Here is a 57,258-nt window from a genome sequence, read left to right on the forward strand (position 1 = left end):
CTTCTGTGCCTGAAACAGACGGATCACCGGCAGGACGAGGCGAAGGAAATCGCCCGCGAAATTCTGCGCCGAAATGAGGGACGCTGGCAAAGAAACAGGGGATTTGCCTTCGCCGAGGGACATCCGGCCGGGCTACAGGGCACGGAAATGTGGATGTCGGTTCTCTGGCTTTCAGCGAAGCTTCTCGGTGCGGAACATCTCCTGCCGTTCCGACCTCGCGGCATCCATCGCTTCGAGCCTGCGGAAATCGTCCGTGGCCTGATTGCCCGCTCTAAATCTCCGGTATAGGTTTCCGACACTCTTTTGAAAGCTTTCAAACCGGACCGGTCGAGTAAAAGATGCAACTCAAAGACTGCTATAATTTCCACGATTTTCGCCGCATGGCCAAACAGCGTCTGCCCGGACCGATCTTCAACTACATAGACGGCGCTGCCGATGACGAGGTGACGTATCGGCGAAACACGGCCGCCTTCGAAAAATGCGATCTCGTTCCCGATGTGCTGCGGGGCGTGGCCGATGTGGATATGTCGGTCACCGTCATGGGGCAGAAGCTGTCCATGCCGGTCTATTGTTCGCCGACGGCGCTGCAACGCCTCTTCCACCATCAGGGGGAACGGGCGGTTGCGGCAGCGGCGGGGAAATACGGTACGATGTTCGGCGTCTCCTCGCTCGGCACCACGAGCCTTGAAGAAGCGCGCCGGATCAGCGGCGGGCCGCAGGTCTATCAGTTCTATTTCCACAAGGACCGTGGCCTCAACCGCGATATGATGGCGCGCGCCAAGAGCGCCGGCGTCGAGACGATGATGCTGACGGTGGACAGTATTACCGGCGGCAACCGCGAGCGCGACAAGCGCACCGGCTTTGCCATTCCGTTCAAGCTCAATCTTTCCGGCATCGCGCAATTCGCCATCAAGCCGGCCTGGGGCATCAATTACCTGACGCATGAGCGCTTTAGCCTGCCGCAGCTCGACGACCACATTAAAATGGACGGCGGCGCTCTTTCCATCAGCCGCTATTTCACCGACATGCTCGACCCTTCGATGAACTGGGACGATGTGGCGCAGATGGTGCGCGAATGGGGCGGGCCGTTCTGCCTTAAAGGCATCATGTCGGTGGACGACGCCAGACGCGCCGTGGAGATCGGCTGCAGCGGCATCGTGCTTTCCAATCACGGCGGGCGCCAGCTGGATGGCTCCCGCAGCGCCTTCGATCAGCTGGCCGAGATCGTCGATGCGGTTGGCGACCGGATCGATGTGATGATGGATGGCGGCGTGCAGCGGGGCACCCATGTTCTGAAAGCACTGTCCCTCGGTGCAAAAGCCGTGGGGCTCGGCCGCTATTACCTTTTCCCCCTGGCTGCTGCCGGGCAACCGGGCGTCGAACGGGCACTCGAGCTGATGCGCATCGAAATCGAGCGTGGCATGAAGCTGATGGGCTGCACCTCCGTCGATCAGCTCACACGCCGGAACCTTCGGTTCCGTTGAACAAGCGGGACGATTGCGGAAGAACTTGGGTGAAGCGCGGTCACAACCGACTACTGAAACCACATGCCATTTCAGCCGCGTTTCGTCGCTGTTCCTGAAGCGCCATGCCGATGTTCCAGACGAGCGCCAGGCAAACAAGTCCGCAAAAACAGGCTGAAATCAGCGAGCGATGGCGCTTGGCTCCGGAGAGAAACATCCAGCCGATAATTGCATAGGCCGCAAGCGCCGGCACCGCGGCAATCAGAACGGATATGGGGCCATCGCAATCGACGGCCTCGACGCCGATGGCGCGATATTCGTTCGGGGTTGCCACCAGACCGAGGACGGCCACGGGAAACATGGCCGCTAAAACCGCGTAGCGGAAAAATCGGGGCGTGTCGGGCATGCCTGCTCCATAGCCGGATAATCACCTACCGCAAACGGCGCAGGTAAAGTCGCGCCGCGCGATCTCAGCGAATATCCATCTTGCCGATAATATCGGTTTAGCCGCCATTGTCGGCGACCGGAAGAGCAGATTGCCCGCTTTTGCTGAGAAAGCCAGCCTTTTACGTCGGGGGCAATCTTGGCAAGTCAGGCGGAATATGGTTATGGTTGCATGATGCAACCATAATGGATTGAACGTGCCCCAACAACTCTTCCCCATAAACGATATCCGTTCCACCTCCCGCCGGCTCGTCCGCGAACTCGGCTTCATGGGGGGAGACTTTGCCGGCACCGATCTGCCACCCTCCGCCGTGCATGCCCTGATCGAGATCGAGGCGCGCCCCGACATCACGGCGCGGGATCTGGGAAAACTTCTGCGGCTTGAAAAATCGAGCGTCAGCCGCATGCTGCGCAAGCTCGTCCTTTCGGGCGATGTTCGCGAAGAAACGGATGAAGGGGACAGTCGTATCAAGCGGCTGCGTCTTACGGGCCAGGGACAAGAACAAGTGGCCGACATTCATGGCTTTGCGAACCGGCAGGTCTCCGGCGCCCTGACGCAGCTTACGTCGGCGGATGCTCACACGATCCTCCAGGGGCTTCGTCTTTACGCCGATGCGCTGGGAGACAGGACCGATGCCGTTGCACCCTCCATAGAGATCCTGGAGGGATACAGGCCCGGCATCATTGCCCGGATCACGCAGATGCATGCGCTCTATTACGCCCGGACATCCGGCTTCGGCCAGCGTTTCGAATCCGTCGTGGCCGAAGGCCTCGCGGCTTTTTGCAACCGGCTCGAAAGCCCGAAGAATGCGATCTGGGTCGCAATGCGGGGGCAGGAGATCATCGGCTCCGTTGCCATCGACGGCGAAGATCTCGGAGCGGATATTGCGCATCTGCGCTGGTTCATCGTTGATGACGGGGTGCGCGGTGGCGGTGTCGGACGCAGGCTGCTGGAAACCGCACTGGCCTTCGTCGATGAAAAAGGCTTTGCCGAAACCCATCTCTGGACATTCAACGGCCTCTTGGCCGCACGGCACCTTTACGAAGCCCATGGCTTCAAATGCGTCGAGGAACATCCGGGCAGCCAGTGGGGAAGCCAGGTTCTGGAACAGCGCTTTGTCCGGCCAAGGCCCGAATGATCTTTCAACCACATATAAACGGCCGCAATCGGAATCTTCCTGCGGCCGTTTCGAAATCAGGTGCCGGCACCCGTTAAAAGGCGAGTTGAACCTTCATCGACCTGCTTCGGTCGCCGGCGGCTTCGAATGCCGCAACCGCCTCTTCCAGCGGAAAGGTTCCGGTCAAAAGGGGCTTCAGGTCGACACGGCGCTGGTTGATGAAATCGACGGCAAGTCCGAATTCCTCATGGAACCGGAAGGTGCCCTTCATCTCAATTTCCTTGGCAACCACCATATTCTGCGGAATCGACACATCGCCGCCAAGACCGAGCTGGACCACGGTAGAGCGCGGTTTCAGTGCTTCGAGACCCGAACGGACGGCTCTTTCATTTCCGGATGCCTCGAATTGCACATCGAAATAACCCTTGTTTGCCGAGTAGGCGGAGAGCGCATCCGGGTCATCGGCGACGTTGATGACACGGTCGGCTCCGATGGCGAGCGCCTTTTGCAGAACCGCATCCATGACATCGGTTGCGACGATTTCCCGGGCGCCATGGGCGCGGGCGGCGATGATCGCCAACGCACCGATCGGCCCACAGCCGGTGACCAGAACGCGTTTGTCGGTCAATGCGCCGGCGCGGTTGACGCCATGCAGCGTTACCGCGAAGGGTTCGGCCATGGCCGCTTCATGAATGGAGATGCCATCCCGCACCTTGTGGCACTGATACGCCTCGGCGACGAGACGCTGACGAAACGCGCCCTGAATATGCGGCATGGGCATGGCGGAGCCATAAAAGCGCATGTTCAGGCACTGGTTCTGCTGGCCCTTCAGGCAGAATTCGCAATGGTTGCAGGGCCGGCTGGGCGATACGGCAACGCGGTCGCCAACGGCGAGACCGGAGACACCCTCTCCCAAAGCCTTGATGGTGCCGGCCACCTCATGGCCGAGAATCATCGGCTCCCGCACCCGCACGGTGCCGAAGCCGCCATGATTGTAATAATGCAGGTCGGAGCCGCAGATGCCACCCGCTTCGATGGCGACCTCGACCTGCCCCGGACCGGGCTGCTCGGTCTCCCGTTCCTCGATCCGCAGATCCTTCGCCGCGTGGATGACAACCGCTTTCATAGTCTCTCCTCCCATAAGGCTCACACGGCGGCAGTCGCCGCCGTTGCCCATTGTCCCCGGACTTGTCTCAGATATCGACCACGAGGCCCTTGGCTTTCAGAACCGGCTCCAGCTTGCTGACCTCGATCACCGACTTGCCCTGCTTGTAGGCTTCGATGTAGCCGGCCTCGGCATCTTCGCGGGCCTGCGAAAGCTTGGCCGCTTCCTGCGCTTCCTCGCGCCTGACGACGACGAGACCGTCGGCGTCGCCGACGATGATATCGCCCGGATTGATGATCTCGCCGCCGACGATCACCTGATCGTTGACCGCGGCAATGGTCTCCTTGACCGTGCCCTTGATGCAGACGCTGAGCGAGAAGACCGGGAAGCCGAGGTCCCGCAGTTGCAGCGTGTCGCGCACGCCGGTATCCGTCACCAGGCCGCCGATGCCTTTTGCGAGGCAGGCATTGGCGAGCACGTCGCCGAAGGAACCGGCTTCTTCATATTCGCCGGCGGAAACGACGATGATGTCACCCGGCTTGGCATAGTTGATGGCAAGCTGCAGCATGATGTTGTCGCGCGGCGCGCATTTGACCGTGAAGGCCGGGCCGCAGAGCTTCATGCGATAATCGACCGGCTTCAGCCGCGAGGACAATGCGCCGCGGCGTCCCTGCGCCTCATGGATCGTGGCGGGAGAGAATTTGGCAAGGGCGTCGACATCCGCCTTGGCCGGACGCTGCGCGATATCTTTAATGTGGATCATGAAAACCTCCCACGTTGAAGCTGTCGGCGAGAGCGTCTCGCCGACCGATAGTGTTGAAGAGTTGGAAATTGGCCGATGCTGAGCCGAAGCTCAGGGGATCGGGTCGAACTTCAGTTCTGACAGAGGCACGACCTTGTCGGTGCGCGTCATCTTGTATTCGGTGTTCGGGCCAAGCCACTTGTCCCAGATGCGGTTGATTTCACCATCCGCATCGAGCTTGCGCAGGATTTCGTTGATCTTCGCGGTCAGCGCCGGGTTGTCCTTGGCCATGCCGATGCCGATGGGCTGGAAGAGCATCGGCTCTTCGATCATGCGCATCTGCTTGCCCTTGGTCTTGGATTCGTTGACGAACTTGGTCATCGTCATGGTGTTGCCGACGATGCCGCGCGCCTTGCCCTGCTGGACGGCGAGATAGGCGGACGCCGTATCCTGGAACGTCAGCGGCTCGGACTTGTTGAGCTTGACGGAGAGTTCCGATGTCGAACCCTTGCTGGACGCGATGCGCTGGCCGACGAAGTCGGACTTCTTGGTGCCGGGGTCATCGACCGGAACGATCAGCATTTCCTTAGCCAGATAATATGGATCGCTGAACTGGATCTGTTCGGCGCGGCTCTGGGTGTAAGCGAGGTTGGCGACCGAGAGGTCGACGCGGCCGAGCTTGACTTCGGGAACGCGCGCTTCGACCGACACCGGCTTGATCTCGGCCTTGACGCCGAGTTCCTTGGCGATGGCGCCGCACAGATCGACATCGAAGCCGGCCATTTCGCGCGTCTTCGGATCCGGCGAGGCGAAAGGCGGCACATCGGCGAATGTCGCGCAACGCAGCGTCTTGTTCGCAATGATCGTATCGAGCTGGTCGGCCTTGGCCGGAATGACCGCAGCCGAGGTTGCCAATATGGCGGTAAGAGTAATGCACTTCCAGTTCATTTCAGTTCTCCCGTTATTATAGAGGTTGGGGTTGTTAGTTAGGTTTTGAGCGGGATTTCAGGCGAAAACCGCTCACACTTTTCGCCATCCCGCTCTAGTGTCTCAGATCGGCAAGAAACCGCTGGGCACGCGGATGTTGCGGATTTTTGAAAAACTCGTCCGGTTTTGCGGTTTCGAGAATGCGCCCGGCATCAATGAACCAGATGCGGTCGGCCACTTCACGGGCAAAGCCCATTTCATGGGTGACGCAGAGCATGGTCATGCCTTCGGCGGCGAGGCTCTTCATGACGGCGAGCACTTCGCCGACCATTTCGGGGTCGAGAGCGGAAGTCGGCTCGTCGAACAGCATGACCGGCGGTTCCATGGCGAGCGCCCGCGCGATGGCGACGCGCTGCTGCTGACCGCCGGAAAGCTGGGCAGGATAAGAATTGGCCTTGTCGGCAAGGCCGACGCGGTCGAGAAGTTTCAGCGCCTTGTCATGGGCGACGGCCGGAGAAACGCCCTTCACCCGGATCGGCGACATGGAGACATTCTCCACCACCGAAAGATGCGGGAAGAGGTTGAAGCTCTGGAAGACGAAGCCCACACGGCTGCGCAGCGCGTTCAGCTCCTTTGCGCGCATCTGGGCATGAATGTTCCTGCCATCCAGCATGATCGAACCGCTGCTGATCTCTTCCAGACGGTTGATCGTGCGGATGAGGGTGGACTTGCCGGATCCCGACGGCCCGCAGATGACCACGACCTCGCCACGGGTGACGTTTTCGTTGACATCCTTGAGCACCTGATAATCGCCATAGCTTTTGCAGACCTGCGAAAGCGTGATGGTGTAGGCGTCCTGAGTGGCGGAAACTGGCGCGGTCATAGCTGCTCCGTAACGATATTGGCGGGGGCCGGTGCCGTGTCTGCGGCAAGCTTGCCGCGCGGGCCGGCCCGGCGGCGGGCGATACGCCGCTCGAGAAGATTGGCGACATGGGTGAGCGACCAGCAGATGATGTAATAAACCAGCGCCAGAATGAGGAAGACCTGGAAGGGCTGGGTCAGAAGCTGGTTGTTCACCTGGTTTGCCGCAAAGGTCAGGTCCGGCACATTGATGACATAACCGAGCGTCGTATCCTTGATGGTGGATACGAAAGTCGAGATCAGGCTCGGGATCATGTTGTAGAGCGCCTGCGGCAGGATGACATAACGCATTGCACCGAAATAACCGTGGCCGAGCGCGCGCGCCGCATCCATCTGCCCCGTGCCCAGCGAAACGATACCGGCGCGGACGACTTCACTCATGAAAGCGCCCTGATAGATGACGAGCGTGGTCAGCATCGTCACGAAGCTCGGCACGTCGGCGCCGGTCCAGAGCGGAACGAGAAAATAGCTCCAGAGAATGAGCATCAGCAGCGGCACGCCACGGGTGAAATACACCACCGCGGTCACCGGCCAGCGCAGGGCCCGCCATTTCGACAGCCGCGCCAGCGCCATCAGGATGCTGACGGGAAAGGCGAGCGCGATGCTGAGCGCCGACAGGATGAGCGTGTTGGCAAGGCCGCCGAGCGGACCGTTGGGATATTGGCCGATCAGGAGCAGCAGCCAGTAATCCTGGATGATTGCGATCATGTCGTGGATCATGCCCGCGCCCTCCGCAAAGGATCGGCACGCATGGAGATATAGGCTCCGAGACCCATGATCAGCAGCGAGAAGAACAGATAAAGCACGGTGGCGACCAGATAGACCTCAAACGTCCGGAAACTCAGATTTTCGACTTCCTTGACCGCATGGGTCAGTTCCGGTGCGCCGATCAGAACCCCGAGACTGCTGTTCTTGAAAAGCGAGGTGCTGTGGTTGATAAGCGGCGGCAGCGCATTGCGAACGCCCTGCGGCATAATGACGAACCGCATGGCCGAGACATAGCTATGCCCGAGCGCACGCGCCGCCTCCATCTGGCCGGGATTGATGGAACGAACGCCCGAACGCAGATCCTCGCTGAAATAGGCGGCCTGACAGAGACCGAGGCCGATAATGGCGAAGATCGCTTCCGCATTATGGCTGGAAAGCCAGCTGGCCAGCCCGCTCGGCAGCAGCGTGAAGACGCCGAAATACCAGAGCATCAGCTGCACCAGCGTCGGCACGTTGCGGTGATAGGACACATAGGCCGCCACCAGCGGATCGCCGAAGCGGAAGGGCGAGAGGCGGATGGAGAGAAGCACGATGGCAAGCGACATGGCGAGCAGCCACGAGCCGGCATAGATGATGAACGTCATCTGGATGCCATGCAAAAGCATCGAGACATAGTCCGCATTGTTCAAGATTGCGCCGAGGTCAAAACCGCTCACGCGACTTTTCCTCCGGCTCCGCCCGCCGCAACCTTTTCAGCCGGCCGATTTTCAACCGTTTGGGGCTTGGCCGTCTGCAGCCCGCCCATGACCTGAAGCGTCGGGGTGATTTCCATGTGGCCGATATTCATGGCCACGGGTGCGGCGATGGCAAACGCAATCGCATCGGCGATATCGGAAGCCTGCGGCAATTCGAAACCATCGATGAAACGTTCGCGAATGCTCGGATCATCGCCGTGCACATGGTTGAAAATATCAGTCGCGACACGACCGGGGCAGATTTCCGTCACCCGCACACGTTTACCGAAAGCATCGATACGCAGCTGGTTGGACAGCATCGCCACGCCGGCCTTGCTGGCATGATAGGTGGAATTGCCGCCGAAATTATAATTGCCGGCAATGGAGGAGATGTTGATGACATGGCCGCGATCGCGCGCCACCATGCCCGGCACCACCATGCGGCACAGATGCAGCACGGCGCGAAGGTTCACGTCGATCAGGAGATCGATATCGCTCTCATCCGCTTCCAGAAACTTCTTCGGGCGGTCGACGCCGGCATTGTTCACGAGGACATCGAACGCAACTTCGCTCGTCAGCTTTGCAAGCGCCGGCCGGTCCGTCACATCGATGGCATGTGCGAAGCAGCCCGTGCGCTTCGCCAGCTTGTTGAGAGCGTCCGCGCTTCTGGCAACCGCATGCACTTCCAGCCCTTCGCGGCAAAGGCGCTCCACGACGGCGGCGCCAATTCCGGAAGATGCGCCGGTTACGAGTGCGGTCTTGTAGTCTGAGAATGGCATGTTTGTCCCCTATCGTTGAGCAAACATTAGTGAAGCTTTCATCGCTTGCCTAAGACCGATTTTTTTTGGAGTAATAAGCAACTTGTATGGATGGCGATTGCACCACTTTCAGCGATGCGGCAATCCGGCCGGCGGGGCATGCATCCCCCTTGCCGGCCACCGGTACATTCTAGACCACAGCCGTCGGCAGGTCCTGTCCTGCGAAATGCGCATCCAGATTGGCGAGAACCAGAGCGCCCATCTGAAGCCGCGTCTCATGGGTCGCAGCGCCGATATGCGGAGCGAGAACGACATTGCGCATGCCGATCAGCGCCTCGGGAACATGCGGCTCGTTCTCGAAGACATCGAGCGCCGCCCCCTTCAGCCCGCCTGCCATCAGAATATCGACCAGCGCCTTTTCATCCACCAGCGATCCTCTGGCGACGTTGACGAGCACGCCGCCCGGCCCCAGCGCCGCCAACACCTCGCGGTTGATCGCGTGTCTGGTCTCCGGCGTCGTCGCCGCCGCGACGATCAGGACATCGCAGTCGCTTGCGAGCGACACAGCCGTTGAATGATACCCATAGGCCACGTCCTGTTTCCGCCGGCTGAAATAGGAAATCTCCGCGTCGAAGGCTTCCAGCCGCGCTGCGATGGCGCGGCCTATGCGGCCAAGCCCGTAAATCCCGTAACGCCGTCGCGACGCCTTGTTGCCAAGCGGCATCTCGGCTTTTTTCCATTCCCCCGAGCGGACATGGTGATCTGCGCTGACGAGCTGGCGCAGCAACATGATGGAGAGGCCGATGGCGAGATCGGCGACGTCCTCGGTCAGCACGTCCGGCGTGTTCGTCACCCTGAAGCCGCGCGCGCGGGCCTGATCGAGATCGACCTTGTCGAAACCGACGCCGTTGATGGCGACGATTTCGAGAGCGGGCAGGCAGGCGGCGAGATCAGGGGCAAGGCCGATATGGCCGCCGGTGACGACAGCCTTTATCGAAGCCGCCTCCGCCTGCAGAAACGCCTGTTTGTCGGATATTTCGTGCCAGCGATGGACCCGGAAGCGCTTTTGCAGTTCGGCTTCTATCTGTGGCTGAAGCGGGTAGGTTTGCAGAAGATCGGGCTTCATGCGCGCTCCTTAGCCGCGACCGACGAAAGGCATGCCGCTCGCCATCACCGTCATGGTCAGCACATTCGCCTCGAGCGGCAGCGAGGCCATATGCACCACGGCCCGGGCGACGATGCTGGCGTCGATGGTCGGTTCGATGGCGGTGCTGCCATCCGCCTGCAGCACACCGGTCGCCATGGCGCGCGTCATTTCGGTGCTGGCATTGCCGATATCGATCTGCCCGCAGGCGATGTTGAATGCCCGACCATCCAGCCCGGCCGACTTGGTAAGGCCGGTGATCGCGTGTTTGGTCGCGGTATAGGGCGCCGAACGCGGCCGCGGCGTGGTGGCCGAAATCGAGCCGTTATTGATGATGCGCCCGCCCTGCGGCGACTGCGCCTTCATCTGCCGAAACGCCGCCTGGGTGCAGAGAAAGGCGCCCGTGAGATTGGCCCCGACCACCGCGTTCCAGGTTTCGAACGGCACATCTTCAATATAAACGGCCGGCGCCGACATGCCGGCATTGTTGACCAGAAGATCGAGACGGCCGAAACGTCCGGTGACCTCCGCAAACAACCGCTCGACATCGGCCGGAACGGAAATATCGGCCGTGACGGCCAGAACGCGGTCTCGATGTTCGCGCCATTCGCCGACGGCGGCATCCAGAACCTCCCGCCGCCGGCCGGTGATCGCGACGCTGTAACCATCTTCAAGGAGCACCTTGGCAATCGCCTTGCCGACACCTGTTCCTCCGCCCGTGACGAGCGCGATCTTTACATCACTCATGCTGCTTTCCCCTCCAGCTCATCTTCCACATGCGCCTGAATGATTTCGGCAAAGGACGTTTCCGCCATGAAGCCGAGCGACAGAGCCAGTTGCGGATCGTAGTCCTCGGCCCAGCCATCGACGATACGGATGATCCGCTCGTCGGGAACGCGCTTGATAAGCGCCACAGCCTTTTCCCCGGCAAAGGCGCGCAGGGCCTCGATCTCATCGGCGACCGTGGCCGAGAGCCCCGGCATGATGAGATTGCGGCGAACGCCAAGCCCGGAGAGATCAACACTCGCGGCGCGCAGCAGGAAGGCGACGGCCGAACGCGGGCTGGCGAACCAGTGGCGCACGGTATCGGCAACGGGCAGCACCGCCTCCTGACCCACCAGCGGTTCCCGAAGAATATTGGAGAAGAAGCCGGAGGCGGCCGCATTCGGCTTGCCGGGGCGGATGCAGATGGTGGGCAGGCGGATGCTGACGCCATCGAAGAAACCGCGACGGCTATAATCCGCAAGCAACAGCTCCACGATCGCCTTCTGCGTGCCATAGCTGGTCAGCGGCGCGGGCAGGAACTCGTCGCCGATCACCTTGGGGAATGGCGACCCGAAAACGGCGAGCGACGAGCAGAAGACCACCCGCGGTCGGTATCCATCCTTCTGATGCTCCAGCCGGATGGCCTCGAACAGTGAACGTCCGCCATCGAGATTGATGCGATAACCTTTCTCGAAATCGGCCTCCGCCTCGCCCGAAACCACGGCGGCAAGGTTGAAGATCACATCCGGTCGCTTGGCGATCAGCTTTTCGGCAACGCCGACATTCGACAGATCGCTACGCTCGACCGTCACTGCGCCACCGAAGCCTTTCGGCGCGGCCGGCTCGAAAACATCCGTCAGCGTCATTTCGGTGATCTTCGCACCGCCAAGCGTTCCGTCAGAGGCGAGACGTTGCGTCAATTTGCGGCCGATCATTCCGGCTGCGCCGATTATCAGAATATGCATGTTTCACCTTTGTTTGGCCGGCAACGCCGGCTCGATTGATCGTCAGTCGTCGTCACCCTGAAACACCACCTCGCGACGGCGCATGATCGCCGGCATCGCCATCATGATGACGACCATGCCGGACAAGGCGAGCAGGGTGGCGCTGATCGGATGGGTGACGAATGTCGAGAAACTTCCCTGCGAAATCAGCAACCCAAGGCGCATGTTCTGCTCCAGAAGCGGACCGAGAACGAAGCCCAGCACCAGCGGTGCCGGTTCGCAGCCGATCTTGCGCAAGAAGAAGCCGACAATGCCGAAGACCGCGCAGAACAGAACATCCACGACACTGTAGGACAGGCCATAAGCCCCGATGGCGCAGAACATCAGAATGGCGGGGCACAAAAAGCGGTAGGGAATGCCGAGAAGGCGAACCCAGATGCCGATGAGCGGCAGGTTCAGCACCAGGAGCAGAAGATTGCCCACCCACATGCTGGCGATCAGCCCCCAGAAAAGGTCGGGCCGCGATTGCATGACCTCCGGTCCCGGCGTAATGCCCTGGATCATCATCGCGCCGACCATCAGCGCCATCAGGCCGTTGGCGGGAATGCCGAGCGTCAGAAGCGGGATGAAGGAGGTCTGCGCGCCGGCATTGTTGGCGCTTTCCGGCCCTGCGAGCCCTTCGATTGCGCCCTTGCCGAAACGGGATGGATCCTTGGCGATCTTGCGTTCCAGCGCGTAGCTCGCGAAAGAACTCATGATCGCACCACCGCCGGGCAGCACGCCGAGGAAAGAGCCGAGCGCCGTGCCACGCAGGACGGCCGGGAAAGCCTGTTTGAAATCCTCCCGCGTCGGCATCAGCGATCCGGTCTTTACCGCTCCCGCATCCCGCTCCACGCCCTGCTGCAGGTTGAAGAGGATTTCGCTGACGCCTAGCAGCCCGATGGCAAGAACGACGAAATCGATGCCGTCGAACAGTTCCGCCATGCCGAAAGTGAAACGCTGCTCGCCCGATGTCGGATCGATGCCGACGAGGCTGAGCGCGATACCGAAGGCAACCATGCCGACCGCCTTGACCGGCGATCCGCTGGACAGGAACACGGCAAATAGCAGCCCGAAGATCACCAGACTGAAATAATCGGCCGGGCCGAAGGCAAGAGCAATGGCCGAAAGCGGTTTTGCGACAACGACGATCAGAACGGTTGCCACCGTGCCGGCAAAAAACGACCCGAGCGCCGCCGTGGCCAGCGCCACACCCGCCCTGCCCTGCCGGGCCATGGCATAACCATCGATGCATGTGACGACGGACGAGGATTCGCCCGGCAGGTTAACGAGGATCGCCGTTGTCGAGCCGCCATATTGCGCGCCATAAAAAATGCCTGCGAGCATGATCAGCGCCGCCGTATCCGGCATCGTATAAGTGATGGGCAGAAGCAGCGCGACGGTGGCGGAAGGGCCGATGCCCGGCAGGATACCGATCATCGTGCCGAGCGTGACACCAAGCAGGCAGTAGAAAAGGTTTACCGGCGTGACGGCCACACCGAACCCGAGGATGATATTGGAAAGAAGATCAGTCATGGCAGCAGCGGTATCCTCTGTCCGAGGCCGACAACGAAAATGAGGATGCAGGCGAGGATGAGCACCGCCGAAAGCAGCAGAACTTCAACCGGCCGGATCCTGCCATAGGCGATGCAGGCGAGCACGATCAGTACGAAGGCGGCGGCGATGAAGCCTAGTGGCTCGATCAGCAGCGCAAAGCCGGCAATGCCGGCCACCGCCAGAAACGGACGCATTTTCGGCGCCACCCAGGCTTCGGACGGTGTCTTTCCCAGCAGATCCTGCAAAAGCAGCGCGATACCCAGTGCAAACATCAATGCCGCGATGACCGTCGGCATATAGCCGGGCCCGGGCTGGAAATTAGTGCCCATGCTCAGCGGCCGCGCGCCGTAATAAAGCCCGGCGGCGGCCACCAGAAAGAAAGCCCCGGATAAAATATTCGCCGTCAGTTTCGAGCCGTGTTCGGCCATGATTATCTCCCCTCCTCATCGAGAAATACGCCGCGCCTCCCGACACGGCGTATCCAACGTTTAATCACTGGCTCAATCGGCCCAGACACATCCTTTCGAGCGCATCATTTCATAGCGATCCTCGATATCCATCTTGCCCTGACGGTGCAGCTCCATCATGTGGTTCTCGTGATCGTCACGCTCCTGGCAGGCCTTGACGAGTTTCGGGATATCCTTCTCGCGAACGACGACGACGCCGTCATCATCGCCGCAGACGATATCGCCGGGGCTGATCAGTTCCCCGCCGACCACGACCGGATGGTTGATGGTGCCTAGCGTGTCCTTGGAGGTGCCCTTCATGCAAAGGCCGAGCGAGAACACCGGGAAACCGATCTCGCGCAGACCCTTGCCATCGCGCACGGCGGCGCTGACCACGAAGCCGACAATGCCCTTTCCGATGCAGGCGGCAGCCAGCACATCGCCGAAGCCGCCCTGATTGGGATTGTCGCCGCCATCGATGACCAGCACATCACCGGGCTTTGCCAGATTGATGGCCTCGAAAATCATCAGATTGTCTCCGATATGGCATTTCGCGGTGATTGCCGGGCCGCAGATTTTCAGGCCGGGCTTGATCGGCTTGATGCGATAATCGAGAGCACCGAGCTTGCCCTGCGCCTCGTGAATGGTGGCAGGGCTGAATTTGCTGATTGCCTCGATATCGGCTCTGGAAGGGCGCTGGAAATTACGGATGACATGGGCCATTGGCCGGATTCCTTTCAACAGTGGGTCATAGCCGGACCGCAGACCGGCCCAGGCATCATTTGGTGGGGGTGAGAGAAGCGGTCGTACCGGCCGCTTATTTTGTCCAGGGCTTGCTTTTCCAAAGCTCGGCCAGATTGGCGTTGCCCTTCTTGAGCGCCTCGGCAAATTCGGCCTGTGTCAGCGGCAGCATTGTCAGCTCGCGCTTTTTGGCATCGGCAAGATAATCCGGATCCTTCAGCGCCTTCTGGAAGGCATCGACCAACTTTGCCTCCACATCCGCGGGCAAGCCCTTCGGCGCACCGAAGCCCGCCAGCAGGCTGAACTGAACATTGTAGCCGGCTTCCTTGAAGGTCGGCACATCAGGCGAAAGCGGCGAACGCTCGGCACCGGAGGTCGCGAGCACACGCAGCGCGCCGGAACGATTGTCGGCGAAGACCTCGTTGAGATTCATAAAACCAAGCGTCACGTGGTTGCCGAGCATGGCAAGCCGTGCCGGCCCGCCACCATTGAAGGGCACGAAATTGAGCTTCACGCCCGCCGCTTCTTCAAACAGCAGCGCGGTGATCTGGCTTGGATGACCGATGCCCGTCACGCCAACGACGACCGGGTTCGCCTTGGCCGCCTCCACGAACTCCCTGGCGGTCTTGATCGGCGATACCTTGTTGACCGTCAGCGCCAGATCTCCGCCGATCTGGTTTGCAAGCGGCGTGAAGGCATCCTCCTTGTAGCTGGCATTGCCCTGCACGATCGGCGAATACATCGACGGGAAATTCAGCGCCCCGATGGTGTAACCATCAGGCTTGGCATTGGCGATATAGGTCGCGCCGATCAGACCGCCCGCCCCTTCGCGGTTTTCCACCACGACCGACGTGCCGAGATATTTTTCAAGATAGGGCACCAGCGCCCGCGACTGGATATCGGTGCCGCCGCCGGCCGGATAACCGATGACGAGCGTCACCGGCCGCTCCGGATATTCCGCCGCCGCCCCTCCCGCAGCCAGCATTCCCGCCGCCGCCAGCATGCCAAACAGAGATGTCTTCAAACGCATATCTTTTCCTCCCCGATACGCTTTCACCGGGGAGGCTAGGAAGAAGCCATCAACAATACAAATACCGAGTTTTCAATTTACCCATACAGATCGTTTATGGGTTGGATGCCGGCTCGCGTCTCGCGACGGCCCGCAAAAGGTCGCGGAACAGCCTGAACGTTCGCTCATCCACCTCCCTGCCCTTCAGCAGATGTATGGAGCGATAAATGACGGGCTCGGTAATATGCGCGGCTTGAAGCTGGCCGGCTTCCTGCTCCTGCTGCACCGAATTCCATGACAGGATCGTCGCACCGATGCCGGCGCTGACGGCGCGTTTGATCGTATCCTGCCCGTCAATCTCCATGGTCACGTTCAGTGTTATTCCGGCACGGGCAGCGGCCTCGTCGATCGATATGCGCAGCGGATTGTCCTTCGGCGGCAGGATCAGGTTGAGCCCTGCCGCAGCCTCAAGCGGCATCGACCGGCCGATAGGCCTTGAAGAAACGGCAAACAGGCTCTCCTTGATGATAAGATCGTCGGCCTTGTCCTCCGCACCGACCAGCGCAACGGCCATATCCACCTTGCCGAGACGAATGAGCCGCAGGGATTCGTCATTGCGTGCCTCTATCAGCCGCAGCGACACTTTGGGCATCGAAGCGGCAACCTCGCTGATAATGCTCGGCGCAAAGGCGGTCGCCCAGGAGGGAATGAGGCTCAGCCGGATCACCCGCTCATCCAGATAGGCCATGGCCCGGATTTCCGCCTCCGCCTGCCGCACCTTCTCGGTAATCTCCCGCGCATGGGAAAGCAGGACTTCACCCTTTTCCGTCGCCTTCACGCCCCGCGCCAGCCGGTGCAGCACGGGAAAACCCACCAGCCGTTCCAGTTCCGTAATGTGATGGCTGAGCGCCGGCTGGGCTATCCCCAATTGTCGCGCCGCCGCCGACATGGAGCCGCAATCGGCAATCGCGACCAGATATCGCAGCCTGCGCAAATCCAACATGCCCGCTTAAACCTCCCGCCGGTTCGAGATGCGATCATGACACCAAATCACCGCGCGGGCCTAGGGGAAAAGCGCCGCCCGGCGGTCCTGCCGGCCTTCAGGGAAGTGATGGGGTAAGACAAGATTCTTATGACAGCCGGCTAAGGCTTTTCTCCGCTTCTTCCCCATGACACGGTTTGGGCTGCGATGGGGAGCGGGATGAATCCTAAGACCGGAATTTTGCTCAAGCTGACGGCCATGCTGGCATTCACAGTCATGTCCGCCTGCGTGAAGGGCCTGGACGGGGCGATCCCCGTCGGCGAAGTCGTCTTCTGCCGGGGATTTTTTGCCCTCATTCCCCTCTGTCTCTGGTTCATCGCCTCCTCGGAGCGGATAACCGTGCCGGCCAAAAAGAACATCGGCAGCCTGCTCGCGGGCAGCTCGGCCGGGCTTGGCGGCATGTTCTTCGGCTTTCTGGCGCTCGCCTATCTGCCGTTGGTGAATGTGACGGTGCTGAGCTACACGACACCGCTTTTCACCATCATGCTGGCGGCGCTGCTGCTTGGCGAAAAAGTGCGGATATATCGCTGGTCCGCCGTGCTGACCGGTTTCATCGGCGTCTTCATCACGCTCTCGCCGAAACTGATCTTCGATGCCGCCTCAGGCCCCGCTCAAATCGACAGCGTCGCGATGATCGGAACCGCACTGGCGCTGACCGGTGCGCTTTGCGCGGCCTTTTCCTCCATCGCCGTCCGCCATCTGAACAGCATCGAAAAGCCGTCGCGCATCGTGCTCATCTATACGCTGACGGGTGTGGTGGCCGGTCTCGCTACGCTCGGATTTGGATGGAAGATGCCGGATTTTCACCAGTTCCTGCTGCTCGCCGGCGGCGGCCTTGCCGGCGGCATCGGCCAGATCGCCATGACGCTCAGCCTGCGCCACGCCCAGGCCTCGCTGCTGGCGCCGTTCGACTATACGACAATGATATGGGCAATCGCCCTCGGTTATCTCTTCATGGCCGAAGTGCCGACGGGTGCGACCATCATTGGCGCCTTGACGGTCATCGCCGCCGGGCTTTTCGCCATGTGGCGCGAAAACCGGCTGGCGAAACAGGCCGTCAGGGAGCCGACAGCGTCAGCTGTTCCGTAACACGCTTTTTGTGCAGCCGCCTTTCCCGCCACAGCGTGAACAAACCGGCGGCAACGACGATAGAAGCCCCCAGAATGGTCGTCAGAGCCGGAACCTGATCCATGAAGGCATAACCGATCAACAGCGCCCAGATCATTGTTGTGTAATCGAACGGCGCCAGCAGCGAGGCCTCGGCATAACGCAGGCTGAGCGTCACCAGTATCTGCGCGGTTCCGCCAATGAGACCGGTGCCGATCAGCAGGGTCCATTGCCACGCGGTCGGCATTTTCCAGCCCATGCCGATGCTCGCGAAACCAATGACGGTTGTGAGCAGGGTGAAATAGAAGATGATTGCGCCGGTATTTTCCGTCTGTGTCAGATGCCGAATCTGGATCATCGATATGGCGGAGAAAAAAGCCGCCGCCAGACCGAACATGCCGCCGAGCATGGCGACGCCGGAACCGGAAGCGACATCCGAAACATCGAAGGAAAAATGCGGCGACAGGATCAGCACGATGCCGCAGAGCCCGACGACCACCGCCGTCCAGCGGTAAATCCTGACGACTTCCTTGAGAAGCAGCACCGCCAGAATGACGGTGAAGAGCGGTGTCGCATAACTGATAGCCGTCGCGTCGGCCAGCGGAATATAGGCCAGCGCCAGATAGCTGAAGACCATGCCGCCGGTGCCGGAAAAACTCCGCACCAGATGGCCACCAATATGGCTGGTTGCCACCTGCCTTCGAAAACCGCCCTGCGCCGCCATCCACAGACAGAGCGGCAGCATGGCCACCGCCGATCTGAAGAAGACCACCTGCCCGATGGGTATCTCGCCCCTGAGGCTGCTGATGCAGGCGCCCATCAGCACCAGAGCGAGCGCTGCGGAGATTTTGAGGAGAATGCCTTTGCGGGAATCCATGGTTCGTTCCTTCGGACGTCTTTGAACCGTTTCACCACGCGGCGGCGGGATATCAAACCGCAAAGCAATGTCCATAGGAACTTCGTCTGACCCCATCAATCCCGCCCCCATGGTAGCTATTGCTGATGGACAGGGTGCGGATTCCGCTCCGCTCGCCTGCCGCCGTGGGGACAAAAAAGACGTTGGAAACCAATATGGATCTGGAAAAGATCAAGAAACTGATCGAGTTCGTCGGCTCTTCGCGAGTATCCGAATTGACCGTGAGCCAGGAGGGAACCACGGTCCGGATCATCCGCGAAAACAATACCGTTTCACCGTACGCGCCACCATCGCAGCCACGGCCCGTTCCGGTGGCGGAAACGGCATCCGAGACACCCCGCGCCGAAGAGAAGGCTCCTGCATCCGCCGCAGCCGTACCGGCGTCATCCGGCATCGTCGCAGCACCCTCATTCGGCCTTTTTCATCGCGCCCCGAGCCCGGGTGCGGCGCCTTTCGCTGAAGCCGGCGATGAGGTGAAGGAAGGACAGGAACTCTTCATCATCGAGGCGATGAAAGTATTCAACACCGTGAGGGCCGAACGAAGCGGCCGGATCGCCAGATTTATCGCCAATGACGGCGAAGACGTCGAACTTGGACAGCCGGTGCTGGAGTTCGAATGATGGATGCGACACTCCCAAAGGTGGCTGAGCCAAGAGCATTCGACAGTGTCCTGATCGCCAATCGCGGCGAGATCGCCTTGCGGGTGCAGCGCGCCTGCCGTGAACTCGGTCTGAAGACCGTCATGATCTATTCGGAAGCCGACAAGGATGCCGACTATCTGAAGGCGGCCGATACCGCCATCTGTATCGGCCCGGCCTCTCCCGCTCAGAGCTATCTCAACGTGCCGGCCATACTGCTCGCGATGGAGCTGACCGGCGCTGGCGCGGTTCACCCCGGTTATGGTTTTCTGTCCGAAAGAGCGTCTTTTTCAGAAGCCGTGGAGGCGGCGGGGGCGGTCTTCATCGGCCCGCGCGCCGACGCCATCCGCACCATGGGCGACAAGATCGCGGCGAAGCGGGCAATGATGGAGGCCGGCGTGCCCTGCGTGCCCGGCCCTGATTCCGCCCTGCCGGATGATATGGCGGAGGTTTCGAAAATCGCCGCCGAAATCGGCTATCCCGTCATCGTCAAGGCGGCCGGCGGCGGCGGCGGGCGCGGCATGCGTGTCGTGTACGATGCCTCCGCCCTTCAAGATGCCGTTCTCGTCACGCGGGAGGAGGCGAGCCGGGCCTTCGGGACGCCGGAACTCTATATCGAAAAATTCCTCGAACATCCGCGCCATGTCGAAATTCAGGTTCTCTGCGATGGTCAGGGCGGCGGGGTCTGGGTGGGCCTGCGCGATTGTTCCATGCAGCGCCGACACCAGAAGGTCGTCGAAGAAGGCCCAGCCATCGGCATCCCGCCCGATGTTGCGGCTTTCGTCGGCAATCGCTGCGTCGAAGCCTGCCGCCAGATCGGTTATCGCGGGGTCGGCACCTTCGAGTTTCTTTACGAGAATGGCGAATTCTATTTTATCGAGATGAATACCCGCCTGCAGGTCGAACATCCGGTCACGGAGATGACCTCGGGCGTGGATCTGGTGCGCCAGCAGCTTCTCGTCGCTCTCGGCTATCCGCTCGAGATTTCGCAGGACGATATCGTCTGCGAGGGCCATTCGATCGAATGCCGCATCAATGCCGAAGACCCTTACAACTTCATCCCCTGCCCCGGCCTGATCACGGCGCTTCACCTGCCGGGCGGCCCCGGCGTTCGCGTCGATACCCATGTGACGGCGGGTTATCGGGTTTCGGCCCATTACGATTCCCTGATCGCCAAGCTCATCGTCCATGCGCCGACCCGCGAACAGGCGATCCTGCGCATGCGGCGCGCGCTTGGCGAAATGCGCATCGAAGGCGTTTCCACCAACCTGCCGCTGCATCGGGAAATATTGCAGGACCCGGCCTTTTCCGAAGGCGGCACGGATATTCATTACCTCGAGCATTGGCTTGCAGCGCGGAGTGCAAAGTGAAGCGACAGCCTGTTTCCATATCCCGCTACAGCGAGCCCGGCACGATTGCCGATCTTGCCGCTCACCTCGAGCGCAACAACGTCTCCGCCATTGAAATAGAGACGCCGGATGGGTCATTGAAGATCGTCGCCATGGCAGGCGGTCAGACCCCTGCCGCACAGCGGCCCATTGAAGCGGCCAAAGTGCCGGTAAAAGCGAGCGATATTCTTGCCCGTGCACCGATGGCCGGCATCTTCACGCCCGCCCATCCGCAGCGCCCCGACCGGGCGGTTCGGAAAGGACAATCCGTCGCGAAAGGTGAGATCGTCGCATTCGTGGCGGCAGGCCCCGTGATCGTTCCGGTCATCGCCGAAAAAGACGGCACCGTCAGCGAAATCGCGGCGGAAACCAGCACGCTTGTCGGCTATGGCTCCACCCTTCTCAAGACCGAAACATGATGGTGACGTCGATGAGCAACCTTCCGCTGAAAACGCCCCACCTCACCCCCGCCCATCTGGGTCTGCCGAAAATCTCGATGATCGGCAACAAGACGTTTCTGATCGAAGCGCCCGGCGAGCTGGACCTACCCGCCCAGAGGCGCATCTGGGCGCTGACGCGCGCGCTGAAGGATCGCCCCGAGGTGCTGGAACTCATACCCGGCATGACCAACCTGCTGATCGTGCTGCGCGGCACGCCTGAAGATGCCGGGCGTTTGCAGGACGAGCTTCTCGACATCTGGCAAAGGACGGCGGAACTCGATCTTCTGGGCAAGACCATCGAAGTGCCGACCACCTATGGCGGCGAACACGCCATCGACCTTGCGGCGATCTGCGATTATTCCGGCCTGCCGGACAAGGAAGTCGTGCGCCTGCATTTCGAGCGGACCTATACGGTTTTCGCCGTCGGCAGCGCGCCGGGCTTCGGTTATCTCGGCGGCCTCGACCCACGCATTTTCATGCCACGAAAGAAAGTCCCGTCGCTTCGCATGTTGAAGGGCATGGTGACGATCGGCGGCATGCAATCCGGCATCTCGGTTCTGACCGGGCCGAATGGCTGGAACTCGCTGGGCTTCACCGAAATCACCATGTTCGACGCCACCGCCGAACAGCCGGCGGTGCTGGCGCCCGGTGACCGCGTTCGTTTCCTTCCCGAAAGGATCGAACTATGATCCATATTCTTGCCTGCGGACCGCTGAATACCGTGCAGGATCTCGGCCGCGCGGGTTACCGCAATATCGGCATCACCGCCACGGGCGCGATGGACCCCATCGCGCTCAGGGTCGGCAATATTCTTGTCGGCAACGGCGAGGATGCTGCTGCCATTGAAATCCAGACCTTTCCGTTCCGCATCGAATTCGAAGAGGCACTGACCTTCGCCGTAACCGGTGCGGATTGCGCCGCCCGGCTCAATGGTGCCGATCTGCCGCCCTACTGGTGCGTTAGAGCCGAGAAGGGGCAAACCCTTGAGCTTTCGACGCCCATGAAAAATGCGCGCGCCTATCTCTGCCTTCAGGGCGGCATAGACGTTCCCGTGGTCATGGGATCACGAAGCACCTCGCTTCGCGGCTCCTTCGGCGGCCATGAGGGACGCCATCTCACCACCGGCGACAGGCTGTCCGTTCTGCCATCCGAACCACTGGTGCTGCCGGCAAGCGGCCTCGGTGTCATGCCGCTTGCGGAGGCGATGCCGGACATGTTTCCGGTATCTGACAAGGGCGAATTGCTGCTGAGAGCCATTCCCGCCGCCGAACATGATCTTTTCGGCGAAGGTGCGGAACGTTTCTGGTCCGAAGCCTGGAAAATCACCTCGCAGAGCGACCGCACCGGCTACCGGCTTGCCGGCACGCCACTTATGCTTTCGGCTCCCGTCGAGTTGCGCTCCTATGGCGTCATTCCGGGTGTGGTTCAGGTGCCGCCGGGCGGCGAGCCGATCATCCAGATGAGCGACGCCAACACGGCCGGCGGTTATCCCAAGATGGCGGGCATTATCGACAGCGATCTGTGGCGGCTCGGACAGGCGCGCATCGGCAGCCGCATCCGCTTCGTGCAGGCAACGGTGCGCGAGGCGCTGGAGGTCGAACAGGCGATCGACGCCTATTTCGCCGATATCCGTAAGACCCTGCCGCTGGTCACCGCCGCACTCGGCACGCTCGCGAAACGATAATCCTGAAAAACATGGAGAGGGAACCATGAAGATCGATGTTAATTCCGATATGGGCGAAGGTTTCGGCGTCTATAAGGTCTGCGACGACGAGAAGCTTATGGAAGTCGTCTCTTCGGCGAATATCGCCTGCGGCTTCCATGCCGGCGATCCGGAAATGATGGCGCGCATGGTGCGTCTCGCCAAACGAAACGGCGTCGGTGTCGGCGCCCATCCGGGCCTTGCCGACCGCCTCGGCTTCGGCCGCCGCGAAATTCCCGTCGATGCGGAAGAAATGGAACAGCAGGTTCTTTACCAGCTCGGCGCGCTTTCGGCGATTGCCAGGGCGCAGGAGGTTGCGCTCTCCCATATCAGCTTCCATGCGGCCATGGGTAACATGATCAACCGCGATGCGGCGCTTGCGGAGCGGATCATGAAAAAGATCAGGGCGGTCGATCCCGATCTCATCGTCTTTTCGATGCCGGACATGCTGATCGAAAAGGCGGCTCTGGATTGCGGGCTGAAAGTGCTCAACCTCTTTCTCGCCGACCGCGCTTATGATGTGAAGGGCCAACTCGTGCCACGCAAGCTGCCCAATTCCGTCATCAAGGAAGAAGAAAAAGTACGCGCACGCGTGCGCCAGTTTCTGGAAAAAGGCACGGTCACGACCATCGAGGGCGAGACCATCCCCGTTCGCGCCAGATCGATCCTCGTCCACAGCGATACGCCCGGCTCGCTGGAGCTTGCGCGCACGGTGCGCAGCGAAGTGGAAGCCTGCGGCGGCAGCGTCGTGCCGGCTCGCGAAGTAGTAGACTGAAGCGGCATACGCCTCATATCCTGAAGCACAAAAGCAGGGCACCGCATTCCATGTCAGGAGCGCGGTGCCGTAATTTTGTCGGCTATGGAATACGGCCCGGATTTCGATCCGTCGCCAGCCGGGCCGCCTGAGCGACCCGGCCGCGAAATCATCAATTCAGCTGGATCACGTGATTGCTGTCGCTCGTCCAGCTCAATCTCACCCGGTCGCCAGCGGCGCTGACGGCATTGGTGAAACCTTCCGTCTGGGTCTGCCGGTACGCGATCATCGGCTCGCCATTGTCTAGCCGCAGGTAGTAGTGCAGCATGAAGCCGCGATAAACGACCTGCTCCACCCTTGCCATCGTGGAATTGCTGGCGTTTTCACCCGCATCGGCCGCAAGCGGTGACACGGAAATCGCCTCGGGACGAACCGTGACGACGACCTTGTCGCCCTGAACCGCGCCGATGTCATCCACATCGAGCCGCACGCCGGCACCGGTCACAAGCCGTGCGGCGCGGCCGTTGCGTTCCACCACACTCGCCTCGAAGAAGTTCGAGGCGCCGATGAAACCGGCGACAAAGCGCGTCAGCGGCTTCTGGTAGATTTCACCTGCCGGTGCGATCTGTTCGAGATTGCCATCCCGCATCACGGCAATCTGGTCAGCCATGGTCAGGGCCTCGTCCTGATCGTGGGTCACCATGATGGTGGTGAGGCCAAGCCGCTGCTGCAGGCTGCGAATCTCGACCTGCATGCTTTCCCTCAGGCCCTTGTCGAGTGCGCCGAGTGGCTCGTCGAGAAGAAGCATCGAAGGCTCGATCACCAGCGCGCGCGCCAGCGCCACACGCTGCTGCTGACCGCCGGAAAGCTGCACCGGCAGTCGGTCGCCGAAGGCGTGCAACTGAACGAGATCGAGCGCCTGTTTAACGCGCCCTTCCCGGTCGGCCTTCGAGATGCCCCGCATCTCCAGACCGAAGGCGACATTTTCGGCAACGGTCATGTGGGGAAACAGGGCGTAGTTCTGGAAAAGCATGCCAACATTGCGGCGGTGAACCGGGGTGCGCGTGGTCGGCTTGCCGCCGACCACGATTTCACCCGAGGTAGGATCGACAAGCCCCGCAATCATGCGCAGGCAAGTCGTTTTCCCGCAGCCGCTCGGGCCGAGAAGCGCCAGGATTTCCCCTGCCTTGACGGTAAGCGAAACATCATCGACGGCAACGACCTGACCGCTGTAATGCTTGGTCAGTCTTTCCAGGCGGACTTCTACGGATTTCATCAGCGTTCCTCAGCCGTTAAAGGTCTGGTTGTATTTTTCGAGCCATTGGGCGCGGCGCGGAATGATGTATTTCCAGTCCGGCGTGAAGAGGTTGAGCGATTCCATCTTCGCTTCCGGATAAGCGAGGAACTTCGCCGTATCTGCGCCGAACTCGATGCCCTTGACGGAAGGGGCGCTCAGCGTCGCTTCCGAAAGCATCTTCTGCACGCCCGGATCGAGAATGCGGTTGATATAGGCAAGCGCGAGATCGCGGTGCGGTCCGCCCTTTACCAGCGCAATGGAATTGATGCCGGTGAATGCGCCTTCCTTCGGGAAGGTCATGTCCAGCGGCACGCCCTTCCTGGTGTGCGGATAAACCGCCTTGGAATATTCGATGCCGCCGAAATCCGCCTGGCCCTGTGCCACCATCATCGTCTGCGCTTCCGCGTCATAGATCGAGAGCACGTTCGGCTTCAGCTCGGCGAGTTTCGCCCAGCCGGCATCCGTATCATATTGCGCCTCTTTCAGCGGCTTGCCGGTCGCAAGGGCGGCCGCCACCATCAGCATCAGAACGCTCTGGGTGTTCTTCGGCGTGTTGAGAAGCATGCGGCGGGCATATTTCTTGTCGAACATCTGTTCGTAGCTTTCGAACGGCTTGCCCGTCGTCGGATTATAGAACAGGCCGGCAATCGAGATTGCAAAACCGACGCCGAAATTGTCTTCGAAAAGATAGCGCGAATAGACGTTCTTGAGGTTGGGGATTTCGTCCGCCGGCAATTGCTCGATCAGGCCTTCCTCCTTGGCCTGCGGAACGCCGACATCGTCCATCGACATCACGCTATATTGCGGATTTTCGCGGGTGGCGCGCAGCGTGGCGATATTGGCGAGCGTCGCGCCTTCGGTCGTCAGCACCCGGCACTTATATTCCTTTTCGAAAGCCGGGATCACTTCCTTCTTGATCAACCCGCCCTGCGCCGAATTATAGACGCCGACATACATGGTGCGGTCCTGTGCGGAAGCCGCGGTGTAGAAATAGGGTGTGGCGAGCGCGCCTGCGGTGACTGTCAGGAAACTGCGCCGTTTCATGATGATGGTCTTGTCTGTCATTTCCGGTACCCCTCTTGTTGTTGATTTACATAGCCATTGCCCGGCGCAGACCCACCAGCCTGTCGAGGACGAGCACGACGGTCACCGCCAGAAGGATGATGATGGTGGACATGGTCGCGACCGAAGGATCGAAGACCGTGCCGATCTGGCGATAGAGAACGATGGGCACGGGCAGGTTCGCGGAATCCGCCAGCCACATCGAAACGGGATAATTGTCGAAAGAAACCATGAAGCAGAAGATCGAACCGGAGGCGACGCCGGGCGCGATCTGCGGAAAGATCACCCGCGTGAAGGTTTTCCAGCGGGTGGCGCCAAGCGTGCGCGCCGCCTCCTCGAGGCTGACATTGACGAGCTGAAGGCTGGTCAGCACCGTGCGGATCACATAGGGCGACGTTACGACGGTGTGGGCGATGAGAAGCTTCAGCTTGGTATCCATCCAGCCATAGCCGGAGAAAAGCTGCAGCAATGCCAGGCCGGTCACCAGCACGGGAAAGATCAACGGCGAAAGCAGCAGCCCTTTCATCAGCGAACGGCCGATGAATTTTCCACGGGAGAGTGCGAAGGCTGCCGGAACGCCGAGCGCCAGTGAAAGGATGGTGGTCGCCACCGCCAGCGCCGCACTGAAGGTGAGGCCAGCGGTAAATTCCTCATTCTGCATCACCGCCGCATACCAGCGGAAGGTGAAACCCTGCGGCGGGAAGGTGACGAAATAGCTGTCGGAAAACGAGATGGCGACGACGAGAACGATGGGGGCCAGGATGAAGACCATCATGGCGGCGGTGATCGCGTAAAGGACGATGGCGGAAGTGCCGGTCAGCTTGTTGTTCATGACGCGCTTGCCTTGATACGACGCCCGCCGAGCAGCCGCATCGAGACGGCGTTGATCAGAATGACGATGAAAACGAGGATGGTGGCGATGGTGGCGCCGAACGGCCAGTCATAGACCGCGAGAACCTGCTGTTCGACCATGTTGCCGAGCATCTGCGAGCCGGGACCGCCGATCAAAGCGGGAATGACGTAGGATGCCGAGGCCAGAGAGAAGACCAGCGTGAAACCCGCGACCAGACCGGGAAGGCTGAGCGGGAAGGTGATCCGCAGGAACACTTTCCATGTCGGTGCGCCCAAAGTTCTGGCGGCCTGCTGCAGATTCGGATCGATCTTTCCGAGAGCCGAGGACAGCGGCAGCACCATCATCGGGAAGAAAATGTGCAGGGAGCCGATAATAACGGCGGCATCCGAAAACAGCAGCGCCATCGGACTGTCTATGATGCCCAGATTCATCAGCACGTAGTTCAAGAGGCCGGTCGGACCGTTGCCGAGAATGAGCTGCCAGCCATAGGCGCGCACCACGACGCTGACGGCCAGCGGCGCAATCACGATCAGTGTAATGATACGGGTCGTGACGATATTGCCGCGCACGAGAACGGTCGCGACCGGATAGGCCAGTATCGCCGCAAGAACCGAGGTGATCAGGCTGATGCGGATCGTCGCCCAGAGCACCTTCTGGTAAAGATCGACCTCGAAAAACCTGACATAATGGGCAAGCGTGAAGGGGGAGCCGATCAGACCCTGCGAATTCTGGGTCATGACGCTGAAGCTCATCAGCCGAACCGCCGGCCAGAAGAAAAAGATCAGCAGAAAGATCAGCAGCGGCAGGATGAGGATGCCGGGCGAAAACAGCCGACGCTCGAGGGCTTTCCAGCCGGAAACTCCACGGCGTGGCGGGGCATGTGGTTCCATGATCGCAATATCCGACATCTATACTCCCGTCGCGTTGAATACGGCACGAGGCATCGCTTTGAGCCGGACGAGATCGTTCAGGCCCTATGACTAGAATTTGCTGGGTGTGCTCCCTGTCGAGGCATCCGGTCTTTTGTCGGCGCCTGTCGCATATTTCTGCATTTTCGCGCCGGTTACCTCTTTGGGTAACATTGCCCGACGCGTCGTTCCCTTGTTGTTACGCCAAGCTTAGGGGCTAAGCCGACGGGCTGCATAATATTTTATTCCTCTGAGGTCATCGCATACGCATATGGACTGCCCACCCCATTTTGGCGGCGATGCATCAAAATCCCGTATGACCTCACATCGAAGTCGTATTGGGGAAACGGCGGAAAATTCCCGTAACCTCCTTGTCATGCACTGGCATCGCGACGATGCCTGCCTTCACCGTTACAATCGGAAATAATCCATGCCCACCATCGCCCAACGCCTTAACAACGTCACCGTGTCAGCTTCGCTCGCCATGACCCAGAAAGCGCGCGATCTCGCCGCTCAGGGCATCAAGGTCATCAGCCTGTCGTCCGGCGAGCCGGATTTCCCGACGCCTGCCCACGCGGTAGAGGCAGCGCATGCGGCGGCCCTTGCCGGCGATACGAAATATCCGCCCGCCGACGGAACGCCGGCGCTACGGGCCGCGATCCAGCGGAAGTTCAAGCGCGACAATAATCTCGACTACGATCCGAGCCAGATCCTGGTGGCGGGCGGCGGCAAGCAGATCATCTTCAACGCCATCATGGCCACCTGCGACCCGGGCGATGAGGTCGTCATTCCCGCGCCGTCGTGGATCAGCTATGCCGATATCGTGAAGTTCGCGGGCGCCGTGCCTGTGCCGGTGGTTTGCCCGGAGAATAACGGTTTCCGCCTGCGCGCCGAAGATCTCGAAGCCGCCATCACCCCGAAGACCAAGTGGCTGCTTTTCAACTTCCCCAACAACCCCACGGGCGCCGCCTGCTCCCGCGCGGAAATGAAGGAAATCGCCGAGGTCATGCTGCGGCATCCGCATGTCTGGATCATGACCGACGACATGTATGAGCACCTGATCTATGACGACTTCGAATTCTGCACCATCGCCGAAGTCGAGCCGCGCCTCTACGATCGTGTCCTGACCGTCAATGGCGCATCGAAAGCCTATGCCATGACCGGCTGGCGTCTCGGCTTCTGCGGCGGCCCGAAAGATCTCATCAAGGCGATCAGCAACGTCAATACCCAGAACAGCGGCGGTGTCGCCACCATCGTGCAGGCTGCCGCCGTCGCGGTTCTCGACGGCCCGCAGGATCTGCTGAAAGAGCGCGCCGATATCTACAAGACGCGCCGCGATTTCGTGCTCGGCAAGCTTTCGGAAATCGAGGGGCTTCGCTGCCACAAGCCGGAAGGTGCCTTCTATATCTTCCCGAATATTGCCGCGCTGATCGGCAAGACGACGAAGGGCGGCACGAAGATCGAGAACGATACCGATTTCGTCATGGCGCTTCTCGCCGAACATCACGTTGCGACAGTGCAGGGCGCGGCCTATGGCCTGAGCCCCTTCTTCCGGCTTTCCTATGCCACCAGCATGGAGAACCTTGCCGAAGGCTGCGCCCGCATCGCCGAATTCTGCAATGGAATGAAATAGGGAGAACAGCATGTTGGGAGGAAGGGGCCGTGTCATCATGGTTTCCGGCGCATCGCGGGGCCTTGGCCTTGCGGTCGCCAAAAGGCTTCACGAAGCCGGTTTCACCGTCGCGGCGGGAGCGAGAAATCCGGCCGCCGTGGCGGTGAAGGACCGGCTTTCGGCCGATCGCTACGATGCGGAAGAGGCTGGCTCGGCGGAGGCCTGGGTTGAGGCCGTTGCCGCCAGATATGGCCGGATCGACGGGCTGGTGAATTGCGCCGGCATCAACCCCAAAGTCCGGGTCATGGATGCGGGTGAAGAAAGCCTCGACCAGATGTGGCGCATCAACGTCAAGGGTCCGCTGAGGGTAACCCGCGCCGCCATTCCCCATCTCGTAAAAACCGGACAGGGCAGGGTCATCAATGTCGCTTCGCTGGCAGGACGCCGCGTAGGGTCGAATGTGGGTTATGCGATGACGAAATTCGCCGTCGTTGCCCTCACCCATGGTATCCGGCAGGAATTGTGGGACAGCGGCGTGCGCGCCACCGCCCTTTGCCCCGGCTATATCGCAACCGATATGACCGTTGGCGAAACGGAAGTCAGCCGCGAGGATATGACCCAGCCGGACGATCTCGCCGAAATGGTGGAAACCCTGCTTCGCCTGCCGAACAACCTTTCGGTAGCCGAATTGCTGGTGAACTGCCGCAAGGAAGCAATGCTTTGATCTTTTCCACGCGCGGCACCGACAAACGATGCTGCGCGTGGCCTTAAAACCGGCCTGACCCTTTTATTTCAGGGTCTCCGCCAGTTGCAGCAATATCTCCTTCACGGCAAGCGCAGGCTCGGAGAGCGGCGTATTGTCCGATACGCAGAAGGACAGCGTTTCCTCGATCATCGGGCTGGCGATCTGCCTGACAACGATTTCCTCATTGGATTCCGCCACGATGCGGTCGGCGATGGCCTTGGGCGTTATGGTCGCGCCAAGCCCGGCATCCACGCCGCGCGCTATGGTCCTTACCGATTCCAGCTCCGCCATCACGATCAGATCCTTGCGGCTGCGGGTGAACGCAAGATTGATGGCGCGGCGCACGAAATTATAGGTCGGCGGCAGAAGAAAGGGTAAAAACGCCAGATCGGCGACCGTGATCGGCGCATCGCCCGGTTCCACGCCGAAGCTGCGGTGCACGACCAGAACGAATTCCTCACGCAACAGCGGCGTGAACTTGACACCCCGGATTGGCCCGACGCCGTGGATCAAACCCATTTCCAGACGGCCGTTCATGATCATCTGGCTATAGGGCTGGCTGACGCTTTCCGTGATGTGCAGCAGAATGCCGGGATGAAGCCGCTTGGTTTCCTCCATCAGACGCAGCGAAAGCGTGGCGGCGCTGCTGAAGGGCGCAAGGCCCACGGATACCTTGCCGGAAAGCACAGCGCCTGCTTCCAGAGCCTCCGCCTGCGCCTGCTCCATCTGCCGCAAAATGACCTGCGCATGCCTGTAGACGACCTTGCCGGCATCGGTCATGACAACGCCCTGCTGGCTTCGGGTCAGCAGTTTCTGGCGGAAATGCTCCTCGATGCTTGCCAGCTGCTGGCTGAGCGCCGGCTGGGCAATATGCAGCACATCGGCCGCTCTTGTTATGCTACCCATGTCGACAATCGTGATAAACGATTTCAGGCGCCTGATATCCATCTGCTGTTGATCATCCCATTACTTGCTTGCAGGAAATAAGATGCTCAATTTGCAGACAAAGTCCATCTTCCATTTCCCCGCCGTGCCCATCGGAGCCGATGGACACGGCCGCTCAGGGCGTCCGGTCAGGCCGCCTTCAGAGACCCCCGATGCACACCTGTTCCCTGACCGAGTTCGAACTGGCCGAGCAGCCTGTTCAGCGCATCGACCTCCGTTGCCAGCGTGTGGCTAGCGGCGGTCATCTCCTCGACCATCGCGGCATTTTTCTGCGTGTCCTGATCCATCTGGTTGACGGCGACGTTGATCTGCTGGAGGCCGGATGACTGTTCCTGCGCGGATTCCACGATCGCGACAACGTGCTGGTTGATCTCCTGCACTTCGGCAACGATGACATCGAGCGCCTTGCCGGTATCGCCGACAAGATGCACGCCCTCTTCGACCTGCTGGTTCGACTTGGTGATCAGCGACTTGATTTCTTTCGCCGCGGCGGCGGAGCGTTGGGCAAGCTCGCGCACTTCCTGCGCCACCACGGCAAAACCCTTGCCCGCCTCACCGGCACGCGCCGCTTCCACCCCGGCATTCAGCGCCAGCAAATTCGTCTGGAAGGCGATCTCATCGATCACGCCGATGATGCTGGAAATTTCGTTCGACGATTTCTCGATCCGCTCCATCGCCATCACGGCCTGACGCACGACTTCACCAGACCGTTCCGCGCCGATGCGCGTGCGGGAAACCAGCCGGCCCGCCTCATGCGCACGGTTCGCGGCGTCTTTTACCGTTGTCGTAATCTCTTCAAGGGCGGCCGCGGTTTCTTCAACGGCCGCCGCCTGCTGCTCCGTTCGCCGCGCCAGATCATCGGACGCCGACTTGATTTCATTGGCGCCGGCGTCGATGCCGGAGGCGTTTTCCGATACCCGCAGAAGCGCGTCCTGCAATTTCCCGGCCGAGCCGTTGAAATCGCCACGCACCGCGTCGAGCTGCTCGACAAAGGGATTGTCGATACGGCAGGACAGGTCGCCGTCAGCGAGCTTCGCCAACGCATAAGCCAGGCTGTCGACGGCAAAACGGATGCTGCCCGCCTCATCGACGGCCCTGCGTTCCCGGGCAGCACGCTCTTCTTCGCCAAGCGTGCGGTTGGTCTCGGCCTCCTGTTCCAGCGAGGCCTTCTGCCGATTGTTTTCGCGCAGAACATCGAGAGAGCGGGCAAGATCGCCGATTTCGTCCCTTGTCCTGATATCCTTCAGTGTCAGATGAAGATTTCCCTGTGCAATCTGGGCGGTCTCATCGATGATATTGGCGATGCGCCCGATGAACCGCCGCGCGATGAACCATCCCGCCAGGGCCAGCAGCGCGGTGGCCGTCACGATGGTCAAAGCGGCGTCGCGCATCATGGCATGCAGCTGTGCAAACACCGTTTCTTCCGGCACCGAGATGATTGCGTACCATTTCATGTCCTGGGTAAGCATGACGGGCAAGGCGATGGCGAAGGACGCCGTTCCATCCTGCGCGGTGATCTCGCGCTCCGCACCGGGATTTGCAATCAGCTGATCCCAGCCAGCGGTCTGCGCGCCGCCGTCCGCGAGGCTTTTTCCCATGATCGCCGCATCCGGATGACTGATGATCTTGCCGCTGCCGCTGACGAGACTGACGAAACCCGTTCCCATGGGCCTCACCGTCGAAAGCGCCTTGCTTGTTTCATCGAGCGACAGGTCGAGGCCGGCAACCCCCTGAGGTTTGCCATCGACCATAACCGGCTTAGCAATCGAGGTAATCAGGACTTCCTTGCCGTCGATTGCATAGGAATAGGGCTCGACGACGACCGTTTTCTTCAGGGTGAAGGGCAATTGATAATAATCGCCCGGACCCGCGGTGGCATAGTCCGTCAAAGCGGTATTGCTTATTTTGCCCCCGCTGCGCACCCAATAGGGTATGTACCGGCCGGTCGCGTCATGCCCTTCCCTGTTGGCGAAATCCGCGTCCTTGCCGTCAAACGCATTTGGCTCCCATCCGGTCCAGAGACCGAGCACATCGGGGTTGTTTGCCAGCATGTGGTGAATGATCTGATCGGCCTTACCCCGGTCGGCATCGCCTGACTGTTTCATCGATTCCAGAACCGAGGCGAGGCTGTTGACGATATGGATCGTGCCGCCGATATTCTTTTCGGTCGCCAGGGCTTCGCTATGGGCGATCTGCCGCATACGCTCGAGATTGTTGGCCCTGGTATCCTCAATGGACCGATAAAGCAGCATGGCCGAGGCCGCGATCGTCGCAAAGACGCCGCATGCGACGACCGCAAAAATATTCCGACCCGTTGTCGATTTAAAAAGCATGTCCCATCCCCCAAAACTATGCTGCGACGGTGGCGAGAGTTACGGGTGCGTGCGCAACTGTTGGCGACCGGGCTGGAGAGTGAGCTTAAGAAGTTATGTTTAAAATTTACTTTCAATTCTATTTTTCAAGCGCCATATCAAAACATCAATACTTTATAAAGTTGCAATATTGAAGTATATACAAACTATTGCGCGATATCCTCATCCCTGCACAGATACTTTCTGTCTGCGCAGGGGCTCTGCTTGATGCGGGCGCGTGATTGCGCGCTGCCGAAGCCGGAGACTATTGCGGTAACCGCAAAGCGCTCCAGAAGCCACGCAACTGCGCGGTCAATTCTGCATAGAGACCATAGCGCCGCCCATAATGCGAGACTTGCGCAGCATCCGGCCGGTAAGCATTTGCAACCCGTGTCATCGCCGCAACCGCCTCTTCATAATCAGGATAAAGCCCAATCGCCACGGCCGCGCCAATGGCCGCGCCGAGCGCGCCCGTCTCGCGGGCTTCCGCGACACGCAGGGGAATCTCCAGAACATCCGCCATGATCTGCGGCCAATGCTGGCTGCGGGAACCACCGCCGGACATCACGGCGCTTTCCACCGGCAGTCCCGCTTCGCGCAGGACGCCGATATGGCGGCGATGTTCGAAACACACGCCTTCGAACAAGGCCCGCAACATGTGACCTTCGCCGTGCCATCCCGCGAGGCCATAAAAGCCGCCGCGAAATTCCGCACCCAACCGCGAGCCGAAAATAAACGGATGGAAGAACGGATCGTCGGCGCGGGGTGTGACGGAGCCGACCAATTCGTTGCAGCGCTCGAAGGCGTGGTCGCCATGGTCGCCGCGAACACGGTGCACGTACCATTCGAGGTTGGCGGCGGAGGTGGCGCTGGATTCGATATTGACATAGCGGTCACGGCCGAAGGTAGTGACCATGAAGACATCGGGACTGATGACCGGCTTGTCCGCGAAAACCTGGTTGATGCTCCAGGTGCCGGCGATGATGGAAGCTTCCCCGGCATTGATGACCCCCGACCCCATGGCGCTGGAGACCACATCGAAGAAACCGCCGATGACGGGCGTGCCTTCGGACAGCCCCGTCATAGCCGCAGCCTCGCCCCTCACCTGGCCGACGATGTCAGCCGATTCCACGCGACGGGGGAAGAACGCGAACGCGTCCTCAAGATCGTAAAGCGACAGAAGCTCGCGGTCGAGCCGCGCTTCCGGCAAGGCAAGCAGCCCCGCGCCGCTGAGATCGGAAATATCATTGGCAAGGCACCCCGTCAGGCGGAAATTGACGAAATCCTTGCAGAACAGGACCGTACCGGTCCGGGCATAGAGATCGGGGGCATGTCGCTTCACCCAAGCCAGTAGGCTGGGTGTCTGCGCGGGCCATGGCCGTTGCAGGCAACGGGCCTGCAATTGCGCTCCGCTTTTCCGGTCAAGCTCGGCCGCCACGTCGGCAGCGCGACTGTCGAGCGACTGAATGCCGATCAGGGGCTGCCGGTCCTTGTCCAGAAGATAGAGGCCATTGCCGTGGCCGGCGCAGCCCACGGCCAGGATGCTGCGGGGGTCGACGGACGATTTCACCAGAAGCTGGCGGATCGCCTCGCAGCCGTTCCGCCACAATTCCTCGAGATCGCGCTCGACATAGCCGGGCTGGGGGAATGTCGACTGTCCGTCGATGGCATGTTGCGCAACCTGCCGGCCTTCCGTGTCGAACAGCACGGCCTTGATGACCGTGTTGCCAACATCGAGACCCAATATGTAATTTTTGTCAGCCACGATTATAGATATCCCATGCTTCCTCGCCACCCGCACCCTGATGGATGATGGCCATCAACGCCGCAACGACGGCCTTGGGATTGTCGTGCTGGTAAATATTGCGCCCGTAAACCATCCCGTTCGCACCTTCGGCCACCAGAGCCGCCGATTTCGTAAGCACGTTACGCAAGTCCTCACGCCCCCCGCCCCGCACCAGCACCGGGCACCGCGCGGCTTCGATCACCTTGTGAAAATCATGCGGATCGCTGGTCGGATCGGCCTTGATGATATCGGCTCCCATTTCCGAGGCAAGGCGTACCAGTGTGACGATCTTTTCGGCGTCGCCATCCACCTGATAACCGCCGCGCACATCATTCGGCAGCATCACCAGCGGCTCGATCATCAGCGGCATGCCGAAACGATGGCAATCTGCCCGCACGCGGCTGATGTTTTCGACGCATTGACGAAACAGCTCCGGCTCATCCGGCAGCATGAACAGGTTCACGACGACGCAGGCGGCGTCCATTTCCAGCGCACCGATGATCGGGTCCTGATGGTTCTGGAGCTGCGACCACATGGTTCTGTGGTGCGTGGAATTGTAAGGGTTGCCCATGTCGATACGCATGACGAGGGCCGGCTTGTCGCGCTCCGGCCTCTGCTGCAGCAGATCCGCCTGCCCATAGGCCATCTGTATGGCATCGGGACCGGCCTCGACCAGCCTGTTCACGGTCTGCGCCATATCCTCCAGCCCGACAAGGAAGCTCGGCTCGTTGCAAACCCCGTGATCGATGGCCACATCCAGGCAACCGCCATTGCGGAACAGCCGGTTCATGCGCGCCTTTTTCGAAATCCGCATCATCATGCATTCTCCTTGCATCTGTGTTGAAGCATTGCCGGCGTGACCCCATAAAAAGTCTCCAGCTCATGGATAAGCCGCTGGCGTTCCGCCGCCGCCTGGGTGGCCGGCCAGCCAAGCTCGCGGGCCGCAACGGCGAGGATCGCGTCGATCAGATCAACATCGATGACGCCGGTAATGGCGAGCGTCGTGCGCCGCAGGGCGAGATCGGTCAGGTGTCGGACATGTTCGAAGTGGATCAGCCAGACCACCTCCGCGGCCGTGATCGGCGATTTTTCTGAAAGCCGCACATCATCCGCACGATCCCGGCAAAAGCCCATCAGATCGAAGGCACGGGAGCCGTAAGCCAGGGCCAGATGCTCCGCCCGGTCTCCGGCAATCGAAAACTCCTCCGCCAGCAAGGCGGGCAGGGTGCTGGCACCGGTGGGAAAATGCCTGCCGCCGCCGATCGGGCGGTCCATGGTGCCGGTCAGCCGCCGGCGTCCAAGAAAGGCCAGAACCTCGTCGGTCACCTGTTCGCCAAAAGCCCTGAAAGTGGTCCACTTGCCGCCGATCATGCATAGCTGCGGCGGATCGCCCGCAACGCGATGGATGAAATGGCTGCGGGAAATTCTTCCGGTAAAGGCGGCATCGCTGCGCGGCAGCGGGCGTATGCCGCTGAAACTGAAAACGATGTCGGAATGGGTAATGGCAATCTGCGGAAAGACCTGCCGGATCGCGTCCAGAATATAATCCCGTTCCTCGGGCTCACATCGCACCCGCTCGGGGCGATCCACCTTGATATCGGTTGAACCCGCGAGAACCCGGCCGAGATAGGGAAAGAGGATACAGACGCGATTATCGTCATTCTCGAAGAAGATCATATGGCCGTTCAGGGCCTTCAAAAGCGCCTCGTTGGCAATGATCAGATGCGATCCCTTGGTTCCGGAGACGGTCGGTTTTGCTGTCTCCGCCGGGGGTGCAGCCAGCGCGCCAATCGTCTCGTCGATCCATGCGCCGGTCGCATTGACGACGATCCTTGGGCGGATAGGCAGGGCTTCATCCAGACCCTCCGGCCGAAGACGATACGCGTCGCCGAGACGGACAAGCTCCGCATAGTTGAGCGCAATGCTTTGCGGCGCATCGGCACGGGTGTCGATCAGAAGCTCCAGAGCCAGCCGCTCGGGCTGGCTGATCCACGCATCGTAATAGGTGGCTGAATATCTGATCTCCGGCGTCAAATCCGGCCAACGCTGCAAAGTCCCGGACGCACCGCGAAACGCGTGACGGGGCAGGATACGGTTTTTGCGGGTGACGAAATCATAGAGCATCAGACCCGCCTTGATGGCGAGAGCGCCCCGGCTTGCGGGTTTTCCGCCGGAACCGGCAAAGGTTGCTGCGGCATTGAACAGGCCGCTGAAAGTCGAAAAAATCGGGATCGTGGTCGGCAGCGGATGAACCATATGCGGCGCGAGCCTGAGAAGCGCATCCCGCTCCCGCAAAGATTCTGCCACGAGGCCGAATTCACCGTTTTCGAGATAACGCAGGCCACCATGGATCATGCGTGAGGGCGCGGCGCTGCAACCGGAGGAGAAATCGTTGCGCTCCACCAGCAGCACCCGCAGCCCCTGCAAGGCGAGATCGCGATAGGCGGCAATTCCGTTGATGCCGCCGCCGATAACGACGGCATCGAAATCACCATCGTGCCGGATGCGGCGCAGAGCGTCCTCGCGAAAACTGGGCATAGAAATACCGTTCGCTGGCGGATGACCAGCGTCCCAATGTTGTTGACCGTTTAAAGCGACGTGAGAGACGGGACGAAAATGATGCGCTGTTCGCCTGAAGTCCCGTCTCAGCCTACATAATCAGGTATCGAGCCCCACAAGATGCTCCGCGACACCGGCGGTGATGAGCGCCAGCTCACTCTCCGTGAGGCGAAGACGTGCGGCCGCGGCGTTTTCGACCGCCTGAGCCGGATCGCGCGCGCCGCACAGCGAGAATGTTATGCCCGGTTGGGCAATCGTCCAGGCAATCACCACCTGTGCGACCGAAGCTCCATGGGCAGCCGCCACCGGTTCCAGCACGCCCATCAACCGCGCGATTTTCTGACGGTTCGCCTGGCTGAAGCGCGGGTTGCCGTGGCGCTGGTCGTCTTCTGCAAAGACCCGTTCAGGCCCGACCTTGCCCGAGAGGAGACCGAGCGCCAGCGACGAATAGCTGAGAACCGAGACATCATTCTTTCGGCAAAGCGGTAGCAGCGTCGTCTCGATATCGCGCTTCACCATGGAATATTCTTCCTGAATGGCATCCAGCGCGCCGGTGGCGATATAGGCTTCGAGATCGCCGGGCGAGACGTTGCTTGCCCCGATGGAGCGGATCTTCCCCTCCTCCTTCAGCCGCACCAAAGCCCCGACCGTTTCGGCAATCGGCGTCGTGGCGTCCTGCCAATGGGTCACGTAATGATCGATATAGTCGGTTCCGAGCCGTTTCAGGCTCTCTTCGACCTCATGCCGGATGGAAGCGGCACCGAGATAACGGTGAACAGGCTTGCCATCCTGATGGAAGAAATAGGCACCCTCATTCACATGCCAGACCAGCCCGCATTTGCTGACCAGCACCACCTTCTCGCGCCTGCCGGCAATTGCCTTGCCAACGATGGTTTCCGCAAGCCCCATGCCATAGGCCGGTGCCGTATCGATCAGGGAAATACCCGCATCGATGGAGGCCTGTATGGCGGCGATGGATTGCCGCTCGTCGGTGCCGCCCCACATCCAGCCGCCGATGGCCCAGGTGCCAAGCCCCACGGCGGATGCGTCGATGCCGCTTCTGCCGATCGTCCGGGTCAATATTGCATTGTCCGTCACGCGGTTTCCCCTCCTTCATGATCCAGTAAATAGCCGGCTATCGCCTCGTCCACGACGAGCGAGGTCAGATAGCGGCCGGCAAGCGTGGCCGCCACCGGTCCGGCCTTGATGGCGCCTGCCGCCACACCGATGATATTCGGGCACCGGGCAAGCTGCCCGGGGTCCAGCGCCACCACGCGCGAGTTGAGATCGATGCGCGCCAGCTGCCCGTCCGCCATGGTGAGATGGGCGAGAAACTCGCCGGCAATGCCCGCATCCACCAGCGCCTGCCCGCCACGGGCCGCATCCGGCAGAAGATCGTAATAGCCGGAGCCCGGAGCCTCCACGGAGCCGATGCCGACCAGCGCCACCTGCGCCTGCCGGGCCAGATCGAAGACCTCGCGGATCGATGCGACATTCATCAGCAGATCGCGCTGTTCCTCATCCTCAGCAAACAACGGTGCATGAACGAGCGATGCGCTGCCGCCGAGCTTCTCCGCCAGTTGCGTGGCGAGATGATTGACATCCGTATAGTGCTTGCCCTGCACGCCACCGGTCAGCGGCACCACCCGCACATCGAAACGACGCTCCGCCTCCAGATTGTCGACAACGGCACTCACCGCCTTGCCGCCGGTAATCGCGATCACATCGCCGTCACGAATGGTCTCCAGCAAGTGGTTGGCGGCCACCCGACCCACCATCTGCAAGGCGGTTTCCGGATTATCGGAGACCGTCGGCGTCACCACCGACTGCCTGAGGCCGAAACGGCGGGTGATCTCGTTTTCGAGGTCCACCAGCCTCTGATAGGGACTGGCGATGGTGATCTTCACCATGCCCGCCTTGCGGCCGGCCGCAATCATGCGGTTCACCTTGGTATGGGAAAGATTGAGCCGCTCGGCGATTTCCGACTGCTTCACACCCTCGATGAAATGCAGCACCAGGACGGAATACATCTGTCTCTGTTGATCGAAATCGTCCTTGATATCCAGCATGGTCGTCTTTCTCCAGTTACCCTCGGGCGAGCGAAGGGCGCTCAACGGCGGCGCCTGACCAGATAGTGGTCGAACAGGACCGCAGTCAGCAATATGCTGCCCCTGATGATGTCCTGCCAGTAGACAGACACATTGAGCAAGGCAAGCGAACTGGAAACCACCGAAAGAAGGATCGCCCCAAGGATCGCGCCGAGAATGGTGCCCGAGCCGCCCGAAAGGCTCGCGCCACCGATGACCGCCGCCGCGATCACGTTAAGTTCCATGCCGACGCCGAAGCTGGGCTGGGCAGAACCGAAGCGGGCCATGTAGATAACGCCTGCAACACCGCACAACATCGAACAAAGCGTGGTGGTGGCAAACACCACCCGGCCGACGCGGATACCGGAATAGGCCGCGGCCTTCGGATTGCTGCCGGTATAGAACACTTTGCGGAAGGCGGTCGTGCGTCGCAGCAGCAGATCGAAAACGACAACCACCGCCGCGAAGATAATCAGCACCAGCGGAATGCCGCCAAGCGCCCCCTGACCGATGAACTTGAATTCCGGCGGCAGGGAATAGAGCCCAAGCGGCCGCCCGCCCGTCGCCAGCAGGCACACACCGCGCGCTATCACCATGACGCCCAGCGACACGATGAAATGATGCAGGCCGATCACCGTCGTCAGGAATCCCATGGCCATGCCGATCAAGGTCGTAAGGCAGATCGCCAGCCCCGCCGCCACCCATGGGTCGACGCCATTGAGGAACAGCCAGCCAGCCGCCACCATCGCAAGTGCGGTGACGGAGCCGACCGAAAGGTCGATACCGCCAGAGATCAGCAGGATCGTCATGCCCACCACGACGATGCTTTCGATGGCGAAGACCATGGCCATGGCCCGCAGATTGTCCACGGTCAGGAAATACGGGGATATGAAAGACATCACCGCAAAAAGCGCGAGGATGATGACGATCAGCCCGGTTTCCCGCGCCTTGAGCGCCGGCTCCCACCAGGCGGTGCGGCGAACCGCCGTCTCAGCTATGCCCGAAGGTGTTTCCGATGTTGCCATTTTCCCGCTCCCTCAGGCCCTTTCCGGGCTATGCACAATATTGATCGATGCGAGCTGCATGATCTTTTCCTCCGTCATATCGTCGCCCTCGACCTCACCCGTGATCCGCCCCTCGCGCACGACCAGCACGCGGTCGCTGACGCCGATAAGTTCCGGCAGTTCCGAAGAGATGACGACCACACCGACCCCCTCGCGCGCCAGTTCCCTGATCTGGCGATGGATTTCCGCCTTCGCCCCCACATCCACCCCGCGTGTCGGCTCATCCAGAAAGATGACCTCCGGCTCCACCGACAGCATCTTTGCCAGCGCCACCTTCTGCTGGTTGCCGCCGCTCAGGGTCGATACCGCATCGCCGATGCTGTTCGCCCGCAATTTCAGCCGGCGTCCCAGCTCATCGGCGCGCTTCATTTCCTTGCGCCGTTCGATGAAGCCCATGCCGTTCGATACCCTGCCGATATCGAGCGCAGAGACATTCGAGGCGATGGACATATTGAGGAAAAGCCCATCCCCCTTGCGATCCTCGGACAGATAGACCAGCCCCTCACGGATGCTGTCGCGATAATCCTTGAGCCTCAGCGGCCGGCCGCGCAGCGTAACCTCGCCTCTCGGCTTCCCCTCCAGCCGGCAGACCGCCCGGGCAATCTCGCTTCGGCCCGCCCCGATCAGCCCGGCAAGCCCCAGGATTTCGCCGCGGCGCAGATCGAAATCGACATCGAAAACCCGCTTTCCTTCATTCAGGCCCCGAACCGAGAGAATGACGTCATCCGATTTTTCATCCTCCGAAAGCTTTGGCGGGTAGAGCTTGTCGAGAACCCGTCCCACCATGCTGTTGACGACCTCCTCCGGGGAAATATCGGCAATATTCTCCGTCCTGATATGGCAGCCGTCGCGCATGACCGTGATGCGGTCGCAATGTTCGAAAATCTCGGCCATACGATGCGAGATATAAACGATGGCAATGCCTCGTTCCGCCAGCCGATGCATGATCCTGAAAAGCGTCTGGGCTTCGGTCTCGGTCAAAGCCGCCGTCGGCTCGTCGAGGATCAGGATTCGGCAATCGAGTGTCAGCGCCTTGGCGATTTCGACGATTTGCTGTTGCGAAATCGACAGGTCTCCGGCCCGGCGGGTAGGATCGATATCACCGATTTCCCGCAGCACAATTGCCGCCCGCTTTTCGAGATCGCGATAGTTCATGAACCAGGAGCGGCTTTGGCCCGTCTGCGACATAAACATGTTCTCGGCGACCGAAATCTCCGGGCAGAGCGCGATTTCCTGATGCACGAAACCGATGCCGAGCCGGTTCGCCGCATTGGGCGAGGATATCTTGACCGGTTTGCCATCCAGCACGATTTCTCCGCCATCCGGCTGCAGAATACCGTCGATGATATGCATCAGCGTCGACTTGCCGGCGCCGTTTTCACCCGCCAGCGCATGGATTTCGCCGCGCCGCAGCTCTAGTGCCGCATTGCGCAGCGCCCGCACAGGGCCAAACGCCTTGTGAATATTCGTCATGCTGAGGATGACCTCACCCATAACGCCCTCCCGAACCTGCTTCCCCTTGTGGCCGGCGAGGCGCAAACCTCGCCGGGTCCAGAGCGACGCGTCAGCGCCCCTTCATATAGTCGTTGAGATCGAAGGAAGCGGCGTTCGCCTTGGTGATGACAGCGAAACCATTGTCCATCGAAGGAACCTGCATCGGGTTGAAGCCGGAAACCTTGTAGTCGTTGAACGGATCGATCAGATCCGAATGGGCGCCCAGAAACGTGTTCATGAAACCCATGAAGCCCTGCACACCCTGATTGGGATTGATGGACATGTAGATATTGCCCTGCTTGATATGTTCCAGCGTGGCCGGGGTGATATCCGCATGCAGGATCAGGACCTTCTTCTTCGCCTCAAGAACGGCAGCCGTCGCGCCTTCGGCCGAACCGGCTTCGGGAATCCACAGGGCACCCAGATTGGGATTGGCCTGCAACAATGCGCCGACGGCCTGATAGGCGAGGTTCGAATCCTGATTGGTCGCCTGGCGGCCGACCAGCTTCATCTGCGGATAGGTGCGCCCCATATAGTCGATGAGGGCCGTGACGCGCAGATCGTGATTGCTTTGTCCCGGATTTTCCAGAACGGCATATTCACCTTTTTCGCCGAGCTTCTTGACGATTTCGTCAGCCGCAAATTTCGCCTCGGCGACATTGTCCGAGGTAATATAGGCGGTGCGCTTCGACTTCGGAGAATCCGCCGCAAAAGTCGTCACTGAAACGCCGGAGCCAATCGCCTTGTTGATCGGTTCGATGAAGGGATCGGCCTGCATCGGGTGCAGCAGGATGCCCTTCGGCTTCTTCACCAGTTCCTGCTCGAAAGATGCGATCTGCTTGGTGATGTCATATTCCGGGGTGCCGGTGAAAACGGCCTCGCAGCCGAGCGCCTTTGCAGCCTGCTTGAACCCCTCGAAGACCGGGACCCAATAGGGGTGGCTGGAAACCATCACGTTCATCACATAGGTTTCACCCGGCTCGCAGGCAAATTTGCCCGCAGCAGCGGTGGCCTGCGAACCGGCACCAGCGGCAATCGCCACGGCTAAAACACCCGCGGCAGCGGTCGATTTCAGAAAAGCCAACATATTCCCCTCCCAAGGACAATGACTTAGTCCGCAATAAATTTTATTCGATGTAATTTATTGCATGCGAATTGGGATAGCCGGAAACCGAGCGGCCGTCAATGCTGTTTGAATTTTATTTTATAATGTGAAATTTATTTCAATTCATGTGGTAGGATGGAGAATACGGCTTCTCGTCGGGGAGCTTCAAGGCAAACCGGGGCCGTAAGGCACGGAAGCGATGGCCGGCGCCTAATCGGCGCCGAGCAAATAGAGGATAAATTTATAGAGGACATAGGCGCCGACAACGGCGGGAAGAAAGTATATGAAGGGATGGATTATCGCCATATCGAACACGCCCTTTCCAGATCGACTACGTCGTTGCCAACTGAATGAAGCGAATGGCATCACCGACAGTGGAAAAACTGTCTGCGGCAGCATCGGGAATTTCGATGCCAAATTCCTCTTCGATCTCCATGACGATCTGAACGACCTCAAGCGAATCGGCATTCAGATCTTCGGAAAAATCGGCTGTATCGACTATTTTATCATCAGCTATTCCGAGCTGCTCGCCGATGATTTTTGTCACCCGGTTTCTTATCTCGGATACTGCGGTATCTGTCGGGACCGAAAAACTCACCATCTCGATTCCGACTTCCTGTTTTCCGTGCCGATGCCATCCGACATCCATCGATAGAAGGCGAAAATGCCTATCGCGAAGACAAAAAGGGATATGAGGCTACCCAGGTTCGACATTGATCTCTCATTTCTCCCCCCGATAAAATCTAAGCTTCGGAATGAGTGACCTGCAATGAAGATTTTGTAATTTATTGTTGCCCGTAACCGGCCTTTAGGCCGCTCTCTGTCTCGGAACTTTTCCGGCTTTCATGAATTGTATCCGGCTCGCAGGCGCACTCCGGTGACATAGACAATGAAATGGATTGCCGGTCCGGCACCACGTAGCGCAGACCGCTTTGGTCTGAACCAAATAGGTCTACGATATCTGACCTAGCCCTGCCGAACGGGCAATGGACAGTAACCTCCAGATTGCACGCACCGAGCCCTAGGCCTTAAAACAGTTCTCCCGATGCCATTGCAAGAAATGTGGATGAGGCCTCTCGAATGACCGAGCTGGCACGATTGCCCGGCCAGACTTGTTAATCAGATGAAAAATGCTTTCCGGATCATTGGCCTGGCGGGAAACGATAATTTCGAGGCTATCGGACAGGCCGATCAGCCCGCGGTCGAACATCCAGTGAGCCGTGCCTGAAAGGGCGATACCGTTGCTTATGATGTCGGGACCATTTGCCTCGACAGGACGTATGTGCGCAGCGTCAACTTCTGCCCGCCCGCCGCCATTGATAAGCTTCAGGCCTGTAATTGCGCATCTCTTGTCATAAGCCTGCAAAACCAGCCGGCGAAACAGGCGGTTTCGAACAAGGCGCGAAGAGAGCATCGTGACACGCTCCCGCTCTTCCTCCAAGACGAAGGGCGTCTGAGGCTTGTCTTCGAACGCCAGTGGGCCTCCCGTTTCCTCCGGCTCACCAAGCCGCGGCAATTCCACTTCAAGCTCCGCCAATCCAATAGAGACGATGCGATTAAAATCTGCCGATGATATCGAGCGCACGGCCGCCTGCGCACGGCCGGAAATCCGGCCCTCATCATTCAGCAACCCGCGCTCGACAATTCCATCCCGCCCACCGAACGCAACAGGATTGACAAAGTCGAGGTAGCTTCCTGGCTCGATCAAAGCCAGATACATCCCGGAAGCCTTGGGGTCGGCAATGACTTCGGCTACTTTGGCGACAGCAAAATAACCACGCGTCGCTACAACCTTGCGCGGCTCGTAATAAATGATCCAATCGCCGACGCAGGCTTGCACACGTCCGAGATATTGGCTCGGAAACTGATATTGCTCCGCCGGACTGTCGTCGTAGATTGAATCTGACCGATGAATGAAAACCCCGAATCCCATGTGCGAATATTAGCATCAACGCGACGGGTAAGTGCAACCTGGTTTTGTATTATCAATCAAAATCAGCTGTTATCTCCAGATCGCATCACTCGTTTCTGAGCGTATCCGGGATAGAGTTTGGCAATAGATCGAGGCCCGACGGCGTTTGCCAAAAGCAGCGAAAATTTTCTTCACATCTCTCACGAGAGTCATTCAGCAAGCATCTTGCAATTTCGCGTGCCGCCTATAGCGGCACCATTCTCCGTGCCGGAACCAACACATCCTCGCGGCGTACCTCACTCTTGACATCCTCGCGCAAACCTTGTTTATACGCATAAGCAGCTAATACGAATTAGCAGTCGGCAGGAAACGAGGTTTCGATGGTTAGGCGCTTGACGCAACGGGACATTGCGATCTTCGCGGGGGTCAGCCAGGCGACGGTTTCGCTCGTGCTCAACGAGGCGAAATCCGCTGAAGGCCGTATCCCGCCTGAAACGCGGGAGCGTGTGCTGAAGGCCATTCGGGATACGGGTTATGTGGCGGACCCCATCGCGCGCAGCATGGTCAAGGGCGCCAACCGGATTCTGGGTGTTTTTACCTATCAGCCGGCTTTCCCGATTGCGCAGGCGGATTTCTACACGCCCTTTCTGATGGGGATAGAGGAGGAAGCGGAGAGATTGGGCTACGACCTTCTGCTGATGACGGCTGCGGCGCGCGACGATAACGGGCGCAAGCGTATCTTCGGGGAAACGGGTCGGCTTCGACTTGCAGACGGGTGCCTCATTCTGGGCAGTCAGTTCGACCGCGATGAACTGGCCCAACTGGTTGCCGGTGACTATCCCTATGTTGCAGTCGGTCGTCGTGACGACGCCGGCGGGCCGGTGCGTTATGTTGGCGCGGATTACGTGACAGCCACGCATGCTCTTGTCCGAGAGGCGCTTGTCGCCGGCCATCGCCGTTTCGCCTTTATCGGCGCGACGGGCCCGGCGGAATCCATCAGCGACCGCTGGCGTGGTTTTCTCGCCGCAATCGAGGGCACGGCGGAACTGGTCTATTCCCACGAAAGCGAAAATGGCGACCCGGCCGAGCAACTGGCCGCCGTTCGCGCCAGCGGAGCGAGCGTCGTTTTTTTTGCCGAAGTGGCCGAAGCGGTTGTCTTCGACAATCAGGCCCGCGCCCAGGGGGTGAGCGTCCCCGGCGATCTTTCCATCGTGGTGCTGGGCAGCGGCACACGCACGTATACGCTCCGGTCGCAACGCGTCTTCACCTCCTATGCCATCCCCCGCGAAGAGATGGGCAGGCAGGCGACCTCCATGCTGGTCGAAACACTCACCAGCCCCCCCGGCCCCGTACGGCAGATACTGCTGGGCTGCGACATCGTGGCGGGCGAAACGCTCGGCTCCCCAAATCAAGGCCCAACTTAAGGAAAGAGAACCTGACGTGAGAGAATACAATGCAGATATTCTTGTGGTTGGCGGCGGGCTTGGCGGCGTGGCCGCGGCGCTTGGGGCCCTGCGCAACGGCCGCAGCGTTATCCTGACAGAAGCGTTCGACTGGATTGGCGGCCAGCTGACCAGCCAGGCCGTGCCGCCCGACGAGCACAGCTGGGTCGAGCAGTTCGGGATCACAGCCAGCTATCGCGCCTTGCGCACGGGCGTACGGCAATATTACCGCGACCACTATCCGCTGACGGACGCCGCCCGGGCGGATCTGACACTCAACCCCGGTGACGGCAATGTATCTCGCCTCTGCCACGAACCACGCGTTTCGCTGGCGGTGATGGAGGCAATGCTTGCCCCTTACGCCGCCGGCGGCAAGCTGACCATCCTCAAGCCCTATGAGCCGATCGCAGCGGAGGTCGACGGCGACACCGTGCGGGCCGTGACGCTGCGCCATTGCAATACGGGCGCTCTCATTTCCTGCTCGGCCCGCTACATTATCGACGCCACCGAATTGGGCGATCTGTTACCGCTGACCGCAACCGATTATGTCACGGGTTTCGAGGCCCAATCCGAAACCGGCGAGCCGAGCGCACCGGCGGAGGCGCAACCCCACAATCAGCAGGCCGTCTCGATCTGCTTCGCCGTCGATCAGGTTGACGGCAATCATGTCATCGACAAACCCGCCCGGTACGACCACTGGCGTCAGGTTGCCCCCGAATTCTGGGGTGGCCCGCTGTTGAGCTGGGACTCGCCCAATCCGCGCACACTGGAGCGCAGCCGCCGGTTCTTCGATCCCAACCCGGTCGACAACGCAACACGCGACGTTGCCGATCAGCGTCACAGCGCCGGCGATATGAGCCTGTGGATATTCCGCCGTATTGCCGCCCGCCATACATTTCGGCCCGGCGCCTATGCCAGCGATATCTGCCTCGTGAACTGGCCGATGATCGATTACTTCGAGGCGCCGATCATCGACGTTACCCCCGAACAATATGCCGAGCGGCTGGCCGACGCGGCAAGCCTGTCCTATTCCATGTTCTACTGGATGCAGACCGAAGCACCTCGCCCGGATGGTGGCCAGGGCTTTCCGGGCCTGCGCCTGCGCGGCGACATTACCGGCACGGAGCATGGCCTGGCAATGGCGCCTTATATACGCGAAAGCCGTCGCATTCGTGCCATGACCACGGTGGTGGAACAGGATCTGTCGCTTGCGGTGCGCGGCGATCGCGGCGCGGTGCATTATCCGGACAGCATCGGCGTCGGCATGTACCGCATCGACCTGCACCCCTCGACGGGCGGCGATAATTATATCGATGTCGGCGCCTGCCCTTTCGAAATTCCGTTGGGTGCCCTTATTCCCCGCCATAAAACGAACCTGCTGGCCGCAGCCAAGAATATCGGCACCACGCATATCACCAATGGCTGCTACAGGTTGCATCCGGTCGAATGGAACATCGGCGAAGTGGCCGGCATGCTGGCCGCCTATTGCCTCGACAAGGGCGAGACCCCGCATGGCGTGCATGCCGATGAAAAGCGGCTGGCGGAGTTCCATACCCATATTGAACGCCAAGGGGTGGAGCGTCATTGGCCTGATATTCGCGGCTACTAGCTAATACGTATAATCTGGGAGGATTATTATGCGCAGGAGTATAGTGAAAATTGCAGTGGCCGGTTTTCTGGTCACATCCGGGCTGGTTTCGCCGGCTCTGTCGCAGGAATTGCGGATGGCCATCTGGAGCGCCAACGAAGCTCATCTGGCCCTGTTCAACGAGATCGCCGATGAGTTCGAGGCGAGCCACCCCGGCGTCAAGATCACCTACGATTCGCTTGCCTACGAAGGCTATGCCACCACTCTGACCACCCAGATCGCCGGCGGCAACCCGCCCGATCTGGCCTGGCTGTTCGACACGACCGCGCCCGACTTCATGGCGGCCGGGGCGCTTTATCCCCTCACCGAAACCTTTGCCAATACCGAAGGTTACGACATGGGCGACTTCCCCCCGGCAACGCTCACCGCCTGGTCGTATGAAGGGGTACAATATCTCTATCCGTTCTCGACATCGCCCTTCGGCGTCTTCGTCAACAACGACATGATCCGGGCGGCAGGCGCAAAGACGCCCGCCGAGATGATCGCTGCCGGCGAATGGAACTGGGACAATGCCATTGCGACGGCCGCAAAAGTCGCGACGACCGGCAAACAGGGATTGATCATTCGTGATTTTGAATACAAGGCGTGGGAGAATCTTGCCGAAGTCTATACCGGCTGGAATGCCTATCCCTGGTCGAAGGATACCAAGTCCTGCGCTTTTGCCAGCCCGGAGATGGTTGACGCCATGCGCTTCATCCACGATGCGATCTTCGTGAAGAAAGCCATGCCGGGACCTGGCGTTTCGGCCGATTTCTTTGCCGGGGATGCGGCGATGACGACCACCCAGATCAGCCGCGCATCGCTGCTGCCGAAAGGCGACAAGGCCTTCGACTGGGATCTCGTGCCGTTGCCCACAGGGCCTGCCGGCGACTATGCCGTTACAGGTCGGGCAGGCATTGGCGTCATGGCCAGCGGCAAAAATCCCAAGCTCGCGGCGGAATTCCTGGCGTTTTTCTCCTCCAAGCCGAATGTAGCCAAGCTCGCGCGCTTTTTCCCGCCGGCACGGCAGAGCCTGCTTACCGCCGATGTGCTCGCGGCCGCCAACCCATTGCTGTCGCGCGAGCAGATAGAGGCCGTGGTCATTCGCGGCGTCGCCACCGGTCAATCGACGCAGCAGGTTCTCAATTTTGCCCGGCTGCAACAGACCGTTCGCGCTGGCCTCGACGGTCTCTGGCGACCCGATGCCGATGTCGCGGCTGTCCTGCAAGCGCTTTGCAGCCGTCTTGACCCGTTGCTGGCGGCCAATTGACGTTTGGTGGTCATCCGATTTTCCGTGCATGCGAAAGGCAGAAGGACGAAAAGCCATGACGCTTGCCCTCCAGACGGCGCAGAAAGAGGCCCGGCGCGGCTTCTGGACCATGGCGCGCCGGGACGCCGCCACCGGTTATCTGTTCATAGCGCCGCAACTCATCGGTATCGTTGTCTTTGTGCTCGTGCCGCTGGTGCTGGTCTTCTGGTATTCGCTGCATGAGTGGAACGTGCTGGCGGGATCGTTCCGATTCACCGGTGCCGCCAACTACCAGAAGCTGCTCAGCGACCCGGCCATAGGCGAAGTGCTGGCCGTAACCGCCGTGTTCTCGGCCGGACTTGCCCTGCTCAATATGAGCCTGGCGCTGGGGCTTGCGTTGCTCCTGAATCAGAAGCTGGCCTTCATGACCGTGTTCCGCACACTATTCTTTTCGCCTGTCGTGGTGTCGCTGGTCGCCTGGACAATCGTCTGGAGCTTCTTGTTGCAGAATAATGGCGGCATCAACGGCCTCCTGCAAATGATCGGCGTCGAGGGTCCCAACTGGCTGCGCCATCCAACGACGGCGATGATCTCGGTCATCGTCGTGCAGGCGCTCAAGAATCTCGGCCTCAACATGATCCTGTTTCTTGCAGCACTGCAGGGCGTGCCGCGGGAACTGTTCGAAGCCGCGCGCGTCGACGGTGTGCCGCGCTTCAAGCAGTTCTATCGCATCACCCTGCCGATGATCAGCCCGACGATCCTGCTCGCTTCCATCGTCACCATCGTCGGCGCGTTGCAGGTCTTTGCGCAGATCATGATCCTCACTCAGGGCGGACCGGGTTTTTCCACGACGGTTCTCGTTTATTACCTCTATCAGCAGGCCTTCCAGTTCTACCTCTTCGGTTACGGTTCGACACTCTCCATCATTCTGCTGGTCATTGTCGGCGCTCTCACCTTCATCCAATGGCACTTGCGCAGAAAGTTCGTATTCTATGAAAACTGAACTCAGCCCACGCGCGCAGGCGCTGATCTATTTCATACTCTGCGTGCTGCTTGTCCCCTTCGTCTTTCCGACCTGGTGGATGGTCACGTCGTCGGTCAAACCCGTCAGCCAGATATTTGCCTTTCCGCCGGATATCTGGCCGCGCGCCTTCGATTTTTCCTCCTATTCCGACGTTTTCAGAATACAGCCCTTCGCGCTGCAATACTGGAACTCCGCCTATATCGCCGCAATCGTCACCATCGGCACCATGGCAGTGGCCTCGATGGCCGGATATGCCTTCGCGCGCATCAGGTTCCCCTTCGCCAACGCCATCTTCATGGTGGTGCTGGTGGGATTGCTGATCCCGTCCGAAGTGACGCTGGTTCCGCTGTTCCGGATGTTTCTCAAATGGGGCATGGTCAACACGCACTGGCCGCTGATCCTGGTGCCGATCTTCGGTGCGCCGGCGGTCTTCGCCACCTTCATCATGCGCCAGTTCTTCATCTCCCTACCCGTGGAACTGGAGGAGGCCGCCCGGGTCGATGGCCTCGGCCGGTTGAAGATATTCTGGACCATCGCCCTGCCGCTTGCCCGTCCGGCGCTGGCCGCCGTTGCGATCTTCACATTTCTCGGCAGCTGGAACCTCTATCTCGAACCCATCGTCTTTCTTTCCAGCCCCGACAGGTTCACTCTGCCGCAGGCACTGACACAATTTACCGACGCCTATGGCGGACCGATGTGGAACATCCAGCTTGCCGCCGCAACAATGACCGCCATCCCCGTACTCATCGTCTTCATCGTTGCGCAGAAACAATTCGTCGAAGGCCTCGCCCATACCGGGCTTAAAGGCTAATCGAAAGGCTGACCCATGGCACCCGTTACCCTTAGATCCGTCAAGAAAAGCTATGGCGCACTCGCCACCATCCACGGTGTCGATATCGATATTGCCGATGGCGAATTCGTTGTCCTCGTCGGCCCTTCGGGCTGCGGCAAATCCACCCTGCTGCGGATGATTGCAGGCCTTGAAACCGTGACCAGCGGCGATATCTCGATCAGCAGCCGTGTCGTCAACGAGATCGAACCGAAAGACCGCGACATCGCCATGGTCTTCCAGAACTACGCGCTTTATCCGCATATGAGCGTGGCCAGGAACATGGCATTTTCGCTGGAGCATCGCGGCGGCAGCAAGGCCGAGATCGCCGAGCGGGTGAGCTGGGCAGCGGATATATTGGGGCTGACGCCGTTGCTCGAACGCTTCCCCCGCCAGCTTTCCGGTGGGCAACGGCAGCGTGTCGCCATGGGCCGCGCAATCGTCCGCAATCCTCAGGTTTTTCTGTTCGACGAACCGCTCAGCAATCTCGATGCCAAGCTGCGTGTGGTGATGCGCGGTGAAATCAAGGCATTGCACCAGCGTCTGGGGGTCACGACCGTTTATGTCACGCATGATCAGGTGGAAGCCATGACCATGGCCGACAAGATCGTGGTGATGAATGCCGGACGGGTCGAGCAATGCGGAGCGCCGCTCGAGCTTTATGACCGGCCCGCCAATCCCTTCGTCGCCGGCTTCATCGGTTCCCCAGCGATGAATTTCATCAAGGGACGACTTACCGCCGATGGCTTCGAGGCTGACGGCGTCGTCCTGCCCCTCCCGCCCGGCCTTGCCACAGGCGAAGCGATCTACGGCATCCGCCCGGAACATTTCGAACTGGTCAACCATGGCCTCACAGCAACCGTTTTATTGGTGGAGCCGATGGGGTCGGAAACGCAGGTCACGATGATGATCGGCGATCACCAGGTCATCGGTGTCTTCCGCGAGCGCGTCCAAGCGCAGCCGGGCGCAACCATCCAGGTTCAGCCGGATCTGGCATCGATCCACCTGTTCGATGCCAGAACCAGTCAACGGCTCAACTAGCGGACTGCACGCCGTGACATCGCCTGAATGCAATGATCGCGGAATCGCAGCGCAAGACAGGATTCAATGATTAAAAATCACTGCTTGTGGGAGGCGTTTGGCGCTGAACCTGGGATAGACAGTATGAAATCGACGTGTCAGGTGTTGAAAAACCGTAATCGGAGGGAGACACAAATTCGCACGAACGCAACGCGCCGTAGTATCGGTCTGGTCCCTTCCCTCTTTCTCGCCGCCGGGCTGATATTCCAGACAACGATGGCAGCCAGCCCGACCCAGGCGGCGGAGAGTGTGACCGTTCCACCTTACGAACCTGCCGTCGGGACCGAGCATCATTATCGGGTTCAAAAGACGACCGAGACCGATATGTCGCTTTGGTTCGACAAGCCGGAAGCATCATCCGTTGTCATGCGGGGCGATTTCCGTCAATCGGCAACGGTTCTGTCGCGGAACGACGAGGGGATGCGGATGAAATGGAGACTTTCCGCGGACATTCCCCCGGATGCGACGGGTGCTGCGGATTCCTATGCGATGAACGCCATGTTCCGCAATTCGCTCGCCGCTTATGGTGTCGAGGAGCTGGAATTCGACGCGGATCCGAGCGGTGCTCCGGCGGCGCTTGTCGGCGCCGATCAGATCATTGCCAATATGGAAATGCTCCTGTCCACGTCCTCGTCGGATAACACGGCCTCGCGCATGCTCCAGACCGTTAAAGGTAATCCTCTTGTCGTTATCAACGTGCTTGCGCCGGAAAGCATGATCCTTGCGCTCGGGCAGTCCTCCGAAGCTTTCACGACAGATATCGGGCAGGAATGGACGGTTGCGGGAAGCGAAGAACTGAAGGGGGTGCTCGTTCCGACAAGCACCGTCTGGAAACTCGAAGCCGCCGACAAGGCCCGGCAAACAGCCACATTCAGCGCGACGGTCACCTACGATCCGGCTGCCCTGCTGCAATCCCAGCAATCTTCGATCGATGGCATGATCGCAAGCTTCGCAGACCGGGCGAAACAACTGACCGATGCGCAACTGGCGCAGGCCAGAAGCGCCGGCAAGTCGCGGACTGTGACCTATGTGAATTCAACACGCGACGGCTCGACAATCGAAGTGCTGGAAAACACGGTCGCAAGTGTTGGCGGCATGAAGGTCACCGTGGGTGTGCATATCTGGCGAGAGGATCAGCCACCGGTCCTGCCTGCACCGCATGCCTGGACCGCCGAGACCCTGTCTGGCCAACGCGTTGAGCCGCTACCCAAAAACAATACGCAGGCTTCGATCGACCTGGACCAGTACCGCCCGAAGGCCGACGCCGATACTGCTTCCTCTCCCAACCAGAATGAGGGTGGCAAAACCCCTGCCGACAGCGGCGGGGACATTGCACCGATTTCGCTCAAGGTGGCAAAGGTAAAAACCTCGGTCGATCCCGTTGCCGGACCTGCGGTGGAAATTGCCTTGACACCGGAAAGCGCCAAGGCCTTCGAGGATTTCACACGCGCGGCTCTCGGGCAGAAGACCCAGTTGCTGGTTGATGGAGACGTCATCTTCGAACCGGTCGTGAGAGAGCCGATTATGGGCGGCAGCGTCACCATCAGTGGCCTTGATTCAGCGCAAGCTCTGGCCGTCGAACGGAAATTGTCGTCTTCCGAGGCCACGATCATTGTGCGGTTGGCGCCATAATCCTGCAAAAGGGAAATGGCGGTCGCTGCTGGTCGCCAAAGGACGCGAGCAAGGCAATAACCGGGAGCGATCCGTATCTCCTCAAGACTCTCGTAGTGTTAGATACGAACCAAGGTCTCCTGCGGCGCTCATCATTTGACGGATGCGCTCAATCAACTCATCAAGAACAGCAATTCTCTGCGCACCGATTGGCCGTATCGCGTAGTAGGACACTTCTATCTTCGGTTCGAATGGTATCGCCACCACTTCGGCACCGGCAGAGCGCAGACTGGTATGATCCACGATGCCAACGCCCATACCCGCCGATGCAAAGTGGCAGCAGTTCAGCATTGACGTTTCCATCGTGCTTATCGGCTGGTGATCTTCGATTGAGAAGGCGCGGTCGAGTGCCAGCCTGAGCGGAGAATTGCGGCCGGGAATGAGCACTCGTTCATCGAGAAGGTCATTTGGCGTGACGACCCGGCGGGACGCCAGTCGATGATCTGCCGTCATTGCGGCAACGGCATAGGAACTGTGCAGAGGCGTGGCGTTCTTGTCCGCCATTCTGGGAGAACCGAAAACCAGCCCGAGATCGTAGCGGTTCTGGTCGACCATATCCCATATATGCCGGCTGTTTTCGACGTCGATCACCAGCGGAATATCCAGCCGGTCGCCAATGGTTTCGACAATCGCCCGATGCAGGTAGGGGCGAACCAGCGACGTTACGCTGCCAATGCGCAGAACGGTGTTCTTGTGCGCACGTATGTCATCGGCGGCCTGAGCAATCTGGTCGAGGCCGAGATAAAGCCGCTCGACCTCCCGATAAAACTGTGTGGCTTCGGCGGTTGGCACCAATCTGGCGCCCACGCGTTCGAACAGCCGCATTTGAACGATCTCTTCGAGATCGCGGATAAGGCGACTGACGGCCGGCTGGGTGACGTTCATGGCTTCGGCCGCGGCAGTAATGCCACCGGTCATCATCACGGCTCGAAACGCTTCGACCTGCCTTGGTTTCAGTCTCACCTGGTTTCCTTCCATAACATTGCGGCATGGCTTAAGTACAAAATGCAATTTTTCTTTTGCCAGGTAAAACGTTAATTCGTCTTTTACCCGCAGGGAGCGCGGGTCGGACAACCTGGAGGAGTCCCCGTCATGAAGTTTTCTGTTTTCGCAGCCGCATTGGCAGCGTCTGTTTTCGCCATGCCGTTCGCGAGCGAGGCCCGGGATCTGACCGTTGGTCTTTCCGCCTCCACGACGTCCATGGACCCGCAATTTTATGTCGTCGGCCCGAACAGTGCGATGGCGCGCAACATTTTCGATGGCCTCGTCAATCAGGACGACAAGCAGCAGATCCAGCCGGCGCTCGCAGTTTCCTGGAAAATCGTCGATGACAAGACCTGGGAATTCAAGCTGCGCGAAGGCGTGAAATTCCACGACGGCAGCGATTTCACCGCTGAAGACGTGGTCGCCAGCATCAAGCGCATTCCACTTGCCTCTACCAACAGCCCAAGCTCGTTTGCCGCTTACGTGAAGGCTATAACCGAGGTCGAAGCCGTCGATCCGCTGACGGTCCGTATCAAGACTGCCGGCCCAACGCCGCTTCTGCTCAACAATCTCAGTCGTATCGCGATGCTTCCGGCCGAAATGGAAAAGGTTACGACGGGCGAAATGAACACCGGCAAGGGTGTTATCGGCACCGGCCCGTTCAAATTCGTTTCTTGGTCGCCGGACGATAATGTCGTTGTTGCGCGCAATGATGCTTACTGGGGCGAAAAAGCTGCCTGGGACAAGGTGACCTTCCGGGTCTTCAAGAACCCGAGCGCGCGCGTTGCCGCCATGCTTTCGGGCGATGTCGACATGATCGAAAGTATCCCGACAGCCGATACCCGCCGGCTTGAGGCATCCGACAAGCTCAAGGTCGTCAACATTGCCGGCAACCGCATCATGTATCTGCACATGGACCAAGCCCGCGAAGAATCGCCTTTCGCCAAGGGCCCGGATGGCAAGAACCCGCTCCTGAAACCGGAAGTTCGCCGCGCTCTGTCCCTGTCGATCAACCGCGAAGCGCTGGTCGACCGCATCATGGACGGGCAGGGCGTGCCCGCCGGCCAGGTCGTGCCGGAAGGTTATTTCGGTTATGATCCCGCCATCAATGTCGACGCCTATGACCCGACCAAGGCCAAGGAACTGTTGGCGAAGGCCGGTTATCCCGACGGTTTCCAGCTGACCTTCCATGCATCGAATGACCGCTATCCGAACGATAGCAAGGTTGCGCAGGCCATCGGCCAGTTCTTCAGCCGCGTCGGCGTGAAGACCGAAGTCGCCACCCTGCCGGGCAGCGTCTATTTCACCCGCGCCTCGAACCTCGAGTTTTCGTTCATCATGGGCGGCGCCGCCGTCGAAACCGGTGAGGCTTCGGGCGTTCTTGGGCCGATCCTCGAGACCTACGGCGAAAAGGCCGGTCAGGGCAATCGCGGTCGTTATTCCAACCCGGAATTCGACAAGGCCCTGAACGAAGCCCGCTCGACGCTCGACGACGCCAAGCGTGAGGAACTTCTGAAGAAGGCCACGGAAATCGCGATGACGGATCTCGGTGTCATTCCGGTTTTCTATCTCGCCAACACCTGGGCGGTGAAGAGCGATATCAACTATGCGGGTCGTTCCGACGGTTACACGCTTCCCTATTACGTGAAGCCGAACTGATCGAAGAAAAGGAGCGGTCCACCATGTCTTTCAGCGGTGTATTTCCCTATCTCGTTTCCCCGGTCGATAGCGCCGGCGAGGTGATGCCAGGTGTGCTGACGGATCTGGTGGACCACCTGGTCGACGCGGGCGTGCATGGTCTGACGCCGCTCGGCAGCACGGGTGAATTTGCCTATCTCTCCCAGGAGCAAAGACGCCGCGTCGTCGATACCGTGATCTCGGCCAATCGCGGCCGGGTTCCCGTTGTCGCCGGCGTGGCGTCGACTTCCACTGCCGACGCCGTTGCCCAGACGGAATATATGGTCGCGGCCGGCGCGGATGGCATTCTGGCGATCCTCGAAGCTTATTTTCCGGTCAGCGA

At 60.1% G+C, this 57,258-nt stretch carries 55 protein-coding genes (2 of these 55 only partly in view); 21 read left to right on the forward strand and 34 right to left on the reverse strand.

Annotated features, from left to right (window positions below; genetic code table 11):
* Together CFBP4996_RS19270 and CFBP4996_RS19275 are read left to right on the forward strand one after the other, a co-directional pair.
* Positions 1–288, forward strand: partial view of an acyltransferase gene (locus CFBP4996_RS19270; protein WP_080854169.1) — the 3' end only. It extends 1,380 nt beyond the left edge of the window; 288 of the gene's 1,668 nt are visible here — the last part of the coding sequence; its start codon lies beyond the left edge, outside the window; the stop codon is at positions 286–288.
* 50 nt (positions 289–338) lie between these two features.
* A complete protein-coding gene (locus CFBP4996_RS19275) occupies positions 339–1,484 on the forward strand; it encodes an alpha-hydroxy acid oxidase (protein WP_003519654.1) in 1,146 nt (381 codons plus the stop codon).
* Between the two features lie 40 nt (positions 1,485–1,524).
* Here CFBP4996_RS19275 and CFBP4996_RS19280 read toward each other — a convergent pair whose 3' ends face one another.
* The gene (locus tag CFBP4996_RS19280) at positions 1,525–1,869 is read right to left on the reverse strand and encodes a hypothetical protein (RefSeq protein WP_059757900.1); all 345 of its coding nucleotides are present in this window, start codon (positions 1,867–1,869) and stop codon (positions 1,525–1,527) included.
* A gap of 235 nt (positions 1,870–2,104) precedes the next feature.
* Here CFBP4996_RS19280 and CFBP4996_RS19285 point away from each other — a divergent pair, with 235 nt between their 5' ends.
* Complete coding sequence (locus CFBP4996_RS19285) at positions 2,105–3,046, forward strand: bifunctional helix-turn-helix transcriptional regulator/GNAT family N-acetyltransferase (RefSeq protein ID WP_080854856.1); 942 nt, start codon at positions 2,105–2,107, stop codon at positions 3,044–3,046.
* 73 nt (positions 3,047–3,119) lie between these two features.
* Here the strand turns inward: CFBP4996_RS19285 and CFBP4996_RS19290 are convergent, their stop codons facing one another.
* From CFBP4996_RS19290 to CFBP4996_RS19360, 15 genes are all read right to left on the reverse strand, one after another.
* Positions 3,120–4,151: an L-idonate 5-dehydrogenase gene (locus CFBP4996_RS19290; RefSeq protein ID WP_080854168.1), complete on the reverse strand. Its 1,032-nt coding sequence runs from the start codon at positions 4,149–4,151 to the stop codon at positions 3,120–3,122.
* 67 nt (positions 4,152–4,218) lie between these two features.
* Positions 4,219–4,893, reverse strand: a complete 675-nt coding sequence (locus CFBP4996_RS19295) for a 4-carboxy-4-hydroxy-2-oxoadipate aldolase/oxaloacetate decarboxylase (RefSeq protein WP_003519667.1) — start codon at positions 4,891–4,893, stop codon at positions 4,219–4,221.
* Between the two features lie 90 nt (positions 4,894–4,983).
* A complete protein-coding gene (locus tag CFBP4996_RS19300; RefSeq protein ID WP_026363393.1) occupies positions 4,984–5,820 on the reverse strand; it encodes an ABC transporter substrate-binding protein in 837 nt (278 codons plus the stop codon).
* A 94-nt stretch (positions 5,821–5,914) separates the two neighbouring features.
* Positions 5,915–6,682, reverse strand: coding sequence for an amino acid ABC transporter ATP-binding protein (locus tag CFBP4996_RS19305; RefSeq protein WP_080854167.1), 768 nt, complete (start codon positions 6,680–6,682; stop codon positions 5,915–5,917).
* The gene (locus CFBP4996_RS19310) at positions 6,679–7,440 is read right to left on the reverse strand and encodes an amino acid ABC transporter permease (protein ID WP_059757910.1); all 762 of its coding nucleotides are present in this window, start codon (positions 7,438–7,440) and stop codon (positions 6,679–6,681) included. The genes CFBP4996_RS19305 and CFBP4996_RS19310 overlap by 4 nt, the downstream gene beginning before the upstream one ends.
* Complete coding sequence (locus CFBP4996_RS19315) at positions 7,437–8,144, reverse strand: amino acid ABC transporter permease (protein ID WP_080854166.1); 708 nt, start codon at positions 8,142–8,144, stop codon at positions 7,437–7,439. Before CFBP4996_RS19315 ends, CFBP4996_RS19310 begins: the two co-directional genes overlap by 4 nt.
* Positions 8,141–8,941, reverse strand: a complete 801-nt coding sequence (locus tag CFBP4996_RS19320) for an SDR family oxidoreductase (protein WP_059757916.1) — start codon at positions 8,939–8,941, stop codon at positions 8,141–8,143. Before CFBP4996_RS19320 ends, CFBP4996_RS19315 begins: the two co-directional genes overlap by 4 nt.
* Before the next feature lie 169 nt (positions 8,942–9,110).
* On the reverse strand, positions 9,111–10,046 hold the full coding sequence (locus CFBP4996_RS19325; protein WP_080854165.1) for a 2-hydroxyacid dehydrogenase: 936 nt from the start codon (positions 10,044–10,046) through the stop codon (positions 9,111–9,113).
* A 9-nt stretch (positions 10,047–10,055) separates the two neighbouring features.
* The gene (locus CFBP4996_RS19330) at positions 10,056–10,811 is read right to left on the reverse strand and encodes an SDR family oxidoreductase (protein ID WP_080854164.1); all 756 of its coding nucleotides are present in this window, start codon (positions 10,809–10,811) and stop codon (positions 10,056–10,058) included.
* Positions 10,808–11,794, reverse strand: coding sequence for a D-erythronate dehydrogenase (gene denD, locus CFBP4996_RS19335; protein WP_080854163.1), 987 nt, complete (start codon positions 11,792–11,794; stop codon positions 10,808–10,810). The genes CFBP4996_RS19330 and denD overlap by 4 nt, the downstream gene beginning before the upstream one ends.
* Positions 11,795–11,836: 42 nt before the next feature.
* Complete coding sequence (locus CFBP4996_RS19340) at positions 11,837–13,348, reverse strand: tripartite tricarboxylate transporter permease (RefSeq protein ID WP_080854162.1); 1,512 nt, start codon at positions 13,346–13,348, stop codon at positions 11,837–11,839.
* Entirely contained in the window at positions 13,345–13,797 is a 453-nt protein-coding gene (locus CFBP4996_RS19345; RefSeq protein ID WP_003519679.1) for a tripartite tricarboxylate transporter TctB family protein, read from the reverse strand. Before CFBP4996_RS19345 ends, CFBP4996_RS19340 begins: the two co-directional genes overlap by 4 nt.
* Positions 13,798–13,869: 72 nt before the next feature.
* Positions 13,870–14,538: a 4-carboxy-4-hydroxy-2-oxoadipate aldolase/oxaloacetate decarboxylase gene (locus tag CFBP4996_RS19350; protein ID WP_080854161.1), complete on the reverse strand. Its 669-nt coding sequence runs from the start codon at positions 14,536–14,538 to the stop codon at positions 13,870–13,872.
* A gap of 94 nt (positions 14,539–14,632) precedes the next feature.
* Positions 14,633–15,586, reverse strand: a complete 954-nt coding sequence (locus tag CFBP4996_RS19355; RefSeq protein WP_080854160.1) for a tripartite tricarboxylate transporter substrate binding protein — start codon at positions 15,584–15,586, stop codon at positions 14,633–14,635.
* A gap of 94 nt (positions 15,587–15,680) precedes the next feature.
* Complete coding sequence (locus CFBP4996_RS19360) at positions 15,681–16,568, reverse strand: LysR family transcriptional regulator (protein ID WP_080854159.1); 888 nt, start codon at positions 16,566–16,568, stop codon at positions 15,681–15,683.
* Positions 16,569–16,766: 198 nt separating this feature from the next.
* On the opposite strand from CFBP4996_RS19360, the gene CFBP4996_RS19365 reads away from it, so the two are divergent.
* The gene (locus CFBP4996_RS19365; protein WP_080854158.1) at positions 16,767–17,696 is read left to right on the forward strand and encodes a DMT family transporter; all 930 of its coding nucleotides are present in this window, start codon (positions 16,767–16,769) and stop codon (positions 17,694–17,696) included.
* On the opposite strand, the gene CFBP4996_RS19370 is transcribed toward CFBP4996_RS19365, so the two are convergent.
* Positions 17,665–18,591: a DMT family transporter gene (locus tag CFBP4996_RS19370; RefSeq protein ID WP_080854855.1), complete on the reverse strand. Its 927-nt coding sequence runs from the start codon at positions 18,589–18,591 to the stop codon at positions 17,665–17,667. The genes CFBP4996_RS19365 and CFBP4996_RS19370 overlap by 32 nt on opposite strands.
* A 194-nt stretch (positions 18,592–18,785) precedes the next feature.
* Between CFBP4996_RS19370 and accB the strand changes: the two genes are divergently transcribed.
* From accB to CFBP4996_RS19400, 6 genes are read left to right on the forward strand one after another with little or no spacing between them, the layout of a single operon-like run.
* On the forward strand, positions 18,786–19,250 hold the full coding sequence (gene accB / locus CFBP4996_RS19375) for an acetyl-CoA carboxylase biotin carboxyl carrier protein (protein WP_080854157.1): 465 nt from the start codon (positions 18,786–18,788) through the stop codon (positions 19,248–19,250).
* The gene (gene accC / locus CFBP4996_RS19380) at positions 19,247–20,638 is read left to right on the forward strand and encodes an acetyl-CoA carboxylase biotin carboxylase subunit (RefSeq protein WP_080854156.1); all 1,392 of its coding nucleotides are present in this window, start codon (positions 19,247–19,249) and stop codon (positions 20,636–20,638) included. Before accB ends, accC begins: the two co-directional genes overlap by 4 nt.
* Positions 20,635–21,075, forward strand: coding sequence for an acetyl-CoA carboxylase biotin carboxyl carrier protein (locus CFBP4996_RS19385; protein ID WP_080854155.1), 441 nt, complete (start codon positions 20,635–20,637; stop codon positions 21,073–21,075). Before accC ends, CFBP4996_RS19385 begins: the two co-directional genes overlap by 4 nt.
* Positions 21,072–21,785 carry a 5-oxoprolinase subunit PxpB gene (gene pxpB, locus CFBP4996_RS19390; RefSeq protein ID WP_080854154.1) on the forward strand — a complete coding sequence of 238 codons (714 nt, stop codon included), beginning with the start codon at positions 21,072–21,074 and terminating at the stop codon, positions 21,783–21,785. Before CFBP4996_RS19385 ends, pxpB begins: the two co-directional genes overlap by 4 nt.
* Positions 21,782–22,780 carry a 5-oxoprolinase subunit C family protein gene (locus tag CFBP4996_RS19395; protein WP_080854153.1) on the forward strand — a complete coding sequence of 333 codons (999 nt, stop codon included), beginning with the start codon at positions 21,782–21,784 and terminating at the stop codon, positions 22,778–22,780. The genes pxpB and CFBP4996_RS19395 overlap by 4 nt, the downstream gene beginning before the upstream one ends.
* A gap of 25 nt (positions 22,781–22,805) precedes the next feature.
* Entirely contained in the window at positions 22,806–23,573 is a 768-nt protein-coding gene (locus CFBP4996_RS19400) for a 5-oxoprolinase subunit PxpA (RefSeq protein WP_080854152.1), read from the forward strand.
* A gap of 151 nt (positions 23,574–23,724) precedes the next feature.
* Here CFBP4996_RS19400 and CFBP4996_RS19405 read toward each other — a convergent pair whose 3' ends face one another.
* Genes CFBP4996_RS19405 through CFBP4996_RS19420 form a run of 4 tightly spaced genes read right to left on the reverse strand, consistent with a single transcriptional unit; the run spans position 23,725 to position 27,672 of the window.
* On the reverse strand, positions 23,725–24,828 hold the full coding sequence (locus tag CFBP4996_RS19405; protein WP_080854151.1) for an ABC transporter ATP-binding protein: 1,104 nt from the start codon (positions 24,826–24,828) through the stop codon (positions 23,725–23,727).
* Positions 24,829–24,837: 9 nt separating this feature from the next.
* A complete protein-coding gene (locus CFBP4996_RS19410; protein ID WP_080854150.1) occupies positions 24,838–25,914 on the reverse strand; it encodes an ABC transporter substrate-binding protein in 1,077 nt (358 codons plus the stop codon).
* A gap of 25 nt (positions 25,915–25,939) precedes the next feature.
* Positions 25,940–26,743 (reverse strand): ABC transporter permease, encoded by an 804-nt coding sequence (locus CFBP4996_RS19415; RefSeq protein ID WP_003519698.1) that lies wholly within the window; start codon positions 26,741–26,743, stop codon positions 25,940–25,942.
* Positions 26,740–27,672 (reverse strand): ABC transporter permease, encoded by a 933-nt coding sequence (locus tag CFBP4996_RS19420; protein ID WP_080854149.1) that lies wholly within the window; start codon positions 27,670–27,672, stop codon positions 26,740–26,742. The genes CFBP4996_RS19415 and CFBP4996_RS19420 overlap by 4 nt, the downstream gene beginning before the upstream one ends.
* Positions 27,673–28,102: 430 nt before the next feature.
* Between CFBP4996_RS19420 and CFBP4996_RS19425 the strand changes: the two genes are divergently transcribed.
* Together CFBP4996_RS19425 and CFBP4996_RS19430 are read left to right on the forward strand one after the other, a co-directional pair.
* Positions 28,103–29,305, forward strand: coding sequence for a pyridoxal phosphate-dependent aminotransferase (locus CFBP4996_RS19425; RefSeq protein WP_035225097.1), 1,203 nt, complete (start codon positions 28,103–28,105; stop codon positions 29,303–29,305).
* Between the two features lie 10 nt (positions 29,306–29,315).
* Positions 29,316–30,008, forward strand: a complete 693-nt coding sequence (locus tag CFBP4996_RS19430; protein ID WP_080854148.1) for an SDR family NAD(P)-dependent oxidoreductase — start codon at positions 29,316–29,318, stop codon at positions 30,006–30,008.
* 63 nt (positions 30,009–30,071) lie between these two features.
* Here CFBP4996_RS19430 and CFBP4996_RS19435 read toward each other — a convergent pair whose 3' ends face one another.
* The 12 genes from CFBP4996_RS19435 to CFBP4996_RS19490 form a co-directional block, all read right to left on the reverse strand.
* A complete protein-coding gene (locus tag CFBP4996_RS19435) occupies positions 30,072–30,977 on the reverse strand; it encodes a LysR substrate-binding domain-containing protein (protein ID WP_080854147.1) in 906 nt (301 codons plus the stop codon).
* 125 nt (positions 30,978–31,102) lie between these two features.
* Positions 31,103–33,307 carry a methyl-accepting chemotaxis protein gene (locus CFBP4996_RS19440; RefSeq protein ID WP_080854146.1) on the reverse strand — a complete coding sequence of 735 codons (2,205 nt, stop codon included), beginning with the start codon at positions 33,305–33,307 and terminating at the stop codon, positions 31,103–31,105.
* Positions 33,308–33,590: 283 nt separating this feature from the next.
* The gene (locus tag CFBP4996_RS19445) at positions 33,591–35,090 is read right to left on the reverse strand and encodes an FGGY-family carbohydrate kinase (protein ID WP_162936061.1); all 1,500 of its coding nucleotides are present in this window, start codon (positions 35,088–35,090) and stop codon (positions 33,591–33,593) included.
* A complete protein-coding gene (locus CFBP4996_RS19450) occupies positions 35,083–35,925 on the reverse strand; it encodes a class I fructose-bisphosphate aldolase (RefSeq protein WP_080854853.1) in 843 nt (280 codons plus the stop codon). Before CFBP4996_RS19450 ends, CFBP4996_RS19445 begins: the two co-directional genes overlap by 8 nt.
* Before the next feature lie 2 nt (positions 35,926–35,927).
* On the reverse strand, positions 35,928–37,649 hold the full coding sequence (locus CFBP4996_RS19455) for a glycerol-3-phosphate dehydrogenase/oxidase (protein WP_080854145.1): 1,722 nt from the start codon (positions 37,647–37,649) through the stop codon (positions 35,928–35,930).
* A 120-nt stretch (positions 37,650–37,769) separates the two neighbouring features.
* On the reverse strand, positions 37,770–38,768 hold the full coding sequence (locus CFBP4996_RS19460) for an aldo/keto reductase (protein WP_080854144.1): 999 nt from the start codon (positions 38,766–38,768) through the stop codon (positions 37,770–37,772).
* A complete protein-coding gene (locus CFBP4996_RS19465) occupies positions 38,765–39,739 on the reverse strand; it encodes a sugar-binding transcriptional regulator (RefSeq protein WP_059757988.1) in 975 nt (324 codons plus the stop codon). Before CFBP4996_RS19465 ends, CFBP4996_RS19460 begins: the two co-directional genes overlap by 4 nt.
* Before the next feature lie 41 nt (positions 39,740–39,780).
* Positions 39,781–40,782, reverse strand: a complete 1,002-nt coding sequence (locus CFBP4996_RS19470) for an ABC transporter permease (protein ID WP_080854143.1) — start codon at positions 40,780–40,782, stop codon at positions 39,781–39,783.
* A gap of 12 nt (positions 40,783–40,794) precedes the next feature.
* On the reverse strand, positions 40,795–42,315 hold the full coding sequence (locus tag CFBP4996_RS19475) for a sugar ABC transporter ATP-binding protein (protein ID WP_080854142.1): 1,521 nt from the start codon (positions 42,313–42,315) through the stop codon (positions 40,795–40,797).
* Positions 42,316–42,385: 70 nt separating this feature from the next.
* Complete coding sequence (locus CFBP4996_RS19480; protein ID WP_035264955.1) at positions 42,386–43,402, reverse strand: substrate-binding domain-containing protein; 1,017 nt, start codon at positions 43,400–43,402, stop codon at positions 42,386–42,388.
* A gap of 349 nt (positions 43,403–43,751) precedes the next feature.
* Entirely contained in the window at positions 43,752–44,021 is a 270-nt protein-coding gene (locus CFBP4996_RS19485) for an acyl carrier protein (protein ID WP_080854141.1), read from the reverse strand.
* 420 nt (positions 44,022–44,441) lie between these two features.
* Entirely contained in the window at positions 44,442–45,353 is a 912-nt protein-coding gene (locus CFBP4996_RS19490) for an HNH endonuclease (RefSeq protein WP_080854140.1), read from the reverse strand.
* Between the two features lie 359 nt (positions 45,354–45,712).
* Between CFBP4996_RS19490 and CFBP4996_RS19495 the strand changes: the two genes are divergently transcribed.
* From CFBP4996_RS19495 to CFBP4996_RS19525, 7 genes are all read left to right on the forward strand, one after another.
* Positions 45,713–46,756: a LacI family DNA-binding transcriptional regulator gene (locus CFBP4996_RS19495; protein WP_080854139.1), complete on the forward strand. Its 1,044-nt coding sequence runs from the start codon at positions 45,713–45,715 to the stop codon at positions 46,754–46,756.
* A 16-nt stretch (positions 46,757–46,772) separates the two neighbouring features.
* Positions 46,773–48,383 carry an FAD-dependent oxidoreductase gene (locus CFBP4996_RS19500; RefSeq protein WP_080854138.1) on the forward strand — a complete coding sequence of 537 codons (1,611 nt, stop codon included), beginning with the start codon at positions 46,773–46,775 and terminating at the stop codon, positions 48,381–48,383.
* Positions 48,384–48,411: 28 nt separating this feature from the next.
* On the forward strand, positions 48,412–49,671 hold the full coding sequence (locus CFBP4996_RS19505) for an ABC transporter substrate-binding protein (protein ID WP_035264965.1): 1,260 nt from the start codon (positions 48,412–48,414) through the stop codon (positions 49,669–49,671).
* A gap of 55 nt (positions 49,672–49,726) precedes the next feature.
* The gene (locus CFBP4996_RS19510; RefSeq protein WP_080854137.1) at positions 49,727–50,653 is read left to right on the forward strand and encodes a carbohydrate ABC transporter permease; all 927 of its coding nucleotides are present in this window, start codon (positions 49,727–49,729) and stop codon (positions 50,651–50,653) included.
* Positions 50,643–51,485, forward strand: coding sequence for a carbohydrate ABC transporter permease (locus CFBP4996_RS19515; RefSeq protein WP_080854136.1), 843 nt, complete (start codon positions 50,643–50,645; stop codon positions 51,483–51,485). The genes CFBP4996_RS19510 and CFBP4996_RS19515 overlap by 11 nt, the downstream gene beginning before the upstream one ends.
* A gap of 15 nt (positions 51,486–51,500) precedes the next feature.
* Complete coding sequence (locus CFBP4996_RS19520) at positions 51,501–52,544, forward strand: ABC transporter ATP-binding protein (protein ID WP_080854135.1); 1,044 nt, start codon at positions 51,501–51,503, stop codon at positions 52,542–52,544.
* A gap of 66 nt (positions 52,545–52,610) precedes the next feature.
* Positions 52,611–54,215 (forward strand): SecDF P1 head subdomain-containing protein, encoded by a 1,605-nt coding sequence (locus CFBP4996_RS19525; protein ID WP_162936060.1) that lies wholly within the window; start codon positions 52,611–52,613, stop codon positions 54,213–54,215.
* 81 nt (positions 54,216–54,296) lie between these two features.
* Here CFBP4996_RS19525 and CFBP4996_RS19530 read toward each other — a convergent pair whose 3' ends face one another.
* Positions 54,297–55,217, reverse strand: coding sequence for a LysR family transcriptional regulator (locus CFBP4996_RS19530; RefSeq protein ID WP_035265027.1), 921 nt, complete (start codon positions 55,215–55,217; stop codon positions 54,297–54,299).
* A 129-nt stretch (positions 55,218–55,346) separates the two neighbouring features.
* Here CFBP4996_RS19530 and CFBP4996_RS19535 point away from each other — a divergent pair, with 129 nt between their 5' ends.
* On the forward strand, positions 55,347–56,897 hold the full coding sequence (locus CFBP4996_RS19535) for an ABC transporter substrate-binding protein (RefSeq protein WP_080854134.1): 1,551 nt from the start codon (positions 55,347–55,349) through the stop codon (positions 56,895–56,897).
* Positions 56,898–56,920: 23 nt separating this feature from the next.
* Positions 56,921–57,258 carry the start of a dihydrodipicolinate synthase family protein gene (locus tag CFBP4996_RS19540; protein ID WP_080854133.1) on the forward strand. 544 nt of this gene lie beyond the right edge of the window, so 338 of the gene's 882 nt are visible here — the first part of the coding sequence; it begins with the start codon at positions 56,921–56,923; its stop codon lies beyond the right edge, outside the window.

The sequence above is a fragment of the Agrobacterium leguminum genome (assembly GCF_005144435.2).
In the GTDB taxonomy this organism is placed as follows: Bacteria; Pseudomonadota; Alphaproteobacteria; order Rhizobiales; family Rhizobiaceae; genus Agrobacterium; species Agrobacterium leguminum.

Bases quoted from the DNA above. Each gene is read 5' to 3' on its own strand.
- CFBP4996_RS19505 (WP_035264965.1), top strand. From the start codon at position 48,412: ATGCGCAGGAGTATAGTGAAAATTGCAGTGGCCGGTTTTCTGGTCACA.
- CFBP4996_RS19355 (WP_080854160.1), bottom strand. From the start codon at position 15,586: ATGCGTTTGAAGACATCTCTGTTTGGCATGCTGGCGGCGGCGGGAATG.
- CFBP4996_RS19435 (WP_080854147.1), bottom strand. From the start codon at position 30,977: ATGGATATCAGGCGCCTGAAATCGTTTATCACGATTGTCGACATGGGT.
- CFBP4996_RS19485 (WP_080854141.1), bottom strand. From the start codon at position 44,021: ATGGTGAGTTTTTCGGTCCCGACAGATACCGCAGTATCCGAGATAAGA.
- CFBP4996_RS19440 (WP_080854146.1), bottom strand. From the start codon at position 33,307: ATGCTTTTTAAATCGACAACGGGTCGGAATATTTTTGCGGTCGTCGCA.
- CFBP4996_RS19425 (WP_035225097.1), top strand. From the start codon at position 28,103: ATGCCCACCATCGCCCAACGCCTTAACAACGTCACCGTGTCAGCTTCG.
- pxpB (WP_080854154.1), top strand. From the start codon at position 21,072: ATGATGGTGACGTCGATGAGCAACCTTCCGCTGAAAACGCCCCACCTC.
- CFBP4996_RS19480 (WP_035264955.1), bottom strand. From the start codon at position 43,402: ATGTTGGCTTTTCTGAAATCGACCGCTGCCGCGGGTGTTTTAGCCGTG.
- CFBP4996_RS19290 (WP_080854168.1), bottom strand. From the start codon at position 4,151: ATGAAAGCGGTTGTCATCCACGCGGCGAAGGATCTGCGGATCGAGGAA.
- CFBP4996_RS19400 (WP_080854152.1), top strand. From the start codon at position 22,806: ATGAAGATCGATGTTAATTCCGATATGGGCGAAGGTTTCGGCGTCTAT.
- CFBP4996_RS19465 (WP_059757988.1), bottom strand. From the start codon at position 39,739: ATGCTGGATATCAAGGACGATTTCGATCAACAGAGACAGATGTATTCC.
- CFBP4996_RS19515 (WP_080854136.1), top strand. From the start codon at position 50,643: ATGAAAACTGAACTCAGCCCACGCGCGCAGGCGCTGATCTATTTCATA.
- CFBP4996_RS19495 (WP_080854139.1), top strand. From the start codon at position 45,713: ATGGTTAGGCGCTTGACGCAACGGGACATTGCGATCTTCGCGGGGGTC.
- CFBP4996_RS19295 (WP_003519667.1), bottom strand. From the start codon at position 4,893: ATGATCCACATTAAAGATATCGCGCAGCGTCCGGCCAAGGCGGATGTC.
- CFBP4996_RS19300 (WP_026363393.1), bottom strand. From the start codon at position 5,820: ATGAACTGGAAGTGCATTACTCTTACCGCCATATTGGCAACCTCGGCT.
- denD (WP_080854163.1), bottom strand. From the start codon at position 11,794: ATGCATATTCTGATAATCGGCGCAGCCGGAATGATCGGCCGCAAATTG.
- CFBP4996_RS19310 (WP_059757910.1), bottom strand. From the start codon at position 7,440: ATGATCCACGACATGATCGCAATCATCCAGGATTACTGGCTGCTGCTC.
- CFBP4996_RS19395 (WP_080854153.1), top strand. From the start codon at position 21,782: ATGATCCATATTCTTGCCTGCGGACCGCTGAATACCGTGCAGGATCTC.
- CFBP4996_RS19520 (WP_080854135.1), top strand. From the start codon at position 51,501: ATGGCACCCGTTACCCTTAGATCCGTCAAGAAAAGCTATGGCGCACTC.
- CFBP4996_RS19365 (WP_080854158.1), top strand. From the start codon at position 16,767: ATGAATCCTAAGACCGGAATTTTGCTCAAGCTGACGGCCATGCTGGCA.
- CFBP4996_RS19405 (WP_080854151.1), bottom strand. From the start codon at position 24,828: ATGAAATCCGTAGAAGTCCGCCTGGAAAGACTGACCAAGCATTACAGC.
- CFBP4996_RS19345 (WP_003519679.1), bottom strand. From the start codon at position 13,797: ATGGCCGAACACGGCTCGAAACTGACGGCGAATATTTTATCCGGGGCT.
- CFBP4996_RS19325 (WP_080854165.1), bottom strand. From the start codon at position 10,046: ATGAAGCCCGATCTTCTGCAAACCTACCCGCTTCAGCCACAGATAGAA.
- CFBP4996_RS19535 (WP_080854134.1), top strand. From the start codon at position 55,347: ATGAAGTTTTCTGTTTTCGCAGCCGCATTGGCAGCGTCTGTTTTCGCC.
- CFBP4996_RS19280 (WP_059757900.1), bottom strand. From the start codon at position 1,869: ATGCCCGACACGCCCCGATTTTTCCGCTACGCGGTTTTAGCGGCCATG.
- CFBP4996_RS19450 (WP_080854853.1), bottom strand. From the start codon at position 35,925: ATGCGGATTTCGAAAAAGGCGCGCATGAACCGGCTGTTCCGCAATGGC.
- accB (WP_080854157.1), top strand. From the start codon at position 18,786: ATGGATCTGGAAAAGATCAAGAAACTGATCGAGTTCGTCGGCTCTTCG.
- CFBP4996_RS19410 (WP_080854150.1), bottom strand. From the start codon at position 25,914: ATGACAGACAAGACCATCATCATGAAACGGCGCAGTTTCCTGACAGTC.
- CFBP4996_RS19320 (WP_059757916.1), bottom strand. From the start codon at position 8,941: ATGCCATTCTCAGACTACAAGACCGCACTCGTAACCGGCGCATCTTCC.
- accC (WP_080854156.1), top strand. From the start codon at position 19,247: ATGATGGATGCGACACTCCCAAAGGTGGCTGAGCCAAGAGCATTCGAC.
- CFBP4996_RS19415 (WP_003519698.1), bottom strand. From the start codon at position 26,743: ATGAACAACAAGCTGACCGGCACTTCCGCCATCGTCCTTTACGCGATC.
- CFBP4996_RS19455 (WP_080854145.1), bottom strand. From the start codon at position 37,649: ATGCCCAGTTTTCGCGAGGACGCTCTGCGCCGCATCCGGCACGATGGT.
- CFBP4996_RS19430 (WP_080854148.1), top strand. From the start codon at position 29,316: ATGTTGGGAGGAAGGGGCCGTGTCATCATGGTTTCCGGCGCATCGCGG.
- CFBP4996_RS19340 (WP_080854162.1), bottom strand. From the start codon at position 13,348: ATGACTGATCTTCTTTCCAATATCATCCTCGGGTTCGGTGTGGCCGTC.
- CFBP4996_RS19370 (WP_080854855.1), bottom strand. From the start codon at position 18,591: ATGGATTCCCGCAAAGGCATTCTCCTCAAAATCTCCGCAGCGCTCGCT.
- CFBP4996_RS19305 (WP_080854167.1), bottom strand. From the start codon at position 6,682: ATGACCGCGCCAGTTTCCGCCACTCAGGACGCCTACACCATCACGCTT.
- CFBP4996_RS19525 (WP_162936060.1), top strand. From the start codon at position 52,611: ATGATTAAAAATCACTGCTTGTGGGAGGCGTTTGGCGCTGAACCTGGG.
- CFBP4996_RS19275 (WP_003519654.1), top strand. From the start codon at position 339: ATGCAACTCAAAGACTGCTATAATTTCCACGATTTTCGCCGCATGGCC.
- CFBP4996_RS19470 (WP_080854143.1), bottom strand. From the start codon at position 40,782: ATGGCAACATCGGAAACACCTTCGGGCATAGCTGAGACGGCGGTTCGC.
- CFBP4996_RS19420 (WP_080854149.1), bottom strand. From the start codon at position 27,672: ATGTCGGATATTGCGATCATGGAACCACATGCCCCGCCACGCCGTGGA.
- CFBP4996_RS19510 (WP_080854137.1), top strand. From the start codon at position 49,727: ATGACGCTTGCCCTCCAGACGGCGCAGAAAGAGGCCCGGCGCGGCTTC.
- CFBP4996_RS19490 (WP_080854140.1), bottom strand. From the start codon at position 45,353: ATGGGATTCGGGGTTTTCATTCATCGGTCAGATTCAATCTACGACGAC.
- CFBP4996_RS19360 (WP_080854159.1), bottom strand. From the start codon at position 16,568: ATGTTGGATTTGCGCAGGCTGCGATATCTGGTCGCGATTGCCGATTGC.
- CFBP4996_RS19475 (WP_080854142.1), bottom strand. From the start codon at position 42,315: ATGGGTGAGGTCATCCTCAGCATGACGAATATTCACAAGGCGTTTGGC.
- CFBP4996_RS19330 (WP_080854164.1), bottom strand. From the start codon at position 10,811: ATGAGTGATGTAAAGATCGCGCTCGTCACGGGCGGAGGAACAGGTGTC.
- CFBP4996_RS19350 (WP_080854161.1), bottom strand. From the start codon at position 14,538: ATGGCCCATGTCATCCGTAATTTCCAGCGCCCTTCCAGAGCCGATATC.